This window comes from Pseudoalteromonas sp. BZB3, assembly GCF_040104455.1.
In the GTDB taxonomy this organism is placed as follows: Bacteria; Pseudomonadota; Gammaproteobacteria; order Enterobacterales; family Alteromonadaceae; genus Pseudoalteromonas.
On record NZ_JBECOS010000009.1, the window covers coordinates 57,672 to 113,222 of the forward strand.

General features: G+C 40.3%; 66 protein-coding genes and 1 pseudogene (2 of these 67 running past the window's edge). 36 read left to right on the forward strand and 31 right to left on the reverse strand.

All coding sequences use genetic code 11. The annotated features are described in order from the left end of the window. The 8 genes from ABMY35_RS08400 to ABMY35_RS08435 all read left to right on the forward strand — a co-directional run. Positions 1-1,302 carry the 3' portion of a polyamine aminopropyltransferase gene (locus tag ABMY35_RS08400; RefSeq protein WP_349285790.1) on the forward strand. The gene continues 213 nt to the left of window position 1, outside the view, so 1,302 of the gene's 1,515 nt are visible here — the last part of the coding sequence; its start codon lies off the left edge, out of view; the stop codon is at positions 1,300-1,302. Between the two features lie 206 nt (positions 1,303-1,508). Beyond that, complete coding sequence (locus tag ABMY35_RS08405; protein ID WP_349285791.1) at positions 1,509-2,549, forward strand: histidine kinase; 1,041 nt, start codon at positions 1,509-1,511, stop codon at positions 2,547-2,549. Further along, positions 2,543-3,262: a LytTR family DNA-binding domain-containing protein gene (locus ABMY35_RS08410; RefSeq protein WP_349285792.1), complete on the forward strand. Its 720-nt coding sequence runs from the start codon at positions 2,543-2,545 to the stop codon at positions 3,260-3,262. Before ABMY35_RS08405 ends, ABMY35_RS08410 begins: the two co-directional genes overlap by 7 nt. A gap of 34 nt (positions 3,263-3,296) precedes the next feature. Next, positions 3,297-4,145 carry an acyl-CoA thioester hydrolase/BAAT C-terminal domain-containing protein gene (locus tag ABMY35_RS08415; protein WP_349285793.1) on the forward strand — a complete coding sequence of 283 codons (849 nt, stop codon included), beginning with the start codon at positions 3,297-3,299 and terminating at the stop codon, positions 4,143-4,145. A gap of 118 nt (positions 4,146-4,263) precedes the next feature. Continuing rightward, positions 4,264-4,494, forward strand: coding sequence for a hypothetical protein (locus ABMY35_RS08420; RefSeq protein ID WP_349285794.1), 231 nt, complete (start codon positions 4,264-4,266; stop codon positions 4,492-4,494). Positions 4,495-4,626: 132 nt separating this feature from the next. After that, positions 4,627-5,277 (forward strand): NAD(P)H-binding protein, encoded by a 651-nt coding sequence (locus tag ABMY35_RS08425; protein ID WP_349285795.1) that lies wholly within the window; start codon positions 4,627-4,629, stop codon positions 5,275-5,277. 23 nt (positions 5,278-5,300) lie between these two features. After that, a complete protein-coding gene (locus ABMY35_RS08430) occupies positions 5,301-5,756 on the forward strand; it encodes a GNAT family N-acetyltransferase (RefSeq protein ID WP_349285796.1) in 456 nt (151 codons plus the stop codon). A gap of 116 nt (positions 5,757-5,872) precedes the next feature. Next, a complete protein-coding gene (locus ABMY35_RS08435; RefSeq protein ID WP_349285797.1) occupies positions 5,873-6,145 on the forward strand; it encodes a hypothetical protein in 273 nt (90 codons plus the stop codon). A 32-nt stretch (positions 6,146-6,177) separates the two neighbouring features. Here ABMY35_RS08435 and ABMY35_RS08440 read toward each other — a convergent pair whose 3' ends face one another. From ABMY35_RS08440 to ABMY35_RS08450, 3 genes are all read right to left on the reverse strand, one after another. Next, positions 6,178-6,909 carry a hypothetical protein gene (locus ABMY35_RS08440; RefSeq protein ID WP_349285798.1) on the reverse strand — a complete coding sequence of 244 codons (732 nt, stop codon included), beginning with the start codon at positions 6,907-6,909 and terminating at the stop codon, positions 6,178-6,180. Positions 6,910-7,023: 114 nt separating this feature from the next. Next, positions 7,024-7,470 (reverse strand): DUF2589 domain-containing protein, encoded by a 447-nt coding sequence (locus ABMY35_RS08445; protein WP_349285799.1) that lies wholly within the window; start codon positions 7,468-7,470, stop codon positions 7,024-7,026. Positions 7,471-7,475: 5 nt separating this feature from the next. Beyond that, entirely contained in the window at positions 7,476-8,036 is a 561-nt protein-coding gene (locus ABMY35_RS08450) for a DUF2589 domain-containing protein (RefSeq protein ID WP_349285800.1), read from the reverse strand. A 172-nt stretch (positions 8,037-8,208) separates the two neighbouring features. Here ABMY35_RS08450 and ABMY35_RS08455 point away from each other — a divergent pair, with 172 nt between their 5' ends. The 11 genes from ABMY35_RS08455 (at position 8,209) to ABMY35_RS08505 (ending at position 18,821) form a co-directional block, all read left to right on the forward strand. Beyond that, entirely contained in the window at positions 8,209-8,919 is a 711-nt protein-coding gene (locus ABMY35_RS08455) for a DUF2589 domain-containing protein (protein ID WP_349285801.1), read from the forward strand. Continuing rightward, positions 8,919-9,155: a hypothetical protein gene (locus ABMY35_RS08460; RefSeq protein WP_349285802.1), complete on the forward strand. Its 237-nt coding sequence runs from the start codon at positions 8,919-8,921 to the stop codon at positions 9,153-9,155. Before ABMY35_RS08455 ends, ABMY35_RS08460 begins: the two co-directional genes overlap by 1 nt. A 265-nt stretch (positions 9,156-9,420) precedes the next feature. Beyond that, on the forward strand, positions 9,421-10,053 hold the full coding sequence (locus ABMY35_RS08465) for a DUF2490 domain-containing protein (RefSeq protein WP_349285803.1): 633 nt from the start codon (positions 9,421-9,423) through the stop codon (positions 10,051-10,053). A 12-nt stretch (positions 10,054-10,065) separates the two neighbouring features. Beyond that, on the forward strand, positions 10,066-11,190 hold the full coding sequence (locus ABMY35_RS08470) for an ATP-grasp domain-containing protein (RefSeq protein WP_349285804.1): 1,125 nt from the start codon (positions 10,066-10,068) through the stop codon (positions 11,188-11,190). Beyond that, positions 11,181-13,571, forward strand: a complete 2,391-nt coding sequence (locus ABMY35_RS08475) for an MFS transporter (protein ID WP_349285805.1) — start codon at positions 11,181-11,183, stop codon at positions 13,569-13,571. The genes ABMY35_RS08470 and ABMY35_RS08475 overlap by 10 nt, the downstream gene beginning before the upstream one ends. After that, positions 13,553-14,749 carry a hypothetical protein gene (locus ABMY35_RS08480; RefSeq protein WP_349285806.1) on the forward strand — a complete coding sequence of 399 codons (1,197 nt, stop codon included), beginning with the start codon at positions 13,553-13,555 and terminating at the stop codon, positions 14,747-14,749. The genes ABMY35_RS08475 and ABMY35_RS08480 overlap by 19 nt, the downstream gene beginning before the upstream one ends. A 19-nt stretch (positions 14,750-14,768) precedes the next feature. Then, the gene (locus ABMY35_RS08485; RefSeq protein WP_349285807.1) at positions 14,769-15,872 is read left to right on the forward strand and encodes a hypothetical protein; all 1,104 of its coding nucleotides are present in this window, start codon (positions 14,769-14,771) and stop codon (positions 15,870-15,872) included. A 75-nt stretch (positions 15,873-15,947) separates the two neighbouring features. Continuing rightward, positions 15,948-17,135, forward strand: coding sequence for a hypothetical protein (locus tag ABMY35_RS08490; protein WP_349285808.1), 1,188 nt, complete (start codon positions 15,948-15,950; stop codon positions 17,133-17,135). Positions 17,136-17,146: 11 nt separating this feature from the next. Next, positions 17,147-17,551, forward strand: a complete 405-nt coding sequence (locus ABMY35_RS08495; protein WP_349285809.1) for a hypothetical protein — start codon at positions 17,147-17,149, stop codon at positions 17,549-17,551. A 70-nt stretch (positions 17,552-17,621) separates the two neighbouring features. Continuing rightward, the gene (locus ABMY35_RS08500; RefSeq protein ID WP_349285810.1) at positions 17,622-18,101 is read left to right on the forward strand and encodes a GNAT family N-acetyltransferase; all 480 of its coding nucleotides are present in this window, start codon (positions 17,622-17,624) and stop codon (positions 18,099-18,101) included. A gap of 147 nt (positions 18,102-18,248) precedes the next feature. Next, positions 18,249-18,821: a helix-turn-helix transcriptional regulator gene (locus ABMY35_RS08505; RefSeq protein ID WP_349285811.1), complete on the forward strand. Its 573-nt coding sequence runs from the start codon at positions 18,249-18,251 to the stop codon at positions 18,819-18,821. 26 nt (positions 18,822-18,847) lie between these two features. On the opposite strand, the gene ABMY35_RS08510 is transcribed toward ABMY35_RS08505, so the two are convergent. Both ABMY35_RS08510 and ABMY35_RS08515 read right to left on the reverse strand, forming a co-directional pair. Then, the gene (locus tag ABMY35_RS08510; protein WP_349285812.1) at positions 18,848-19,660 is read right to left on the reverse strand and encodes a sterol desaturase family protein; all 813 of its coding nucleotides are present in this window, start codon (positions 19,658-19,660) and stop codon (positions 18,848-18,850) included. Continuing rightward, the gene (locus ABMY35_RS08515; RefSeq protein ID WP_349285813.1) at positions 19,647-20,075 is read right to left on the reverse strand and encodes an SRPBCC family protein; all 429 of its coding nucleotides are present in this window, start codon (positions 20,073-20,075) and stop codon (positions 19,647-19,649) included. The genes ABMY35_RS08510 and ABMY35_RS08515 overlap by 14 nt, the downstream gene beginning before the upstream one ends. Positions 20,076-20,173: 98 nt before the next feature. Here ABMY35_RS08515 and ABMY35_RS08520 point away from each other — a divergent pair, with 98 nt between their 5' ends. The 4 genes from ABMY35_RS08520 to ABMY35_RS08535 all read left to right on the forward strand — a co-directional run bounded on the left by ABMY35_RS08520 (position 20,174) and on the right by ABMY35_RS08535 (position 22,426). After that, the gene (locus ABMY35_RS08520; RefSeq protein WP_349285814.1) at positions 20,174-21,199 is read left to right on the forward strand and encodes an AraC family transcriptional regulator ligand-binding domain-containing protein; all 1,026 of its coding nucleotides are present in this window, start codon (positions 20,174-20,176) and stop codon (positions 21,197-21,199) included. A gap of 99 nt (positions 21,200-21,298) precedes the next feature. Further along, entirely contained in the window at positions 21,299-21,664 is a 366-nt protein-coding gene (locus ABMY35_RS08525; RefSeq protein WP_349285815.1) for a cupin domain-containing protein, read from the forward strand. A gap of 20 nt (positions 21,665-21,684) precedes the next feature. Beyond that, positions 21,685-21,891 (forward strand): zinc ribbon domain-containing protein, encoded by a 207-nt coding sequence (locus ABMY35_RS08530; protein WP_349285816.1) that lies wholly within the window; start codon positions 21,685-21,687, stop codon positions 21,889-21,891. A 229-nt stretch (positions 21,892-22,120) separates the two neighbouring features. After that, complete coding sequence (locus ABMY35_RS08535; protein ID WP_349285817.1) at positions 22,121-22,426, forward strand: DUF2834 domain-containing protein; 306 nt, start codon at positions 22,121-22,123, stop codon at positions 22,424-22,426. 2 nt (positions 22,427-22,428) lie between these two features. On the opposite strand, the gene ABMY35_RS08540 is transcribed toward ABMY35_RS08535, so the two are convergent. The 11 genes from ABMY35_RS08540 to ABMY35_RS08590 all read right to left on the reverse strand — a co-directional run bounded on the left by ABMY35_RS08540 (position 22,429) and on the right by ABMY35_RS08590 (position 27,633). Then, the gene (locus ABMY35_RS08540) at positions 22,429-22,698 is read right to left on the reverse strand and encodes a hypothetical protein (RefSeq protein WP_349285818.1); all 270 of its coding nucleotides are present in this window, start codon (positions 22,696-22,698) and stop codon (positions 22,429-22,431) included. Positions 22,699-22,710: 12 nt separating this feature from the next. Next, the gene (locus tag ABMY35_RS08545) at positions 22,711-22,887 is read right to left on the reverse strand and encodes a RebB family R body protein (protein WP_083496525.1); all 177 of its coding nucleotides are present in this window, start codon (positions 22,885-22,887) and stop codon (positions 22,711-22,713) included. Positions 22,888-23,158: 271 nt separating this feature from the next. Further along, entirely contained in the window at positions 23,159-23,437 is a 279-nt protein-coding gene (locus tag ABMY35_RS08550; RefSeq protein ID WP_349285819.1) for a RebB family R body protein, read from the reverse strand. Positions 23,438-23,446: 9 nt separating this feature from the next. Beyond that, on the reverse strand, positions 23,447-23,722 hold the full coding sequence (locus ABMY35_RS08555) for a hypothetical protein (RefSeq protein ID WP_349285820.1): 276 nt from the start codon (positions 23,720-23,722) through the stop codon (positions 23,447-23,449). Continuing rightward, a complete protein-coding gene (locus tag ABMY35_RS08560) occupies positions 23,712-24,110 on the reverse strand; it encodes a RebB family R body protein (RefSeq protein WP_349285821.1) in 399 nt (132 codons plus the stop codon). Before ABMY35_RS08560 ends, ABMY35_RS08555 begins: the two co-directional genes overlap by 11 nt. A gap of 309 nt (positions 24,111-24,419) precedes the next feature. Next, positions 24,420-24,713, reverse strand: a complete 294-nt coding sequence (locus tag ABMY35_RS08565) for a hypothetical protein (RefSeq protein ID WP_058029386.1) — start codon at positions 24,711-24,713, stop codon at positions 24,420-24,422. Positions 24,714-24,781: 68 nt separating this feature from the next. Further along, a complete protein-coding gene (locus ABMY35_RS08570; protein WP_058029387.1) occupies positions 24,782-25,057 on the reverse strand; it encodes a RebB family R body protein in 276 nt (91 codons plus the stop codon). A gap of 92 nt (positions 25,058-25,149) precedes the next feature. Then, positions 25,150-25,416, reverse strand: coding sequence for a RebB family R body protein (locus ABMY35_RS08575; protein ID WP_058029388.1), 267 nt, complete (start codon positions 25,414-25,416; stop codon positions 25,150-25,152). Between the two features lie 81 nt (positions 25,417-25,497). Next, positions 25,498-25,785 (reverse strand): RebB family R body protein, encoded by a 288-nt coding sequence (locus tag ABMY35_RS08580; protein ID WP_349285822.1) that lies wholly within the window; start codon positions 25,783-25,785, stop codon positions 25,498-25,500. 54 nt (positions 25,786-25,839) lie between these two features. Then, entirely contained in the window at positions 25,840-26,088 is a 249-nt protein-coding gene (locus ABMY35_RS08585; RefSeq protein ID WP_240721972.1) for a RebB family R body protein, read from the reverse strand. Positions 26,089-26,154: 66 nt separating this feature from the next. Further along, positions 26,155-27,633 (reverse strand): helix-turn-helix domain-containing protein, encoded by a 1,479-nt coding sequence (locus ABMY35_RS08590; RefSeq protein WP_349285823.1) that lies wholly within the window; start codon positions 27,631-27,633, stop codon positions 26,155-26,157. Positions 27,634-28,046: 413 nt separating this feature from the next. On the opposite strand from ABMY35_RS08590, the gene ABMY35_RS08595 reads away from it, so the two are divergent. The 6 genes from ABMY35_RS08595 to ABMY35_RS08620 all read left to right on the forward strand — a co-directional run bounded on the left by ABMY35_RS08595 (position 28,047) and on the right by ABMY35_RS08620 (position 34,506). Beyond that, complete coding sequence (locus ABMY35_RS08595) at positions 28,047-30,620, forward strand: reprolysin-like metallopeptidase (protein WP_349285824.1); 2,574 nt, start codon at positions 28,047-28,049, stop codon at positions 30,618-30,620. A 2-nt stretch (positions 30,621-30,622) separates the two neighbouring features. Then, positions 30,623-31,006: a hypothetical protein gene (locus tag ABMY35_RS08600; RefSeq protein WP_349285825.1), complete on the forward strand. Its 384-nt coding sequence runs from the start codon at positions 30,623-30,625 to the stop codon at positions 31,004-31,006. A gap of 7 nt (positions 31,007-31,013) precedes the next feature. Then, the gene (locus ABMY35_RS08605) at positions 31,014-31,739 is read left to right on the forward strand and encodes a response regulator transcription factor (RefSeq protein WP_349285826.1); all 726 of its coding nucleotides are present in this window, start codon (positions 31,014-31,016) and stop codon (positions 31,737-31,739) included. 49 nt (positions 31,740-31,788) lie between these two features. Next, complete coding sequence (locus tag ABMY35_RS08610; protein ID WP_349285827.1) at positions 31,789-33,024, forward strand: ATP-binding protein; 1,236 nt, start codon at positions 31,789-31,791, stop codon at positions 33,022-33,024. A 67-nt stretch (positions 33,025-33,091) separates the two neighbouring features. Continuing rightward, positions 33,092-33,604 (forward strand): signal peptidase II, encoded by a 513-nt coding sequence (lspA, locus tag ABMY35_RS08615; protein WP_349285828.1) that lies wholly within the window; start codon positions 33,092-33,094, stop codon positions 33,602-33,604. A 203-nt stretch (positions 33,605-33,807) separates the two neighbouring features. Next, complete coding sequence (locus tag ABMY35_RS08620; RefSeq protein WP_349286121.1) at positions 33,808-34,506, forward strand: peptidylprolyl isomerase; 699 nt, start codon at positions 33,808-33,810, stop codon at positions 34,504-34,506. Between the two features lie 39 nt (positions 34,507-34,545). Here ABMY35_RS08620 and ABMY35_RS08625 read toward each other — a convergent pair whose 3' ends face one another. The 5 genes from ABMY35_RS08625 to ABMY35_RS08645 all read right to left on the reverse strand — a co-directional run bounded on the left by ABMY35_RS08625 (position 34,546) and on the right by ABMY35_RS08645 (position 40,089). Then, positions 34,546-34,764: a hypothetical protein gene (locus ABMY35_RS08625; protein ID WP_349285829.1), complete on the reverse strand. Its 219-nt coding sequence runs from the start codon at positions 34,762-34,764 to the stop codon at positions 34,546-34,548. Positions 34,765-34,919: 155 nt separating this feature from the next. Next, positions 34,920-36,173, reverse strand: coding sequence for an aromatic amino acid transport family protein (locus ABMY35_RS08630; protein ID WP_349285830.1), 1,254 nt, complete (start codon positions 36,171-36,173; stop codon positions 34,920-34,922). A gap of 218 nt (positions 36,174-36,391) precedes the next feature. Then, positions 36,392-37,114 (reverse strand): LytTR family transcriptional regulator DNA-binding domain-containing protein, encoded by a 723-nt coding sequence (locus ABMY35_RS08635; protein WP_349285831.1) that lies wholly within the window; start codon positions 37,112-37,114, stop codon positions 36,392-36,394. After that, positions 37,111-38,190: a histidine kinase gene (locus tag ABMY35_RS08640; RefSeq protein WP_349285832.1), complete on the reverse strand. Its 1,080-nt coding sequence runs from the start codon at positions 38,188-38,190 to the stop codon at positions 37,111-37,113. Before ABMY35_RS08640 ends, ABMY35_RS08635 begins: the two co-directional genes overlap by 4 nt. Before the next feature lie 57 nt (positions 38,191-38,247). Then, a complete protein-coding gene (locus ABMY35_RS08645) occupies positions 38,248-40,089 on the reverse strand; it encodes a serine hydrolase domain-containing protein (RefSeq protein WP_349285833.1) in 1,842 nt (613 codons plus the stop codon). A 167-nt stretch (positions 40,090-40,256) separates the two neighbouring features. Between ABMY35_RS08645 and ABMY35_RS08650 the strand changes: the two genes are divergently transcribed. Further along, a complete protein-coding gene (locus ABMY35_RS08650; RefSeq protein ID WP_349285834.1) occupies positions 40,257-40,928 on the forward strand; it encodes a hypothetical protein in 672 nt (223 codons plus the stop codon). Positions 40,929-41,026: 98 nt separating this feature from the next. Then, positions 41,027-41,695 carry a hypothetical protein gene (locus ABMY35_RS08655; RefSeq protein WP_349285835.1) on the forward strand — a complete coding sequence of 223 codons (669 nt, stop codon included), beginning with the start codon at positions 41,027-41,029 and terminating at the stop codon, positions 41,693-41,695. Positions 41,696-41,717: 22 nt separating this feature from the next. On the opposite strand, the gene ABMY35_RS08660 is transcribed toward ABMY35_RS08655, so the two are convergent. From ABMY35_RS08660 to ABMY35_RS08670, 3 genes are all read right to left on the reverse strand, one after another. Continuing rightward, entirely contained in the window at positions 41,718-42,626 is a 909-nt protein-coding gene (locus ABMY35_RS08660) for a bile acid:sodium symporter family protein (RefSeq protein WP_349285836.1), read from the reverse strand. A 184-nt stretch (positions 42,627-42,810) separates the two neighbouring features. Beyond that, on the reverse strand, positions 42,811-44,973 hold the full coding sequence (locus tag ABMY35_RS08665; RefSeq protein WP_349285837.1) for a M3 family metallopeptidase: 2,163 nt from the start codon (positions 44,971-44,973) through the stop codon (positions 42,811-42,813). Positions 44,974-45,009: 36 nt separating this feature from the next. Continuing rightward, a complete protein-coding gene (locus ABMY35_RS08670) occupies positions 45,010-45,936 on the reverse strand; it encodes an endonuclease/exonuclease/phosphatase family protein (protein ID WP_349285838.1) in 927 nt (308 codons plus the stop codon). Between the two features lie 279 nt (positions 45,937-46,215). Here ABMY35_RS08670 and folE2 point away from each other — a divergent pair, with 279 nt between their 5' ends. The 4 genes from folE2 to ABMY35_RS08690 all read left to right on the forward strand — a co-directional run bounded on the left by folE2 (position 46,216) and on the right by ABMY35_RS08690 (position 50,475). Beyond that, complete coding sequence (gene folE2, locus ABMY35_RS08675; RefSeq protein ID WP_349285839.1) at positions 46,216-47,106, forward strand: GTP cyclohydrolase FolE2; 891 nt, start codon at positions 46,216-46,218, stop codon at positions 47,104-47,106. A 175-nt stretch (positions 47,107-47,281) separates the two neighbouring features. Next, the gene (locus ABMY35_RS08680; RefSeq protein ID WP_349285840.1) at positions 47,282-49,441 is read left to right on the forward strand and encodes a S46 family peptidase; all 2,160 of its coding nucleotides are present in this window, start codon (positions 47,282-47,284) and stop codon (positions 49,439-49,441) included. 164 nt (positions 49,442-49,605) lie between these two features. Beyond that, positions 49,606-49,914: a hypothetical protein gene (locus ABMY35_RS08685; RefSeq protein ID WP_349285841.1), complete on the forward strand. Its 309-nt coding sequence runs from the start codon at positions 49,606-49,608 to the stop codon at positions 49,912-49,914. A 21-nt stretch (positions 49,915-49,935) separates the two neighbouring features. After that, a complete protein-coding gene (locus tag ABMY35_RS08690) occupies positions 49,936-50,475 on the forward strand; it encodes a hydrolase (protein ID WP_349285842.1) in 540 nt (179 codons plus the stop codon). On the opposite strand, the gene ABMY35_RS08695 is transcribed toward ABMY35_RS08690, so the two are convergent. The 6 genes and pseudogenes from ABMY35_RS08695 to ABMY35_RS08720 form a co-directional block, all read right to left on the reverse strand. Continuing rightward, positions 50,476-50,883 (reverse strand): DCC1-like thiol-disulfide oxidoreductase family protein, encoded by a 408-nt coding sequence (locus ABMY35_RS08695; RefSeq protein WP_349285843.1) that lies wholly within the window; start codon positions 50,881-50,883, stop codon positions 50,476-50,478. Next, positions 50,880-51,299, reverse strand: coding sequence for a hypothetical protein (locus ABMY35_RS08700; protein ID WP_349285844.1), 420 nt, complete (start codon positions 51,297-51,299; stop codon positions 50,880-50,882). Before ABMY35_RS08700 ends, ABMY35_RS08695 begins: the two co-directional genes overlap by 4 nt. A 97-nt stretch (positions 51,300-51,396) precedes the next feature. Next, positions 51,397-52,377, reverse strand: coding sequence for an alpha/beta hydrolase (locus ABMY35_RS08705; protein WP_349285845.1), 981 nt, complete (start codon positions 52,375-52,377; stop codon positions 51,397-51,399). A gap of 134 nt (positions 52,378-52,511) precedes the next feature. After that, positions 52,512-52,784 (reverse strand): annotated as a pseudogene (locus ABMY35_RS08710) (HD domain-containing phosphohydrolase); the annotation flags it as partial. Beyond that, complete coding sequence (locus tag ABMY35_RS08715) at positions 52,765-53,007, reverse strand: hypothetical protein (RefSeq protein ID WP_349285846.1); 243 nt, start codon at positions 53,005-53,007, stop codon at positions 52,765-52,767. The pseudogene ABMY35_RS08710 and the gene ABMY35_RS08715, both read right to left, overlap by 20 nt. An 89-nt stretch (positions 53,008-53,096) precedes the next feature. Further along, positions 53,097-53,993, reverse strand: a complete 897-nt coding sequence (locus tag ABMY35_RS08720) for a LysR family transcriptional regulator (RefSeq protein ID WP_349285847.1) — start codon at positions 53,991-53,993, stop codon at positions 53,097-53,099. Between the two features lie 125 nt (positions 53,994-54,118). Here ABMY35_RS08720 and ABMY35_RS08725 point away from each other — a divergent pair, with 125 nt between their 5' ends. Then, the gene (locus ABMY35_RS08725) at positions 54,119-55,105 is read left to right on the forward strand and encodes a zinc-dependent alcohol dehydrogenase family protein (protein ID WP_349285848.1); all 987 of its coding nucleotides are present in this window, start codon (positions 54,119-54,121) and stop codon (positions 55,103-55,105) included. A gap of 65 nt (positions 55,106-55,170) precedes the next feature. On the opposite strand, the gene ABMY35_RS08730 is transcribed toward ABMY35_RS08725, so the two are convergent. Then, positions 55,171-55,551, reverse strand: the end of a protein-coding gene (locus ABMY35_RS08730) for an L-threonylcarbamoyladenylate synthase (RefSeq protein ID WP_349285849.1). 633 nt of this gene lie beyond the right edge of the window; 381 of the gene's 1,014 nt are visible here — the last part of the coding sequence; its start codon lies beyond the right edge, outside the window — the gene reads right to left on this strand; the stop codon is at positions 55,171-55,173.

Genomic DNA, 55,551 nt, shown 5'->3' on the forward strand with positions numbered 1-55,551 from the left:
ATAGGGTTTGAGTTGATTCTGGCTTTAATAGGGGGCATGAGTGTCCCTATTCTTTATTTCTCTTACGCATTTGATTTGTCATTACAGTTATCTTCCGTGGTGTTAACAGCTCTGATAGGTATATTGATAGGCTTAGAAATTCCTTTGCTTAGTCGCTTAATGGAGAAGCATTACAACTTAAAAACCAATATTTCTAATGTCTTATCTATAGATTACTTCGGGGCCTTATTGGCAACCTTGTTATTTCCTTTCTTACTTTTACCTTGGCTAGGTGTATTTAAAACATCATTGGCTTTTGGCATGATGAATTTAACAATTGCACTTGCCTTACTTTGGTATTTTGCCGAGCATTTGAGCATTGCCCGCAAAAATGTCTTGCGACTGGCACTTACTTTGGTTTCATTGATTTTAGTAGGAACATTCATTTTCAGTAATGAGCTGAATAAGATTTGGAATAATCGTGTTTATGAAGACCATGTCGTTCATTCAGAACAATCCCAGTATCAACAGCTGGTTCTGACGCGCTCCAAGAATGACATCCGTTTGTATCTTAATGGCGGTTTACAATTCTCATCGATCGATGAATATCGCTATCATGAGGCTTTGGTACATCCTGCTATGGCAAGGTTACATCAGCCAAAACAGGTCTTGCTCTTAGGAGGGGCTGATGGGTTGGCGGTACGTGAACTGCTTAAGTATGACTCGATAGAGCAGGTTACCTTAGTCGACTTGGACCCAGCAGTTGCCAAGCTTGCTCGTGAGAATCACTATGTAAAAGCGCTAAACCAAGATTCACTCAACAGCACCAAAGTTGATGTAATTCATCAGGATGGTTTTGTTTATAGTGCCGAAGATAAAAAAGAATACGATTTAATCTTGATTGATTTACCTGATCCTAAAACAATCAGTTTAGCGAGATTATATAGTAAGCAATTCTACCAACAATTAAAGCGTCGACTTCATCCGCATGGTCTGATGGTGACGCAGGCAACCAGTCCTTTCTTTGCCAGAGATGCATTTTGGTCCATCCATAATACTGCGATTGCCGCAGGTTTTAATAGAGTGGCTCCATATCGTGTTAATGTCCCTTCTTTTGGAGAATGGGGCTTTATAATGGCTTGTAAACATATGTGCCAACAACCAGTTAATCACGATATTGAAAGTCGTTTCTATAAAACAGAGCTAGAAGCCATGTTGTTTACTATTCCTCCTGATTTTGAGAATCAACAACAAGACATTACAACGCTCGATAACCCCAGTGTGCTCTATTATTACTTAAAAGGCTGGAAGTACTGGAATTAGCCCCAGAATTTGCTTAATTGAAGCGTCTCATAGCTTCGTTAAGCAAATTTTATCTAAAATATTTTATGCTCCCATTCATCCCAAAAAATTAACCATTCACTTAATTTGTACGTGCCAATATTTAGTCGCTAAGTAAAATAAGCGTCAGTTAAACAATAGAAAACATTATGCGCACCATACAATTATCATTAAAAGAAAAATTAATAATGCTCTGTCTGATAGCCATGATCAGTCTAGCTATTAGCCTTTCTGATTGGGTTCTAAGAGGGATGTTACCTTCACTTAAAATACCTTTATCAGCACTCAATGCAGTAGTTTGTATGTACTGGTTCCCTATGGTGGGCACTTATGTATTGATAAGAAAATACTTGATAGCAAGTTGGTTTGTTCAATTCTTAACTTTTCATAGTCTGATGCTATTGGGTGCACTATGTTTTGGCTTGATAAGGGCTAAGTTGCTACCAGTGTCTATCATCGGCTTGAAAGAGGCAGTTTTAATCAGCTTGCCGTGGAGCACAATGATATTTGTTGCAGTTAAATTTTATTTGGCTCAAAAGCATCTCAAATTAGAGCAGCAATTAAGGAAACAAGCAGAAATCAACTTGCTGCACGCTCAATTAAACCCTCACTTTCTATTCAATAGTTTGAATACCATAGCGTCATTTGCGCGCACTCAACCAACACGCTGTGAAGACTTAGTACATGATCTGGCATCCGTTTTGCGTTATTCATTGTCGCAATCAGGGTTAAACCAGGCAAATAAACCAACAGCTAAGGAAGCCTGGGCCAAGTTGAGTGACGAACTGGTAATTCTAAATACATGGTGTGATATCGAGCGCAGTCGTTTCGGTGAGAACCTCAATATTTCCTTCGACATTGACGAAGACTTGCTTGATGAAGTTGTGCCTGCCATGCTGCTTCAACCTCTCATAGAAAATGCCATAAAGCATGGTAAGTCGGTGCCGCTGCGTATTTGGATCACAGTACGACGTGACAACCAATATATGCTTTTTAATGTGCGTGATAATGGCATTGGCTTTGCTGAATCTGATTTAGCTAATGCCCACCTTAAAAACACTGATATAAGAGATAAAAGGCTTGAACAAAACAAAGTCGCGCATTTTGGGCTGGAGATCACTCAAGCAAGGTTAGAATTAGAAGCAGGCTCAAGGCTAGAACTCAGCAATACCTCAGAGGGTGGAGCAAGTGTCGAGTTTAAATTACAAGTAGGGAGTATGGCATGCTAAATATCGCTATTGTTGAGGACGAACTGCCAGCATTAGAAAAGCTCAAAGCCCAGTTAAGCCGAGTATGTACTCACGCTTTGTTGTTTACATGTCAATCAGTAAAGGTATGTTTGGCTTCAAGTGAATTGTCGAAAGTAGATGTGCTTTTTGTCGATATTAATCTGCCTGACGCCAGCGGAGTGAGCTTGGTAAAGTCTCTGAAGCAGCTTGGATTTAAAGGTGAATGTGTTTTTAGCACTGCATATAGTGAATTTGCAGTGGAGGCTTTTACAATCGGTGCCGCCAATTATTTATTGAAGCCTTATACAGACGAGCGTTTATTCTTGGCTTTATCGCGAGTCAACGACAAGCTCAATAACAAAACCTCAGAATTTCAAGAAACGGAAGAATATAGTTTAGTTAGCAAAGTAGGCGATAAGGTGACCTTAGTAAAAGTGTCCGATATTTGTGCAATTAAGTTAGAGTATGGTCAAGCGATTGCGTATGGCTCTGAAGTTTCATATCCGCTTGATCACTCTCTTGATGAATTAATGACTTTATTACCTTCTCAATTTTTGCGAGTTCACCGAAACGGCATTGTGAATATCAAAGAAATCAAACAAATGGACCGCTGGGTAACAGGCGGTTATTTAATCAAGTTTTATCAATCAGATGTAGAAGTAATCAGTAGCCGAAATGGCGGACGATTACTCAAAGACAAGCTAATGCGATAGCTAATCTAACCATCTAAAATCAATAGGAAAGCTCATGAAAAAAATAATGCCATGTATCTTGGTAGGCCTGCTTGCGGCCTGTTCAAGCCAAAACACGCAAGACGTTAAAACTCAGTTCATCGATGATGGTCAAAAACACCCTTTAGTGATTATGCTCGGAGGCAGTGATGGAGGCAATACACTTGCAAAACCACAGTGGCAGCCAATTTTTGATAGATTAAATGAAACAGGCATGTCAGTGGCATCACTTGGCTATTTTGGTACAGACAGTACACCCAGTAATGCAGCTGAGTTGTCATTAGAAGAAATAGAAAAGCGTATCTCTTTATTGGCTAATAGCGACAAAATCAACAACAACTGCGTGGCGGTTTTCGGCTTCTCAAAAGGTGCTGAGTTGGCTTTATTGCTGGGTAGTCACTTTGATTCGATTAATCATGTGGTCGCTGTTATGCCAAGCCATGTCACTTGGAATGCAGTGAAAACAGTAACAGACAAATCTAGTTGGACTTTAAAAAACCAGCCATTGGCATATATCAGCGCACCATTGTTTTCTTGGCAAATGCAAAAAGGCAATGTGACAGGCAAGTTTACGCCAGCTTTCGAACAAGCCTTAGGCAAGGCGACAGAGCTTGAAATTGAACAGGCTAGAATACCGATAGATAAAAATGAAGGGCCAGTTTTGCTCGTGTCAGCTAAGCAAGATGAAATTTGGCCGTCTTACGATATGGCGAATGAAGTGATGAAGTATCTTGAAAAGCAAGATTATGAATACTCTTTCGAGCATATCGCACTGGAAGGGGGGCACTATGCCTTTGATAGACAAACCCTTAATCAGGTTAGCGAATTTTTAAAACAGCATTTAGTAGCTAGTTGTCGGTCATAAAACTCATGTATGAAATTTTATTGAGTTTTCCAGAGCACAAGCATTGTTAATTTCTTTATTCAAGTTTATGTTATAGGAACTGCCGATTGGCAGGGAAAATTTTCATAAGGATAATAAAATGAAATTAAAACTGAATAAGAAAAACCTAAAACAACTCAATAATGATAAGGCGCTGGCTATGAATGCAACACCTCAAGTGGCAGGTGGAGCATTTACTGATGACAAAGTGCTTTGTGTACCGACAAACCTTTGTGCTTGGTTAAAAACAGATGCTTTCATGGGTTGCCCTACAGGTCCTGGTTATTGTTTTAGTTCACCTCATGAGGCTTGCGTAGATACGCGTATTTAGTATCTCGTAAAAACTTAAAGTTATTGACTAAGGCCGGTATATCGGCCTTTTTAAGTGATAGCTCTATCCTTTCTTGCTATACCCCTTAGCTTTGATTATTGTTCATTTAACTTAACTTATTTTTGACGTTCTATGAAAACAGCCATTGTAGTAGGTGCGACAGGTCTTATTGGTCAAATTCTCATTAAGCAACTTGCTGAGAGTGCAGGAATCGCACAGGTGATTGCTATTACGCGCAGAAAAATATGTTACGACAACCCTAAAATCAGTAACCAAGTTATCGACTTTGCAAATCTAGACAATTTTAGTTGGTATTTAAAAGGTGATTTACTCTTTTCTTGCTTAGGCACAACAAAAAAGCAAGCGGGTTCTGTTGCTGCTCAGCGTGTGGTTGATGTCGACTACCAGCTTAAGGTTGCTGAACTTGCTGCTGATAATGGTGTATCTGAGTATTTTTTAGTGTCTTCAAGTGGCGCAAACGGCAATAGCAAGAATGCATATTTGCAGATGAAAGGAGAGTTAGAAGACAAAGTCACACGACTTAAATTTAACCGTATCTGTATTTTTCAACCGTCACTGTTACTTGGAGAGCGAGAGGAGGTTAGGTTTGGAGAAAAGCTTGGTAGTTGGATATTGCCTACACTATGCCGCTTACCTTTACTAAAACGCTATAAGCCAATTTTCGGGGAGCAAGTAGCAATAAAAATGTGTCAAGAAAGTTTGAAGTTAAAAACAGGCGTACAACGATTTACGCTAGATGCTTGTTTTCCTGACGAAGTATAAACTTTCTAACTCAAGAGATAAAAATGGCACTTTACTTATCAACACAACGACTGAATTTAATTGAACTGAGCTCTGAAAAAGAGTTAGTTGATGATGCATTAATAGCTGCGATCCCATTTATTTTGACTGAGACCGTTGTGGCAAGCCTGCCGCCTTATTTTCATGGCGTGAGCAATGCTGTAGAAGTTAAATCTTGGTTAAGTAAAATGCGTTCAGAGAGCCGCTTATTTTTAATTAAAGATAAACACGATGCGTGTTTAGGCTTTGTATTTGTTAGTCATACAGATAAGGCTGAGAAACACATAGGTTACTTACTCGGACAAGAATATTGGGGTAAAGGTTTTGCCAGTGAGTTATTAATCGCCTTTATAAAACGCGCAGAGCAAATAGAGTCCTGGCGAAGTCTTGTTGGTGGGGTAGAAAAAGGGAATGTTGCTTCTTCTAAATTACTGTTGAAGTTGGGTTTTATACCTCAATAAAATGAACATGAAAACTTAGACTTTTTTGAATATGTACTCAATAAGGGTTTATTAAATCGTGTTTAAGTGATTTAATTCAACGTGTTTTAAAAAAGGAATTTTAGGGAAGTTTAATAGTGAAATGCCCAGAGTGTGAAAATAAAATAGGCTTTTTTTCAAAGGCCTTGAATAAGTGGGGTAAATACAAAACCTGTCCCCACTGTCAAACTAAAATAGAAGTGGCTATTAACTTGAAATTCCTAGTAATAGGTATTATCCCATTAATTTTCTTCTTCATATTTGCCCTAAATCCTCTTGCATCGCAATTTGGCATGTTTTCAAGTGTGTTGATAGGCATTATCGCTGGAGTTTTTATAAGTTTTTCTTTAAAGCTTGAAAAGAAAGAGTAGTTTAAAAGTTAGCTCACTTAAATATTAGCTACTTAGCTTTTTGTTTCACTTTCAGGCTCTCGCTGTGAGGGGGCCGATTCTTGATGCTCAATGGTATTTACCTTTTCAGCAACTTGTTTGAAGCTTTGAATTGATTTTATTGCTTCAACATAAAAAATAGTGGCTTCTTTTGACTTGTGATCATAAGTGAATACATAATTCACACTGGTGCCTAATAAAGAAGTCTCAATTGGCGCTTCTTGATCACTCAAAACAATAAGTACTCTCTCAGACTCACCAGCTTTAATATTATTTGCTTCAATTTTTGCGAATGCAAAAATATAAGCAATAACACATATAGACACAGCAGCGAGAGTAAATCGCAAGTTCGTTTTAGGGTTGTTTGGTGCCCAAAGCAATGCACTCAAAACTCGCATTCGCTTTGGCATTTGACCATCAGCATATTCCAGTTTTTTTCTGGCTCTAAAACGATTACCTATGTCAGCAATAACTAAAACCAAAATTACCGCGATATATGTAAATACGATATTTGGATTTTTTATAGGCGTAGCCAAAATATCTTCAAAGGAAACATATTTAACAATGCTGATCCCGAACTCACTGTAAAATAGATGTAGGTAGGCCATACTGGTGAGTAATAAAACCAGATAACAGAAAGCTACGCTTATCCCTGTGGAAATACGGATGACTTTAAAGATCTCTTCAAATAAGTACATTTCAGAGAGTTGCTTAAATTTATTCTTGTTATTATCAGTGCTGCTCAAATCACTTATTCCTTAATCACATATAAACTTACCGTTTTTGACAATAGCACTTTGCTTTGAGTTAGTCACTGATCGGCTGGCGCTCAAAAAGTTTGCGCTAGGAGATAAGAGCGCCTACTGATTGTCTACCACGAGATATGAAGACAGACCGTTTTTTCTATCTAATTTCACACTTAACCGACAAGGTTGGTTTTTCGAAAACAAACCTGATTTAGCTTTAAAAGTGAGGTTTGGCTTGGTTTCTTCTGCTTGCTCAATAAATAGGTCTACGTCGAGTTTAATATACGCTATTTGCAAAAATGATAACGGGAATAAGTTTAACAAAGGCGCCTCAATCAGGGTATGTGAAAGTGCTTTATCATCATTGTAAACTGGCATGCTTATGCGCACTGTTTTAGCCTCTAATTCCTCTTTTGAATTAATATTTAAGCGGTTCAGTAATGCATGGTATTTGTCTACTTCTGTCATTTGTTGTGCATGATAGAGCGCACCTATAAGCTTGTTTAAGAGTGGATCTGCATCACTGATTTTTACTTTTGAACTATTTAATGAACTGGTCAAAACAATTACCCTGGTATCTGAGAACGTAGCGCACGTTCATATCCATCAACCAAATAACGTAAGCCATCTGGGGTTTCCATGGCGGCGATTTTCACTTCCAGTTTCGCCTTGCCGCCATTGCCTAAGTTAGCCCCTTCAGCCGCTAAATCTTGGCTCTTGGCTGTGCGTTTTGGGAAGGATACTTGTAAGTCTTCACCGTTTACGCTGAGTTCCAGTTCAGTGGCAAATTCCATCTCTTTAAGCTCAACTTGAGAAAGGGGTACTAGGGTGATCAAAGGCACATTGACCGTTTGAATACTGGCGCCATCCTTGGTGGTTTTTGGATATTGCACCGCGACCATACGTGGTTTCATGACTTGCACTGGTGGCTCTTCATGGGGTGTTTGTGTTTCAGTACGTGAATTAATCGCAGCTTTTCGGGCATTACCTGATGCTGATTGTTCAGGCTCATCTTCAACAGGTTCAAAAAATTGGTCAATGAGGCCAAGGTTTTTTTGTATTAATGCTTCGCCCGCAGCTGCAGTGGCAGTGTGTATAGTTTGAACGAATTCTTGTAGGTTGATCATATGCAGGTCCAGTTATAATTTTTCACACAATAGCGATTTAACTTTCTTAAAACTCGGGCAGAACTCGGATCTCCAGGCGTAAAATTGCCTGAGTAGAAACCAGTTTTACACGATTGTTCAAATTTAAAAGCCTTTAACCTTATATGCTCATACACAACGAAAGGAAAATACCATGAGTGTAAATCAAGGGCCTGCGCTGCTGTCGATGGCGCAACAATTCAGCGGTTTGCCAATGAAAGACTTAATTGGCGGGCCATTAATGGCGGCTGCGCAGGCCAACCATAAAATGGCGATGACGCAAGTACAGTTTATGTTAGATACCTGCTTCAATAAGGCTGAGAGCAAGTCACAAGACTCTGAGTTTAAAGGTGAGATGCTCGAGCCCATTATGGTGGCGCTCACATTAAAACGCCCAGTGCTCACTACCAGTAATAAAGATGGAGAAATCACCACCACTCAATCATCGGTTGAGTCAGAAATTCATTTGCCATTACTGACCTTACTTCCTTTAAATGCACTCGCGGTTGATGACGTGAACATTCATTTTAATATGGAAGTAAAATCGAGCTTTTCTCATGAGAAAAGCAATGAGCAAAGTCAGTCGGTCGGCGCAGAAGCATCGTTTACTCAGAAGCTGAATTACGGCTTAGGCTCTACAGAAGTCTCAGGCTCAGTGTCATATTCGAATGAAAGTAAAAATAGTGAGACTGAAAAATATAATAAGAGCAACAAAGCGACTTACGATGTCAAAGTACATGCAGGTCAGTTGCCTTTACCCGAAGGAGTTGGGGTGATCATTAAAGCGTATACAGACAACATTTCACCTGTGATCATCAGTGGCGATGGGACCAAAGCTGACGCCTCAGGAGGTAAAAGTAACTAATGAGTACAATAATTGATTGTCCATATTGTGAATCAGAAGGGCGTAAAAGCCCTATTGTGATTGAGCCTAACTTATTGCTGCAGGGTAAATCTTTTACATGTAGTTGCTGTAAGAGTGAGCTCTCTTTAAAACCGCAAAGCGCGAATGTGTTTGAACGTGGTTTAAAAGCGTATCAAAACTATCAACATGTGACTGCGTCATTGCAAGATGCAGGTAACACACCGAGTTTGGCTTAAAGTCGATGCTACCGAGTATATGTCGGTAGCTGTAAGCTCATTTTTTAAATTCAACCATAACCCGGCATGAAGTCGGTGCTACCTAAGTTTATTTAGTCCCAAAAAATAAATCTTTGTAGCAACGAATTTACTTTACGTCTCATCAGTACCACAAAGTTAAATATAATCCCCTGAGTTTACAAACCATTCCACCGATTAAACACTTCTTTAAAACAACATACTAAGGCTGTTTCAAAGCACATAAATGAGATTAAAGAGGATATTTATGAAACAGGTTTTATGGTCGTTGTTGTTTGTGACATGTGGGTTGTTTACAGCAAAGATAAATGCAGAAGATCAGCAATTATGGGTGTCGGCAAATAAGACGCTTTTTAAGCAAGGGTCGGTTTCAAGTTCATTTTACACCGAATTGAGAACTCAAAATGGAGTAGATGACTTGAGTGGCTTTTTTGCCGGACCCAAGTTGAGTTACAAGCTTAACGAGCATGTCAAAGTCGCTACAGCAGGTAAGTTTATTCGCTTGTATAACACCGCAGGTGATGACCAGTTACAACGTTTAGAACTAGAAGCATCGTTTTCATCAGGAAAACTCGCCAGTGGCTGGCGCTTTGGTTTACGCAATCGCGTTGAATATATCGAAAAAGACAGCGAAACCAATGGTCGCTACCGCATCAGAGTAAGTGCAGATAAAGATGCATCATTCGCTCATATTAAGCGCTTTCACATTCGCCAAGAATGGATTTTAGATGAAGACTATCAGCTAACCGAATACCGCCTTGTGCCTTTTGCTTTCACTTTAAAAGATGCTTTGATGGGCGCACAAGTCAGCTACTTGTTAAGACGAAAAAGTAAAACCGGAGAATACAGCCATGTATTAGGTTTGGCTTGGCAGTTTTAAGGAGTGAAGGTGATGTCAGTTAATACGGCACTGAATACATTAAAGTTAAATGGGCGTATTGCGGTGATTTATTCTGCTGATCCTGCACAAGTAGGTTCAGTGATTTATCGAAGCTACAACACGCGAAGCTGGAAAAGCTATCAAAAGGTGGCGAATGATATCAAAGAAGGGCTTGAGCAAGCAGGATTTAATCACGTTATCTGTTTGGCCGATGATCAGCATTTAGCTAGCCAGTTAGCTGAAAATAAAATCGACTTTGCTTGGCTAAATACGGGAGGGATGCAAGGCACAGATCCTTGTTGCCATGGTGCCGCGCTGTTAGAAAGTTTGGGTATCCCTTATGTTGGGCATACGCCGCTTAATGCCGCGCTTATGGATAATAAATTTCTGTTTAAAAAGCTGTTACAGCAACTTGCTATTCCTACGGCAGAGTATGTGCTTTGGCATCCTGAAAAGCCAAATGCGGCTGAAGAATTGGTGCTCAGGCATAACAAACTTCACTTCTTTGGCGATGCTAAACTCATTGTTAAACCTGTATCAGGGCGGGCATCTAATCATGTGCATGTGGTTAGCTCTTTGCGCGAATTAAATGAGATTTGTCAGCAGGTTTATTCGCACACGCAAAGTGCCGTTTTAATTGAGCAGTTTTTATCAGGAGACGAATACTGTGCTTCGGTGATCCCAACCATGGGGGAACTGGCTTCGCCCACTTGTTTTGGTATTTATCAGCGCAATTTAGGGCCAGGCAATCGCATATTTACGTCAATGGATATCAAGCCAATCGGTACGGACTCCATCACTACATTATCTGATGAGCAACAAGCGCATCTTAATGAGACGGTGACAGCTTATTGTAGAAAGCTCTTTTCCGTGTTGAACTTATATGGCTTGTTTAGGCTTGATTTGAGAATGGATTCAAAAGGACAGTTATGTGTTCTTGAAGCAAACCCTAAACCTGATTTAGGGGCTGTACATAATGGAACAGGCAGCTTGGTTGCAATGGGTTTGCAAGAGCTCAAAGTCTCGTACACGCAATTTTTAGACTATTTAGTTCAAGTCAGTTTGAGCCATTTATCTTTGCATCGAACACCTAAATATCATGCGCTGTTAGCACGTATAGGTGCGCCATGTCAGTAGAGTCAGAGGTTATGCATAACCCCAAAGAGCAACATGAGGCAGTAAATCGCATTGGGCTAATGTATTTGCTTAAGCAAACTGTGCAATTGCAAGTCACCTTATTACTTTGTGTTGCTGTGATAGTGTTCATTGCCGCGGGTGAAGCATACCGGGTTGCCCCAGAGTTGGTGCTTAAAAATATTTGTAATCAATCACATATCTTACGTCAGCAAATTAATCAGTCGCTCAGCTTAGGTATGCCGATTGAATACAAAGGGTTTGCACCGCAAGTACATACTTTTGCATTGCAAACCCAAGGGGTCGAACGGGCTGAAATAAAACCCATTTATGCGCAAGCTGACACGCAAAACAGTGGTCTCATTCCCTTATCTTGCTCAGCAGCTCCAGGACAACTCGTTGAGCAAATTGACATTGATATACTTGGTTTAGTGTTGCCTAAAGCAGCCTCACAGCAATATGTTTTGCAGCTGCCATTGGCAACCAATACCGCAGATGTAGGCGTGCTATCAATCGCCCTAACAGCTGGCATTTTCAATCAAGAAATCCATCAAGCATTTGGCAAAATTATCGATTCAATACCTTGGGTTTTCATCATTTTTACTTTTTTTGTGGCAGGGCTTTTCCAAAAACAAGCAAAGGCCAGTACCTTGAAGTGGGCGTTTTATTGTGTGTTTAGCTTACTTACCGTGCAATTGGTGATGACCTCTTTTTCTCTTTATCAAACTAAAATTATTGGTCAAAGTGATGCTGTGCTTGATTTATTGTCGCAGCGTTTGAGTACAGTGACCGATATGGGGTTTGATTTAGATCATCAGGTACGTGGTGTTGATGAATTATTAGAGCCTTATCGGGTTAATAACAGTATTTTGCACAGTTTGAATGTGTCTAAGCTGGATGAAGCATCAGGAGCAGATAACAAAGAGGGGGTCATAACAAATTGTCGACAAATTGGATTGTCTGATTATCAAGTGTGTAGTGAGGTGTTAAGTAACGACATTTATCAAAAATTGTGGAAGGCCGTTCGCAATATTTTCATTTTGTTAGCCGCTTTATTATTGATTTTAAATGTCTTAGTCGAAGCGGTAGTCAGCAGTCAGCGAAGCAGTAAAGTGAGCAAGTCTGCTTTACCGAGTAGCTATCGAGCAATCAGAGCAATTTTTGTTTTGGGTGTCTTGCTTGAGTCGATCACCTTATCTTTTTTCCCTGCTTACTTAAGGCAAACACTGGCGCTTGATAGCGGCGAATTACAGTTGATATTCAGCTTGTACTTCTTAGGATTTGCTTGTGTCATGGTGCCTGCAGCAGTGTGGGTTAGACGCTTTGGCGTTCAAACCATGCTGCGTTTGGCCTTGGTGGTAAATAGTCTGTCGTTGCTTGTGCTTGCCTATTTTGTTGAAGCTGAGTTACTTGCAATTGCGCGATTATTATCGGGTATGTCACAGGGGTTATTGGTGATCTGTGTGCAAAGTCAGTTTTTACGTATCGCTCAATCTCACCCTCAGTTTTCAGCGAGTAATCAATTATTAATCGGTTTTTATATCGGGGCCATCGCTGGGGTGTCTGTGGGGGCGGTCGTGGTGCCAATTTTAGGCGTTTCAGGGGTATTTATGAGTGCAGCTGTTATTGGCGGCCTGACATTTCTTTACAGCTTGAATCAATCTATAGAGCTGGCAGTCGAAACAAGCGGTGACGACGAAGTGAAACCTTCTGCAAGCAAGGGCCTACTAACAGATTTATTAATGATGTTTAAAGACAGGCAATTACAGCAGTGCTTGTTACTTATCGCTATCCCAATCAAAGCCATACATACCGGGGTGATCTTGATTTATATCCCAGTGCTTATCAACCAGCAGTTTGCAGACCCTAATATCGCTGGGCAAATTATTGCCTTGTATTTCTTCGCGATCCTGATTGCGACACATTTAGCTAAGCCCAATGCCAATAACCAATTACGAGCCATTAGTTTGAGTGTTTTGGGCGCAGGGTTAAGCATTATGCTCATAGCCAGTTTTGAGTGGGTGGCGCATACCTTAAGTCACTATGGGTCACTGCAAAGCTATCAAGAACTGTTGTCGGTGAGCGTTATTGTGATTGCGGTACTTATGGTGGGCTTTTTTCAGGGCACATTGGGCAGCCCATTGGTCGGCGTGATGCTGAGTAGTCACTATGCTAAACAATTTGGCAGTGACATTACCGCGGCTAATTATCGATTTTTGGAGCGCATGGGGGCGGTACTGGGCCCCATGCTAACAGCAGTAATTTTGGTACAAGATAGTAATAGTAAAGTGAATACTAACTTGTCATTGGTGGGTTGTATTTTCGTTGCTATGGGATTTGTTTTTTATATTTTTATGAGGTTAACATGTCAAAAGGACAAGTAATATTGACGCTGTTTTTCACAGTTTTTTTATGTGTGTTCAAAGCTCAGGCTTTTGAAGTGGGTTTCTGCGATAGAATGTTTATCGCTTATCAAAAGGTTGCGCCAGAGCATAATGGTTTAACCTGTAAAAAGCGTTTTGTAAAAAGCGCCAAAACAGGGCGATTGAAAGAGCAAGCGGAGTTAAATCGCTACCCCGATCCGCAATTTAAGATTTTGGTTTTATCACCCAAATGGTCCACCGCCTATGATATTTCTACGGCAGAGATTGCCCGTGATTTTAGAAACTCAGGCATAAAAACCAATTTCACTTTATTCAATTATGAAGGCAATGAAGTGGAAGCCGAAGCCATGGTTGCATGGGCTCAGTTAAAACAGTTCGACCTCATTTTTTCAATGGGCTCTAAGGCAACTGATTTTGTAAGTCGAAATTACAAAAATGGCGCCATTCCAGTTGTCAGTGCCTGTAGTAAAGATCCGATAGCCATGGGTTATGTTGATCCCGTGTTGATGAAAAGCCAAACAAACATTGCTTATACATCTTTGAACATTAATGTAGATACGCAACTGGCCTATATCAAATCTAAGTTTTTATCAGATCTCACCGACCTGGCAATTATTTATGATACCAATAACACCAGTTCAGTGGTGACACAGGTAAAACCGTTTCTGAGCCTCCAAGAGGCATATAAAGTAAAAGTGAGCGAAATTGGAGTGGATTTAAAAGACCCTAATCATAATCTTGAACGCAAAATGCAAGAGTTTGTTGAGCTTGAGAAATCGAACCAAGCCAAAGCCTTTTTAGTGACAGGCAGCTCTGAGCTTTATGAGAATGTCGATCTGATTAACGTCTATGCGCAAAATGTGCCTGTACTGAGTGTCACGCCGAGTCATGTTGAAGGTGGTGAGCGCAGTGTCTTTATGGCTATAGGTGTCAGCTTTGAAAGTAACGCCCGTTTAGCTGCAAACTATGCGAAGCGTATTCTAATGCACAAAGGCAAGCCAGGTGAGTTGCCCGTAGGCTTAGTAAAAGCACCTGATATTGCCATAAACTTGATGCGAAAACCTGATGAAATCACCAGTCTACCCATTAACTTCTTAGAAGATGCCCTGCATATTTTCAATAGCCAAGGAGAGCCGATGAAAGTTGGCGGCTTGATTGTGTCTCCGACACAGCTTTAAATAAATAGGGCTGACAGTTATGACAGAGCTCGAGGAAGCAATGGCAGAGCTGGAATTACTGGTGGCTTACATTTGTCGTCAAGGCTTACAGCTTGACGGCAAGTTACTCAAAGACGTACTTAGAATAAAAACCGAGTTTAACGAACAAAAAGCATTGTCAGAAGAAGAGGAAGCGGCGTTTTGGCAATACTTTAATGAGCTAGTTAAGCAGGTTGCGCCAGCCAGTGTAGTGAGTATTCGTGACAGTAATCCTAGCCACTCTTGGCAGGCGCGCTTTCCTAAGCAATTCAAACAAGTACACCGTATTCCTTTATATTACGGGTTGTTAGTATGTGCCATTATTGTACTGACAGTGAGCTTGCAAACTTATTATATGGTTGGTATTGGGGTAATTCATAAAACCCATGCGTTATTCGCCGAACGTAATGAATTTCGAGAAAAGCTACAGGTACTGAGTTTAAATCCCTCACATAAAGCAAGTTCAGAGTGGCTAGCCATAAAGCGCAAAGAGCAAGAGCTTGATCAGGAGTTTGATGCAAATCGCACCTTGTTACTCAGATGGAACACATATTGGCGATTTGGTTTTAGCCATGAAGTGACGATTTCGAAGTTTGATAAATTTAAATATCAGCAGAGTAAAGCCAAGTTAACGGCGCAATTAGACTCCATTACTGAGCAGCCACGAAGCCATGAACGCGCTAAGCAATTTACACAGCTAAAAGATAAGATCTCGGAGTTAGATAAAGCCTTTGTGCTTCATCAAGCACGGCAAGCCTTTTTTGACTCACGGCTTTCGGCCGAATATGTGGTTAACTTATTGGCGAATTATATTTTACCCCTGCTGTATGGGCTATTAGGCGCATTAACTTTGGTATTGAGAAACCTACACCTTGACTTCAAGCGCGGTACGTTTTCCAAAAAACTCTGTTTAGATTACAACTTACGTATTTTGCTCGGTGGTGTTGCCGGTGTGTCTAGTAGTATGTTGATGGGGGAGGGCACAGGGGTACCACAAGGTAGTTATTCACCTATGCTGTTCGCGTTTGTTCTGGGCTACAACGTCGAAATTATGTTTGCATTGATGGATAACATTGCGAATCGATTAGGTGATAAAAAAGCCTGATTAGTCAGAGGATTTCCCCAATTTATCGATTTTAATCTTGTTTAAAGTGTGATTTTTCAGCAGAAGAGTCACACTATGAGGCAATCCCTTTTTTCTTTAAAAATCAGCGCTAGACGGTATGGTATTGGTAAAGTAGTTCAGTTACTTATAACCCTTAAACTGTTTATTTCTGGTGTCTTGTTTTCTATTCACAGCCAAGCTTATACGCCAAAAGATGAGCAAGCTCTGACCATTGATGCTTCAACGATTTGGACCACACAGCAAAACACTAAACAAGGATTTTCGAGCTCACTATTTTCGGCAAATATTGATCTTGGTCTGCAATTGAACACGCAACAATTAATTCAGCTTGGTATTGAGTACAGCCAAACGCCCGATGAGCAAGGACAAGCTTTGTTCGCACTATTCGAAAGTAGTGCCGACGTGCTGACCACACAAGATGCAAATGAAGCCGGCAGAGTTCAAATTTCAACGTTTTATTGGCAAGACTCAGGCGCATTTAAACAGCCAAATAGCAATACAGACAGCGAACTCACCATTGGTTTGTTAGATATCGAAGGCGGTGTCGATACCAATGGCATTGCCAATGACGAAAACACCCAGTTTTTACTGCCAGCTTTGGTGAATAACACCAGCATCTACACGCCAGATTACACCTTGGGCATACGCTATGTAAAACAGCCCAGCGAAAATGAGCTGGGATACACTTTATTAGTGAGTCGAAGTGAGGGGTTGGCGGATAAACAAGGAAATTACGCTGATGTACTTATGCAGGGCAATAGCCAGCTGTTTATTGCCAGTGAACTGAAATGGCGCGTTAACAACTCAGAAGTGCATTTGGGTGCTTGGAAAAATCGGGCAGAAGCGGCAACGGGTATTTACTCTGCCTTGCAATATCACCAACCAATAAGCACAGGCGAATTTGCTTTGTTGGTGAGAATGGGCTTTACCAAGCAACAGCAAAGTGGCGTTGAAACACAAACGGATATTACTTCTCTTGAATTTAAGCAAACACTCACCCACTCTACTCTGAGTGTGGCTTCAACATGGACGCAAAGTAACTGGCAGTTAGGCCTAGGAGTAGCGACTGAAAGGCAACAAGCATTTCAAGATTTTGAAGCACATCAAGGAGAGGCCTGGCTCAAATATACCTTGCATGACATGGTCTCTGTATCCGTATTCAATCAATGGCAGTGGCCAGATAAGCAAAGTAATAGGGTGCAAGCGAGACACTCAGGCTTACGGTTGTCTTTGCAATTTTAAGACAATGTTTAATGAGCCAGTTTCTGATAACCGCTTATATCCGCCACTCTTATGCGACCGATCTGCTCAGGCTGCCTGAGCAGCATCCGCTGTATCGTAAACATGCGTGTTTGGTAGTAAGTGACTTAACCCATAAAACCTCTGCAGCGCATGGTTTTGGCTTTAATGGTTATATTAGAGAATCTATTCCGCGCAAAGGGAAAGTTATCTATAAGCAGCCACTTCTACTATCAAAAAATGAAACTAAAATTGACGAGCTCTATCAGCACCTCACCAGCCGCTATGCACCAAATTACAGTATTGAGCATTATAACTGTGTCGATCATTTGTATTTTTGCTTAAAAGAAGTGGGAATACGCAGTAAGTTATTGGATCACTTTAAACATGCCAATAGTAAATGGTATAAACAGCTTTAACGCGTTATTGTAGTTTTGATATGAAATTAATAACTTAGCCATAAAGGCTTTGTTTAATAAGGATATTAGCATGGCAATAGAGTTTACTTATTTAGCCCATCACCCTCAGCATATTCCCCAATTGGCAAAATGGTACTTTGATGAATGGGGCTCCTATGTTGAAGACGGCTCGATTGAATCGTTTCAAGACAAGCTGCAAGATTATTTAAACATGGACCGAGTACCACTTATTATTTTGGCTGTAGAAGGGCAAACCTTAGTGGGCGCGGTACAAATTAAGTACCGTGAAATGACTATTTACCCCGAGAAAGAGTATTGGCTGGGTGGTGTGTATGTTAATCCAGACTACAGAGGTCAGCACATCGCATCTCAATTGGTTCTGCAAGCAGAGAAATGTGCCATTGAACTCAAAATCAACCACCTATATTTGCAAACCGAGTCTTTGAATGGGGGTCTTTATGCCAAATTAGGCTGGGAGATTGAAACACAGGTTAATTACCGAGACGTTGATGTGGCTGTGATGCATAAAGTGTTAAATCAAGAGAGATAAAAAATAAGCAATTAAAACATGGGGTTGCATTTGTTTGCCAAAGTTTTCAATAAGTTGGCGGGAAACTGTCGTGACGGTTTTTATTCAAACTATGTAGTCTGATGAAAAAGTTCAAATACAACTCTAATAAATACAATGAATAAGCAAGTGAACATTTCAAAAGAAAAAATCCGTCAGTTAAGAATGAGTAAAGGTTGGCCGCAAGAGCAATTGGCTCTAGCTTCAGGCTTAAGCGTTCGCACAGTGCAAAGAGTTGAATCCGAAGGCGCTGCGTCTTTGAATACGGCTATGAGTTTAGCAGCAACTTTTGAGGTCGACGTCTCTGAACTACAACAAATTCATCAATTTGAAACGTCGCGCAAACAAAAGCTGCAATACGGCTTGTATATTGGGTTAGTTATTTTAACCTTGTCGCTTGCAACTCAGCCTATACAGCTCCCAAATGATCCTTACTCTACTTATATGAACTTTATGAGTTATTTTCTTGCTGGTTTGAGTATCTTAATCATGACCCCAAGCGTTATTTCAACCTTTAAACACAAACGATATTTTGCACTTGTGTTAGCTTCCATTGGTACACCTCTCAGCACTATGCTTGCGATTGGCGTGTTGTATCTTTTACTAGGTTTGAGCAAGCCAATGTGGGAGTTATTTACCTTGGGCGTAGGCGGAGTCTGTTTACTGCTCATGTCACTGAAAGAATTCAATAAAAGCAAGTAAACATTTCAAATCATATGTTTATTTTTTTAGTTATGAGATGGATACCCAAACAACACTTTAAGTTTTCTAATGAGTCCGTTGGCCATTAACACTTGCCTGTAGAGTATTTTAACTTGCATAAAGTTAGCACTCCATGGCGTGTTATTGGGCTCTCGGCCCACAATGCCATAGCGGATTGTCAGGCTTTTATCTTCTTCTACAAATGTACCGAATAACTTGTCCCAAATGATTAAAACGCCGGCATAGTTCTTATCAATATAAGAGGAGTTTGTGGCGTGGTGAATTCTATGGTGTGTCGGTGTGTTGAATACCTTTTCGAGCCACCCTAAGTTGCCTATGGTTTGCGTATGCACAAAAAACTGAAAGGCGAGATTGAGGGCGACAATGGCAAATACAATAGCAGGCGCAAAGCCCAGTAAAATCATGGGCAGCCAAAACAGCCACATGCCAACAATTGGATATAAAAGGCTCTGCCTAAAAGCGGTTGTGAAGTTCATATGTTTTGAGCTGTGATGGACCACATGGGCAAGCCAAAACCAGTGGATATTATGAGACGCACGATGAAACCAATAATACAAAAAATCTTGTAGTAAAAAGCCGACTAATAAACTGCCAATTGAAAAAGGGATATCAAACAAGGCAAATAGATGTAACCAATTAAAAAATGGCATCAATAATATGAGCGCGATGGCATCACTACCTTGATGCAACAACGCAAGCACAGCGTTGTTCAAGCTGTCTTTAATGTTGTAATACTGCCTCGCTTTGTAGAACTCAACAGCGACACATAATAAAAAGATAGGACTTAACCCAAGCAAAATCAGTTCAACGGGGATCATACATGTCTCCAAGTCTATTTAGACATTGTTGTATGTCTTTCTGAAGGATGGCTTTGAGCGCAAACTTGGGAATATACCAAGGACTTTGGCATTGAATTCGATACGAAACTTGGGTTTGTTCGCCGGTTTTGTGAAAGTGAATCTGCCCACGGTGCTGGCGAACAGGAAAGTCATTGAGCACTTGATAACAAATGCCAGTTTGGTCTGCTTGGGTGATTTGCTCTTCAAAATTTACACCTAATATTGATACCTGCCTAATACACCCCTTGCCCCCTGAAATTTCGCCTTTGTTGGCAGGTCTGAGTACTTGGAATTTTGCATTAAAAAAGCGTCCAAGATTGCTATGGTCAAGTAAGGTATTTAGTAAAGTATCTGCGGTACAGGCAATCTGTTTTTGGTATTCGACGACTAACATAACCGAGTCACGTTTGTTTTTTTAACAGCATAGTTTGACAAAAAGATAGCTTCTTGCGCTAATACGACAGAGTTTTGTTATTTTGCGACAGGGTTGTTATGGCGTCAGTTTCAAATGCATATTTGCACAGTGTTTTGACTTTTTTGAATGAGCAGGGCATCTTTTCTAAAGAGATGAAATACGATATCACACAGCTCACATCTGAGCGCATTGCCATGCAAACCTATGTTGATCTGCTTAACTTTGGCGCAGAGATTACAAAGCTTAGTTTGTTTGGGTTTGAATTAGGCAAACGCATTCAAGCGAGAGATTACGGTGTACTGGGTTACTTGGTTGAAAGCTGTGAAAATCTTGCACAGGCCATAGATGTTCTCATGCGGTTTGATGCGCTGGTCGCTGATATTGGGCAAACTCAGCTAAGTGCTACTGACACATTTGCGCACTTAGATTGGCAACCGCTCACCACCGACTGCAAACAGATGGTGCTTCGAAATACCACAGCTTGGGTTGCGACGGTAAGGAAGATCCTCGGTGAAACGCTTTCTCCTCATCAAGTGTCATTCAGCTTTGCTTTGACAACACAAGAAATTGAACAGCTAAAAGAATGGTTTAATTGCGAGGTCGTAACAAATACTAATGAAAACCGCATCAGCTTTGATAAAACTCTGCTTGCACTGCCATTTACCTCTGAAAATAAGGCTATGTTTCTGGCTTTGGTTAAACTTTCTGAAACAGAGCTTTCACAGAGTAAGCTCACTCAATCTGAGCTTTCTCAAACTATTCGAAACAGTAATATTAAACAGCAAGTCGCTACTTTACTCAATGCCACAAGTAATTTACAAGGGTGCGATCAAAAACGTATCGCCGAAGCACTTTTTATGAGTGCGCGTACATTACAAAGAAAACTAAAAGCTGAGCAAGCAAGTTTTTCGGACATGCTAGAGGCTGAACGTAAATCTCGAATAGATAAGTTACTTAAACACAATACCATTGCGCAAACTGCCTATGAACTGGGTTTTGTGGAGCAATCATCATTTACCCATGCATGTAAAAAATGGTTTGGCATAACACCACTGGCCTATCAGAAATCACTATCAGGACTGGCTAACAAAATGGCAAAATAATTCATTACAATTTTGTTGGTGATATTCAATTTAAATCTTTGGGTCTTAAATAAAAATGCTTTAGCTTGGTTGATAGAACTTGAGATAACAGGGGTAAAGATGAAACAAGATCAGATTAATTTTGCAGACAAGTTTGCTAAATTCAATGAGCATTGGTCGCCGAGAGTGATCGCAGAGATGAACGACTACCAGTTTAAACTGGTTAAAATTCAAGGTGAGTTTACCTGGCACGATCATAAAGACACAGATGAAGTCTTTATTGTCATCGAAGGCGAGATGGGTATTGAGTTTCGAGACCGAAGCGTTCATTTGAAAACCGGAGAAATGTGTGTTGTAGCTAAGGGCGAGGAACATAAGCCATTTGCTGAATGTGAGTGTAAAGTAATGATTGTTGAGCCAAAAGGTGTTGTAAATACGGGTGAAGCAGGCGGTGAACTGACCGCACAAAATGATGTGTATATTTAAGTGATTTAAGAGGAGCGGTTATGTCTAACGGTTGGAAGTGCCCTAAATGTGATTGTCGAGATTATGAAACAAATACCATTGCAACAACGGGCAGTGGCTGGTCAAAAATCTTCGATATGCAAAATCGAAAATTCACAGCTGTAACCTGTGTGCACTGTACTTATACAGAGTTTTATAAAAGCAGTACAAGTACATTAGGTAATGTATTTGATTTGTTTACTAATTAACCTGAGCTGTGGATAATAAATCTATCTCCAGCGGCTACTTTCCATGTTAACTGCGTTGAATTTACTTACAATACACCAGCTATTGACGCGTAAATTCGCCTTGTTATCGCTAAAAGTCTCCGGCTGCAGACTTGAATAATTATTTATTGGTTCAATATCAATACGTTAGCAAAGCTCTTAACCAAAGTTAAGGTTAATTAAGTAATTTATTGAAAAGGAATTCGAAAATATGGCAAAAATTTATTTATTGCTCGCCATTTTGGGCGCTGTACTCCCGTATGGAGCCTTATTACCTTGGTTATTTGATAACGGCTTAAACCTACAATTACTCTGGCAAGCAATCACAGCAAACAATATCAGCGTGTTAGCTTGGTTAGATGTGGTGATAGCCGCAGTGGCACTTATTTGCTTCATCGAAACAGATAGTAAAAAGCATCAAGTAAGAGGCGCTGCGTTTTCGATAATTGCGACTTTGACTGTTGGTGTTGCGTGCGGCTTGCCACTGTATTTATATCTCAGAGAAAAGCATAGATAAGGTTAAGGCTTAAATTGTTCGAGGACTTTTGCCGATTCTTTACCGATATTGGCAAATTGCTCGGTGCCTTTTTCGAGCACTTTTTGCGCCTCTTCAATGACCTTTGAATATTTAGGATCGCCCGTAGCCAGAAGCTGAGATAACGCCACACCAATGGCAGTAGTAGTAATGGTGCTGAGGTTTCTTAAATTATCGGTGGCGTCTTGCACGGCAATAGCCGTAGACTGGGCTACGGCTTGTTCAGCTTTTTTGCGTGCATTGACATCCGACATGATAGTGCGAGATTAACCCTGCGATAAGATCATGGCGCATGAAGTACTGACAGAAGCCGTACTTACAGTTTGTGAACTTTGCTGAATGGTCACGGCATTTTGCATCATTAAGCCCACGGTGTCTGCGAGGCTTGAATCAGACAGCTGTGTAATGATGTCAGAAATGGTTTTTTCGTTGCTATCAGACATAATTACTCCTAGATAACAATGGGAGCTAATCTAGCCCCCCAAACATGTTATACCAATCCTCATTAATACTTAATCATTTTGAGGGACTAAAACTGACGCTAGCTTCGTTAAAAATTTCTTATTTAGAACAACTAAATAGCAAAATTTTAGCCTTGCCTACATGGATGTAGGTACCTCAGCGATAGCAGAACGCGTGAGCGGTGCTATCGACAATTTTCCTTACCTTAAAATAGATCACTTAATTAAAAAGGATTGGCATTACAAAATTGAGTTAGCCTTTCTCAATTAACTCTTCAGTGGTACGGCCCAGTACCGCACTGCCAATTGCACCGAGCGCATTAACACCCTGCACGGTTGCAGCTTGCGCCATGATATTGGCATTTTGCTGTGCGCTGGTGGCATTATTACCTGCGTTTGACAGTGATAATCCGAGCGCAGTGTAGAAATTACCCATTGCCATCGCTGGTGTATCTGCCAGTACTTTGGTATTTGCTTGAGTAATAGAGTCTGTGATCTGTTCATTGACTTTATTGAGTTGTTTGTCGGCCATAATGAGTCCTTATTCCGTTTGATTGTCTTCTTGCGTTGTCGGCACACCAAGTTGTTCACTGAGTGCTGACATGGCTTGAGTGAGTGTTTTGTCAACGTCATTCAGCATGGCGTCAACGTGTTTAGAAATTTTGCTCGCTTCTTCAAAAGGTTGGTGCTCGTTTAACACTTTTTGATTGCCTTGCAGGAGCGCATTGACCTCTTGCTGCTTGCTTTTTGTGAGCGCAGTAATTTGTGCTAATTGCTCAGCACAATGAGCTTGAATTGTTTCGGTACTATTCATCATCAGTTGACTCTTTGGGTTTTTTGCCTAAAAAGTTAAACAAGTTGAAGCGCTTTTTTTGTGGAGGCGGGGGCGTTACTTCCTTTTCAGGCTCTACATCTTCAATATCTGCATCTTGCTCAAGCTGTAAGGGAGCTGGAGGAGCTTGGGGCGCAGCATGAGTTTGTTGAGTCGACGCTGGTAAATGAGTCGGTGTTTGCAATAATCGAGCACAGGCATTGGTGATCGATGCCGAAGTGGTCATTTGTGCACTTTGTTGGTTGGTGATCGCATTATGCATCGACAAACCCAATGTTTCAGCGAGGGTAGCTTCAACCATACTGGTTGGCTGCTGTGAAAATGGGTGGTTGTCTTCAGGTACTTGGTTTGTGGTGTTTTGTTCGTCACTCATTGCTTTGTCCTTGCTTTAAGCACGCAAAAACTGCGTAGATTATACCAATGCGCAATAACACTTAATCATTTTTGAGGGATTAAACCTGATGATAGCCGCGTTAAAGATTTCTCATTTAGAACAACTAAACAACGACATATTTGCCTTGCTACCAACAAGGTTTTCTTGCCTCAAATAGACCACTTAGTTAAGCGTATTGGTGTTAGTTTCAAATTAAGTACAGGTTAACGTGTTTCTTTTGAACAAAATCGGGGCTTTTTACTGAAAATGCGGGGATGATTAAGGCAATAAAACTCATCCCCATAGGGGTTATTCGGCGGTCTCGTGTAACACAGTGGCAATTTTTTCGCCCACCACACTGAAGTTTTCAGCACCTTGAGAGACAATAGATTGTGCCGTTGAAATAGCTTCAACATATTTGCTATCACCCGTTTCTAGAAATTGTGATAACGCGACACCAATTGCAGTTGTACTTAAGGTATTGAGGTTACGTAAATTGTCAGTTGCATCTGCCATTGCCAAGGCGGTAGATTGGGCGATTGACTGTTGTGCGCTATTAACTGCAGACTCACCTGCCTCAGGGGCTTGGTTTAGATTACTCATATTTTACTCCTGCAAAAAAGCCCTTAGTTGCAAGGCAAGTAAGGGCCTGAAGGCATCAGAAAAAGCGATTAAGCGCCTGGCTCAATAATGCTTTCAGCACTGCGGCCAATCACTGAGCTACCAATAGACATCAATGAATTAACACCTTGCACAGTTGCAGCTTGCATTGTGATTGCAGCTTGTTGTTGTGCCGCAGTTGCATTGTGCGCAGCGTTACCTAATGCTTGGCTTGTTGACATGAGTAGGTTACCCATTGCCATTGCTGGTGTTTCACCTACCACTTTAGTGTTTACTTGCGTAACTGAATCAGTAACTTGCGGGTTTACTGTTAGTGCATCTGCCATGATTTTCTCCTATGACCGAATCGGTCCTTATTAAGAATAAATAAAATTAAGAATTAAAAAGCGCCATACAAATTGTATGGCGCTGAGCGCGATTAGCCTTTTTCGATGATGCCTTCAGCGCTTCGACCTACTACAGAGCCACCAATTGACATTAGTGAGTTAACACCTTGCACAGTTGCAGCTTGCATTGTAATTTGCGCTTGTTGCTGTGCTGATGTTGCATTGTGCGCAGCATTACTTAATGCTTGGCTTGTTGACATTAATAGGTTGCCCATCGCCATTGCTGGCGTTTCGCCTACAACTTTAGTGTTTACTTGAGTTACTGAATCAGTGATTGCACCATTAACTGTTGCTGTCATGATAATTTCCTTTCTTTAAGTTAATTTTGACTGTTAAGTCGTAAAGTTAAGAGAGAAGTTTTGCCAAGCAAAACCGCTCAATTAAGATAAAATCTCTGCGGTACCGCGGCCGATCACTGAGCTACCAATCGACATTAGTGAATTCACACCTTGTACTGTCGCTGCTTGCATCGTGATTGAAGCCTGTTGGTTACCTGTTGTTGCATTTAACGCTGCTGTGCCTAATGCTTGACTGGTAGCCATATGCACGTTACCCATTGCCATCGCAGGTGTTTCACCAACTACACTAGTGTTCACTTGCGTTACTGAGTCAGTGACTTGGCCATTTACTTGAAGTGGTGTTGCTGCACCACCAGCTGCTGCTGCCATAGTTTGTTTCCTTCTTCATGTTAATATTGTGCTCATTCCAAGCGGTTTGAGCTCTTATGCTTTCGCATACTTGGCGCCAAGAGAGAGAATTAAATTCGCTCCAATGGCAGTATTAGTTTTGATCAGCACATTGTGTTGCTGTTGAGAGTAAGTTGCATTGTGTGCTGCATTACCTAGTGCTTGCGCTGTTGCTTGCACTAACATGGCACGAGAAACTTGAGGTGATTGTTGGTTAACTAAGTCTTCTATTTGTGCGCTTAAGTCTTCCATCACAGTTATCCGTGCTTGTTTCGATAAGGTCATATTAGGGGTTGCAACGTTTTGTTAATCGGGCAATTGTGCTAACAATTGCCGCGAATATCGGCTTGTCTAGATTCGGTATGGTTTGTATTGTTTTTTATAGTCGCGAGGTGACATACCGGTATAACGTCGGAAGATTTTTTCGAAGTGGCTTAAGTCGCCAAACCCAACCTCTAAACATAAATCAGTAATACGAATGTTAGGGTCCTGGGCTATCATGGCTTTGGCGTGCTCTATTCTTAGTTCAGCCAAAATTTGCTTAAAACTTTTGTTTAATGTGTTTTTAAATAAGTAAGACAGATGAGAGGGGCTGACAAATGCCTGATTAGCAAGGCCTGTTAACGTGATCTCTTGTTGCCAATTGTTCTGCATATAAATTAATGCTTTCAGCAAACTTGGGTGTAACGCTCTTTGTTCAGCAACTTGTTTTTTAAACAATATAGTGACGATAGATTTTCGGTGCTCTCCTAACGTTTGGACCGCACTATTTTCTAGTTGTTGACTAAATTCAGGCAGTGTCTGTTTAAGTACCTCTGAGCTGATATCGTCTTGATACGAAAGGGCGATTAGCTTAACCAGAGTTTGCTCTAATTGCATCATATTGCCAGGCCAATCGTACTGGCTGAGTAAATCAAAGCAATCTTTTGCAAGGCTTTGCTTGGCACTAATCTTATGGTAGTCAAATAAGGTATTGACGAGTAAAGGTAAGTCAGTTTTTCTGTCTTTTATACTTGGGATTGGTAGCTCAAGAAAGCTTAGTTTTTCAAACAGGCTGCGAGAAAATAACCCCTGATTAACCCGAGCATATAAATTGTGTTCACTACTAGAAAGTAACCTGGGCTGAGACGTGTTTTGTCTTAGGCTATATTGATTAGTCAGCAGGGCATTGAGCTGAGTTTGTTGCGACATCGGCAAATGGCTGACATTGGCGATTAACAAAGAGCCATTTTGCGCCTGTTCGAATGCTTGCTTTAATTTACTTTCAAAGTTATGTGCGTCAATAGATGTGCAATCAAGCTCAACAAAAGGGCCTGCTTTTTTATCACTTAACATATGAATGCTAATCGCTGTTGCGAGCGTTTCACTTCCTGGTGGGGCATTTAAGACGAGGGGGAATAAGGTGTTGGCACACTTTTCTATGAGTCTTTCAAGTTTGTTTATCTCTGCGCTATAGCCTTGGAGCGCAAAGCTTTGGCCAAATTTTTCGTCACTCAGTTGTGCGACTCTGAGCCTCGCAAGCATCAATCCGAGCTGGTTTGCAAATTGTTTAAATGCAAGCTCTTCGCTTGAACCCTGCTTTACTTCAACAAGTAAATGTAATGTACCAAGCTGTTTTCTTTGATAATTAATGGGGATTTTTGAAATGGGCTTTTCAAACTGCGCCGATTTAGGCCAAAAATGTGAAACAGCATGACAGGTTTGATATTCAATCACAAAGTCACAACGTGTTAAGTGATTAAATTTATTGTCTAGTAGCTGTGCAATTGAATTATTGAACAAAAGCGCTACATCTAAAGAGTTCCTTTTCACTTGTGAGCGAATTTCCATTTTATTTCTCCGGTTGGTTAGCCACCACACGCTTCTATTTTATTTATCCCAAAAAAAACAATAAAAATCGGTGTTAAATAAAATCCTTTATCAGCATTTTTGTGGTGAAAGTAGTGTGTAATGGGCAAAGTACTGGAAAAGACGGGCCTTAAATCGGGGAAATCAAGCGAATAGTGATTACAATTTATTACACCTATTAAGAAAACGTCTTATTAACATCGTTTAGGCTTTTAGTGCCAAAAAAATGGATAAGCGCTTGCCAAAGTAGAAAAGTGCAAGGAGCTAGCCAAATGCAAAAATTGCAATTGCGCATATTTGTATCAAGCTTGATACAAATGAATCACAAACGGATACCCAAAAGGTGGTTTAATATCGATACAGTGGTTTTGACTCATCAATGGGAAGACAACACAATGAAAAAAACTTTGTTAGCAGTAGTACTAAGCCAAATTATTTATTTACCCGCTCAGGCGAGTGAGTTATGGCAGCAAACCACACAAAACCGCAGTTCAGAGCTTAAACAGCTTGCTCGGTATCATCTTGCAAGTAGTCAATTACAAGCTAAGCTCATGGCGCCAAGCCAAGAGGTGGACGTTCAATTACCCTTACCCAGTGGTGAGTTTGTCGTATTTAGACTTAAACCCAGTAAAGTCATGTCTGATACTCTGGCGGAAAAGTTTCCAGACATAAAAACCTTTGTGGGTTTTCAAGTTGATAACCCAGCTAACACAGGCCGTTTCGATATTGGACCAAAAGGCTTCTTTGGAGTTTTTAATCAAGGGCAATCACGGGTATTTATAGATCCAGAGCAGTCAGAACATGTTTATCGCAGCTACGAAGCTAAAGCACTGCATACATCTAAACTAATTAAGCAAGGTGCTCCGATTAAGCGCCTACAAAGCAGTCAGTTAAAGCGTGAACAAATACAATCGAGCGAAACTCAGGCGGAAGATAGTGCTTTACCTAATACACATATCACTTACCGTATTGCGTTCACTACTACAGGTGAATACAGCCAATTTCATGGTGGCACAAAAGAAAAAGTGATGGCGGCTATCGTGACCATGGTGAATCGTCTCAATGATGTATATGAGCGAGATCTAGCCATGACTTTTGAGATAGTGGGAGATAATGACAAACTGATTTTTTTAGACCCTGAAACCGACCCATTTGCAAATACCGATGAAGATATCGATATTCTCACAGAGCAAATTAATGGCTTAATTTCAAAAGACAGCTATGACATAGGCCACCTAGTAGGAACTGGCGGCGGCGGTTTAGCTGGGTTTGAAGTGGTGTGTACTGAGTTCAAAGCTGAAGGTGTAACAGGCAGTGAAGCGCCTACCAACGACGCATTTCATATTGATTATGTCGCCCATGAAATCGGGCATCAGCTAGGTGCAGATCACACCTATAATGGTTTAGCTGGGGCGTGTGATGGAAACCGAGTAGATCACAGTGCCTATGAACCAGGCAGTGGTTCTACCATCATGGGCTATACAGGCATTTGTGATGAGCAAGATTTACAAGCTAACTCAGATCCTTATTTTCATATTCGTTCATTAGATCAAATGAATAACTACAGTCGTTTAGGGGCGGGTAATACGTGTGGTGTTCATAAACAACGTACGAATGCAAAACCTTCAGTTGAAGCAGGTCAAAACTATACTATACCGGCTAAAACTGCTTTTAAATTAGTAGGTTCAGCCCAAGATAGCGATGGCGACACGCTCAATTATAGCTGGCAACAGTTTAACTTAGGGCCTGCATCTGCTGATAAACAACAAGACAGTGTTGATGATGGTAAGCGACCCTTGTTTAGAACGTTTAATCCAAGTTCAGAGCCAACCCGTGTTGTGCCTCAGATGAGCGACCTCCTAAAAGGTGAACTGAGTTATGGCGAAGCGTATGCAACCACAACGCGTGCGCTAGATTTTCGTTTAGTTGTTCGCGATGGGCAAGGCGGTGTTAGTGATGACACCATGCAAGTTAATGTAGTTGAAGTTGAGCAAGGTTTTTCTGTCACGCTACCTGACCAATCAAGTAATTGGCGTGATAATGAACAAGTTGTTACTTGGCATACAGCAGGTACTGAAAACGCACCGGTCTCTTGTGAAAAAGTGGATATTCTACTTTCGGATGATGCCGGACAAAGCTTTAAAACTACCTTGGTGCAAGGTGTTGCGAACAATGGTCAATTTAATGTTCAGATCGATAATATAACTACAACTCAAGCGCGTATAAAAGTGATGTGTAGCAATAACATCTTCTTTGCGATTAACTCTGGTAATTTTGCCATTGAGGTTGGAGAAGGCCCAATTACAGAAGTCGCCCCACAAATTACGGGTCAAGTCGCGTTGTCAGTGAATGAAGATAGTCGCATCACAATTAAGGCGTCTGATTTAACCTATGCAACAGCAAAGCCGGTTGATAAGCTCACCCTGCAGTCAGGTGAAAACTATACACTGGATAACTTAACCATCACGCCCTCTGCTGATTTTAATGGCTCGCTTCAAGTGCCGGTAACCGCATCTAGAGGTGAGCTTACCAGTGAAGTATTCCAGCTAACAATTACAGTTGTAGCGGTTAATGATGCACCTGTTGCGCAAGATGACACTTTTGAAGTGGACTTTGAAGCCAGTGAAGTGACGCTGGATGTACTTAGCAATGATTCAGACAAAGATTTAGACACATTGGTCGTTGAAAGTGTTGATTATCAAGGGCAAGGCTCAGCCGAGATTAAAGAGGGTAAGCTTGTTTATTCAGCAGCGAGCGGTTTTTCAGGTAAAGAAACATTTACTTATAACGTCTCTGATGGCAATGGTGGTACAAGCACCGCACAGGTAGAAGTCACAGTAAAAGAGGACCCGACGCCAGTAACGCCTCCAACACCTGAGCCAAGTAATGATGACGATGGTTCTGGATCGTTCGGTTTATGGTCGTTGCTAGGACTTGCTGCATTATTCCTAAGAAGAGCGAGGAAGTAATAATGATAAAGCTCACCAGTATCGCTTTATTAGCTGGGTGCTTAGTAGGTTGTGCATATACTGCACAACCTACTCAGGCCAGTGCCCAGCAAACCAGTCAGCGTGAAATGACAAAACAAATAGAACAGGCAGTAGAAAGAAATGACTATAGATTGCTTGCCTTGGCAAGCAGGCGTCTAGTTTTTCCGGGCTTAGAACAAGAAGACACTGCGAAATTAAAGAAAATGTGTGGAGTGCGCTACGTCGACAACAGCACAGACATTATTAAGAGCACAGAAGATAAACAAAAGCGCAGAGATGCTTATGCTTTCGCAAAATCGTTTAACCAAGCTATGTTAAAGCACTGTTTAAATTCAGCTACTGATTCAATAGATACTGTTGAATGATACACTTATGTTAGATGAAAAATGTATCAAAGCAGGGCATACAGACGTGCATTCAATTTTAATAATTGATGATGATATTGAGCTGACCGACTTAGTTAGCCAATTCTTAACCCAAAATGGTTACAAAGTCAGTGTCATCAATGATGGAAGTAATGCAATCAAAGGTATAGACTCTGAGCAGCCAGATTTAATCATTCTTGACTTAATGTTACCAGGCACCGATGGACTTACGATATGTAAAGCTATCAGACCAAGCTTTACTGGGCCTATCATTATGCTCACCGCTTTAATCGATGACATAGATGAAGTGACTGGTTTAGAAGTGGGTGCTGACGATTATTTATGTAAACCCATTAAACCTAGGGTGCTTCTAGCGCATATTCGAGCTCAATTGAGAAGACAATCAAGTTTAACCGAGAAGCAGCAAACAACCCTAGTATCTTGTGATGGCGACCTGAAGATTGATTTACCTAATCGACGTGTTAAATATTTATCTCAAGATATAGATTTATCGAGTGCTGAATTTGATTTGCTAGTAATTTTTGCAAGTTCACCTGGCGAGATTTTCTCTCGAGAACAGCTGCATAAACGCATTTTTAAGCTTGATTATGATCCCATGGATAGATCTATAGATTTAAGAGTATCTCGTCTTAGGAAAAAATTAGGAGATGATCCTAAGCAGCCTAAACTATTGACTACAGTCAGAAATAAAGGGTATTTACTTGCAACTTAACCTGAATAAAGTCGTTCTTGGCGCTCTTTTTTTGCTTCTATGTAATTTAGTGGCAGCGCATATCACTTACCACTATGCTCAACCAGCTCTAGTTGAAAAGGCCATTGATGAATGGGAAGCACACCTTTATAAGGTAGCCAATAATCTTGAAATAATCTTTACTAACAGTTCAGCGACACATTGGGAGCGTGAAGCGCTTAAAGCCAGTGAACGTTATAGGTCAGATGCTTATATTGTGTTAGTTGAAAACCTTGCTGCGTATGAGCAAGACTTATTTTCAAGATCCCTTGTAGAGAATCAAAAGAGTTTTATAGACCTTTCGACATCCAGTGTGTTTTACAATCTTGATGATCAGCAATTGGTGATGCTCGAAAATGTGTATTTTGATAGCGTAACGAACTGGCTTTCTGATTGGCTTTTATGGTTGGTAGCTTGTTTACTGAATCTCGGCGCATTGGCTTTATTTACATTTTATTGCTGGTCTGAACAAAAGCGCTTGGCAAATAATATCGCCACTATCAATGAGAAAAGCAGCCCTCGTTCAAGGTCAATTGACGAGCAAATTATCCAAATAAAACATTATTTATCCGATATTAGTGCGAAAAATCAAACTCAATTAAACTTGCAAAGAGATCTTCTGCATGGTGTTGCTCATGAGTTCCGAAGCCCTATGGCACGTATTCAGTTTGCACTAGATATGCTAGAAGATGCTCAAGAACAAGATAGGCAAGACTTAACTCAATCAATGCAAAAGGCATTGCAGGGGCTAGATGATTTAGTAAAAGAGCTGCTTTCTTATGCACGTTTAAAAGATGGGTCAACAGTGCTAAATATAGAGTCTTGTGTACTTACTGAGCTGATAAGGCAAGCACAGAAACAAGTCGAGGTTTTTTATCCGGATATTCAATTTGAGGTAAAAGACAGTCAAATAGAAGCTGAGGTTGATACACATTTATTAACTCGATTACTTATTAATATACTTCGTAATGCTGGCAGGTTTGCTAAAAGTAAATGTGAGATCAGTTTAACTTTAGAGAGCGACTCAATACTCTGTATTTTTGAAGATGATGGTATTGGGATCCCGCCAGGTAAAATAACCCGTATTTTTGAACCATTCACACGCCTTGATCCAAGCAGGTCAAGAGATTCAGGTGGATGTGGCTTGGGGTTAGCCATAGCGCGATCAATTGCGCATCTACATGGCGGTGAATTAACTGTTATTGAAAAACACCAGGGTTTGGGCGGCGCATGTTTTTGTTTGTTTTTGCCATTCAACCCAAGATGATTGCCATTCATTTAATACTCAGATATTTTGGAATAAATTTTGGTACATATTTATTTCGGTCGTACTTATGTTTGCAAAAAATACCCCTAAAACAGTTTTTATTGTGGTGATACTACTAACGTTGATTTTTGATCAGCTTTCTAAGCTCTGGGCTGCTACTTCTCTAGAACCTTGGCCAATGGCGAGTTATTTTAATGATGTGTTTCGAATTGGTTATGCTGAGAATCATGGTGCTTTTTTGAGTTTGGGCGGTGCAATGCCAGAATCAATGAGAAAGGTCGCTTTCATTGGTGTGGTCGGGGCTTTTCTATTGGGTATTATCATTTATGTATTAAGAGATAATAAACTGACAAACCCGATGGCGGTCGCTTGGGCGCTGATTGTCTCTGGTGGTGCTAGTAATTGGCTAGATAGAGTATTAAATGATGGTGGTGTTATTGATTTCTTAAATGTTGGCATCGGTAGCTTACGTACAGGGGTTTTTAACATTGCCGATATGTTTATTTTAGCCGGTGCAGGAATGTTATTATTTTATGGCTGGCAAGAAGAGCGCGCTGCGAAACAGACTGCTAATTCTTAGTTTTATCAACTTTTTACAATAGCCCACCGTCAATGAATTAGAGCTTTGTGTTTGTAATTGTTATTAATTGTTACACAAAGCTTGCACTCTCTTTTCATTTTATCTTTTAACCAGTAGTCTTAGCACCAAGTATTATATTTGAGGCAAAGACATTGATTAAACATCTATTTTCAGCAGCACTGTTAGTTGCTAGCAGCTCCGCAATGGCAACCATTGTAGAGTTTCAAACTTCCCAAGGCAGTTTCCAAGTTAACCTGTTTGATCAAACCACGCCTAAAACGGTTGAAAACTTCATGAAATATGTTAATGCGGACCGTTATCAAGATGTAATTTTTCACCGCTTAGAACCAAACTTTGTGTTACAAGGTGGCGGCTTCTTTTATGAAGGCAGTATTCCGCTAAGCCAAGTAGAGTCATTTGGTAATGTAGATAATGAGCCTGTTTATTCAAATGTGCGCGGTACCATCGCGATGGCGAAACTGGCAGGTGATCCAAATAGCGCATCAAGTCAGTGGTTTTTTAACCTTAAAGACAATAGTGCTAATTTAGACGTGCAAAACGGTGGCTTTACTGTATTTGGCCAGGTGATTGGTGATGGCATGGATATCGTTGATAAAATTGCTAAATTAGAACGTTGTGGTTCAATTCCTTTGGTTGATTACTCGCAAGAAAAATGTGCTGACGATCAGGTTAATCCAGACGAGAGCAATTTCATAACAATCAATGCAGTAACGATTATTGATGACAGTGAAAATACGGCAGAAAATTTAGAACCTAAGAAAAATACGTTGCTGACAACTACTGATCCTGACACGGGCAATAACAATTCAGAGAGTAGTTCAGGTAGCTTATTTAGTATGTTGATGCTGTTAGGTGCAGGCCTATTTGTTAGAAGAAGATAATTTAGTAAAAGCAGGGGAGACCCTGCTTTGTCGTTATTATTAATAAATAGTAACTTGCCCACCTTGCGCTTCGCATTTAGATACTAGGTAGTTGAAGTCACTCTGACTTGTTGCTTCTTCAATCCATGGAAACCCACTAGATACAGGAAAACAAGCAACTGAAACTTCTTGAAACCCTTTCGCAATTGCTGCATTAGAGAAGTAAGCTGCTGAGATCAGGACTGAAGAAATAGCTAAAGATTTTATTGTTTTTAACATAATGATTCCTTGTTATTTTGTTTGTTATATTTATCAGCAATACCGCTCCTAGGGCTGATATAGTAACGCTATCAAAATAGGAACAAAAAATAAATAAAAAGCCCAAGTATTTCTACTCGGGCTTTTTATTTATTTTTTGCTTTTTTAGTTGATTTTTACCAGCTAAATAACAACGCAGATACTGCAAGCAAACCAACGACTAACACAAAGTAGGTGCTTAAACGGCCTTTGTATTTATTTAGGCTTGGTACTTTGTAGATGGCGATGGTTGGCATTACGAATAAAATCATCGCAATGATAGGGCCTGAAATCGCTTCCATCATACCCAGAATACTTGGGTTAATTACCGCACAGATCCAAATTGTGACAAACATCACAGCAACGCCAATTTTATCCGCAGTCGCATTACCTAGTTTAGTTTGCTTAGTCAGCAGGCCATTAAAGCTTTCTCGTGCACCTAAGAAGTGACCTAAGAAAGAAGAGGTGATCGCAACAAACGCCACGAATGGACCAAGTAGGGCAATATATGGGTTGTCATATACGTTTGCCAAGAACGACAGTACAGAGACGTTTGCTTCTTTCGCTTGTGTCATTTGCTCAGGCGTTAAAGAGAAAATACAAGAGAACACAAAAAGCAGAACAAATAAGATCAGCATTAACGAGGTGTATTTTAAGATCTTTTCACTTTTAGCAACCGCTTCTGATCTGTAATGGCGGCGCTGAACATTGGCAAAACTTGAAATGGCAGCAGCATGGCTGAATGAGAATACAATCACAGGCACAGATAACCATAAAGTGCTGCTTAGCTCACCCATATCCGGTGCAGACACCGCTGGCATTTGCCAGTTTGGAATAAGGTAAAGAGATAAGAACAGTAAAATCGCGACTAATGGATAAACTAACGCAGAGAAGGCACGCATGAGAAGCTTTTCACCACCCAGCATTAAACTCACCATAAACGCAACCAGTACGCCAGATAGCACCACGCGAGGGATAGACTCCATACCTAACTGGTTCACCATAAAGCTGTCTACCGTATTGGTTAGACCAACGCCATAAATAAGCAGAATAGGGTAGATTGAGAAGAAGTAAAGCAGTGAGATTAGACGACCTGCACCAGCGCCAAAATGCTCTTCTACGACATCGGTGAAATCAGCGTTATCTTGTTTTGAAGACAGCACAAAGCGAGCTAGACCACGGTGTGCTAAAAAAGTCATCGGGAAGGCTAGTAAAGCCATAATTAGCAGTGGCCAAAAACCACCAATACCGATATTAATTGGCAAAAATAAAATACCCGCACCGACCGCTGTACCGAATAGGCTTAATACCCATTGTCTGTCGTGCTGAGTCCAGCCACCCCGACTGGCTGAAGACATATCTAACGTCATGGCTTCTGGGGAGTTACTCATACTTGTTGTCCTAGAAATTAATAAGAATTATTTTTCGCGCGCATGATATAGAAAATGACAGCAATATGCATTCATACCCGCTTAATGGTTGCTGAATACTGTAAAGGGAGTTTGACGAGTGAATTGATAAGTCTGCTTTGACAAGGTGGTGACATGTTCACTACAGAGGCATCTTGATAACCACCTACAAAGATTTAGCATTTGAATTTTATGTGCTTTTAAAAGCTCATTAGCTGCTTGAAGCGACTAGAATGTCTACGAGAGGCTTCAACTTCATGGCCTGAATGTAAGGTAATTAATAAGTTGCCATTAACAGCGATATCAACGTTTCTTACCTGTCTCAAATTAATAATTTGCTGTCTATTCGCCCTAAAGAATAGCGTTTCAGGTAATCGCGCTTCTAGTAGGTTAAGAGATTTCTTTATCAGTGGTTTTTGTTGCTTATGATGTATAAAGCAATAGTTTGAACAGCTTTCAATTAAAAATATATCTTTTAAAGGCACGAAGTCACATTCATCGCCGTCTTTTAAAAACACTGAGCTGTTTTCATCAAACTTTACTTGTTCAGTGTCTTGTGGTGTTGACTCTGAGGCTTCTAGTCTGATGAGCTTATTAATGGTGACCGCTAAACGGTCTGTTTCAATCGGTTTTAATAAGTAGTCGAATGCGTCGTAGTCAAATGAGCGGATCGCATACTCATCGTATGCCGTTGTGAAGATAACCTTACCTTGAAAATCGATTTCATCGAGTAATTCAAAGCCATTCTTACCCGGCATTTGAATATCTAAAAATAAGACCTCGGGTTGATGTTGTTTGATTAGAGCAATGCCTTCATCTGGAACTGCCGCTTGAGCAATCACCTCTATCTGTTCAAATTCACAGAGCATAGTGTTGAGTTCTAACCTTGCTAAACGAGAGTCTTCGATGATGATTGCTTTCATAGTCCTGCCTTCGAATGATGAGACTGTATAGGAAAAATAAGCGTGGCAATCACGGTCTCGTCTGCTTCGCTTAATTTTAAACTTGCAGATGAACCATATAACAACTGTAAACGCTTTCGAATATTATTTAAGCCTATATTGGGTGATGTGCTGGTGGCTGAAGAGGACTTCAAGCTTCCAGGGTTATAAACTTGAATGAATATTAAATCCGCTTTCTTGTTAATCTCCAAACTTAAAACACCACCGCCTTTGACTAGGCTAATACCATGTTTTATGGCATTTTCAACAAGCATTTGTATCATCATGGGGGGAACGAGTACGTGTAGTAATTGGTCGTCCACCTTACTTTTAAATTCGAGTCTATCTTCATATTGAATGCCTGAAATAGCAATAAACTCCTCAATTACTTTTAGCTCTTGCTTTAGAGGAATATGGCTTTTTTTATCAGCACTCAATGTATGTCTCATAACGTTAGAAAGTTGCGTGATACTCGATCTTGCTTGGTTTATATCCTCTAACATTAAAGCCCTAATGTTGTTGAGACTGTTGAACATAAAGTGAGGGTTAATTTGGCCGATTAGGGTGTTGAGTTGGGCTTCTTTTAATGCCAATTGCAGTGATAGTTTTTCACTTTCTACTTGTTTCCAACGTTTCAAAGATTGCACACCTAAATAAATACAGCTCCAAATTAAAGTGATTGGGTATAACCCAATGATGTTACTTATAATATTCATGTGGCTTAAAGCTGAGTCATAATCTGGGTTTGTGTTATGCAACAAAGATATTGTGCCAAGCATAAATAGTGTCATGACCCCCGTACTTACTAAAGAACAAGTAAGTACAGGTATTACCATTCTAGAGAGTGATTTTTCTATCACTCTACTTTTGATATAGAACACTCTCAGGCCAAGAGAGGTCAGCAGCCCAAAGAGCAAAATAACAATGCTGTTTACAACTTGCTCACCCAGATTATTAAAGTCTGGCATTGATCTGAGGAGTAAATTTGCAACCGCCAACATACTCCACCCAGTTATTTGGCAGACCCAGAATTGCTTCTTTCTAGATAAGTAATACATCAATTTTTGTACTCTTAGACCATTTCAGTTTTGCTTAATCAAGCTTGGGTTAAATACTTACCAAGCCCATAATGCTAAGCCTATGTAACCATTCGCTGCAAAATATACCGTTGAAATTGAAAACAGCATACTACTCATTGGTAAAAATATTCGGGCAAATCGATTAGTTTCTTGTTTCTTAAATTTATAAAAACTGATTAAACTCATAAAAGAAAAAAGCGCGAATAGCCAAGTGCACGCAAAAATTGCCAAGGTCGCGGCGTTGATATCTGCAATTGTAAGCAAAGTGATTTGTGTAAACGTAACGGCTAATAAAATTAAGCTTGCCAGTGCACAAAAGGGTAATAGACGAATGAGTAACTGGCTTTTACTTTTTAGCTTACCTTTGAAAAAGTTTACGCACCAGATTGGCAAATACAATAAAGTAACCGCTAGGCTAATAACAAATAGCAGGCCTATTACAACTGGTAACCAAGCCATAAAGAATGATGACTCTACCCAAAACTGACCATCCGTTACCAGTACTTTTCCGTATTCGGGATGCGTTAAAAAGATTGAATTAGCTATATATGAGTCTTTTTCAATAAATTGATTATTTTTAAGGTGTATGAGAGTTAAAGATTCAGATGGAACAAGCGGTGAGACAGTCAGCTCATTGTCTTTTTGAGATACTTTTACGGCTGCAAAAGGCCAATTAATGCCAGCGAAAATTTGGTTTCGGTAAGATTGTAAGCGATAGTACCCTGAAATATCAGAGTTTATTTGCGTGCTTTGTGGTTGCTGTTTGGGCTCGATATTTTGGTGTAAGTAATCCATTAGCGTATCCGAAATTTCACGATATTTAATACTACTCGTGTTCACCATGAATACATAGCCAATATTTAATTGGTGAGAGAAAGCAAATGCTGTGATAAATTCTCCAACCCCTCCGTTGTGACCTATCCATAAATGGCCTTTTCGCTCTGTTTGGTATAAACCCAGTCCGTAGCCAAAGTTAAGGCCTTGCTTTGCCGCTAGAGAAGAGTGCGGCATTTGCATTTTTGCTAAAATATCCGAGTTTATCGATGCAATAGCATTATGCTGAGTTGAATCAAGAAAATAGCGGCCAAACTTAGCAAGTTCAGATGCTGAAATACTTAAATTACCAGCTGGACGAAGAAAAATATCATAATTAGGGATTTCCTCACCTGAATTGAACCCTTGGCTAAATGCCGAGTTGTCTTGCTGATAACCAAAGAAGGCATTGTTCATATTCAATGGTGCAAGGATATTTTTGCTTACATAGTCATCAAAAGCTTGGTTGCTAAACTTTTCAATTAAGTAACCCAAAATGCCATAGCCAGGGTTAGCATAAGCGTGCCTTGTGCCAGGTTGCCATCTGACAACAATTGACTCTGCATCACGATTTACTGATTCAAGTATGTTTACCTCTTGACCCGTTTTGTTATAAAGATTCTTAAAATGCATATCATCAAACCCAGCTGTGTGCTCGAGTAAATGAACAACTCTTATAGGGCTGGTTTCGTGCCAAGGATTATGAATGTTAATTTCAGGTGCGAGTTCACTCACCTTAGACTGTAAAGAAAAATATCCCTCTTCGATAAGTTGCATAATAGCCATTGCAACAAAAGGCTTGGTTGTTGAACCGGCTCTAAATAAAGTATTTTTATCGACCGGTATTTCTTGCTCTAGATCACTAAAACCATGATTGAGCTCTAAGGTATTTTTATGTTTATTAAAAATGACGAGCTGAGCACCCACAACATTGTGTTCTTCAAGTATTTTGCTGAATTGAGCTTTGAACTCATCTGGTTGAAGTGTTTGCTGTGCTTGTGTCTTTGCCGTAGCAAGGCAGCTCATAAATAGTAGATAAATGGCAAGTAGGTAACTGGTTTTCATATTAACCCCTGTTAGTAAATGTATATTAAGATTCTAAAAGGGGTCGGTTTTTTTAGGGTGAAAAAGTACAGTAACGGTGAAAAACGAAGATAAATGGTGCGATTGTTGAATTGAATGGAGGAGGGGGCTATTTTATAGAGCTATGCTTTTATCACTAAGGAAACAGTATGAAAATCGCTTTAGTCGGAGACTACGACCCACGAGTGCTTGCCCACCAAGCCATTCATAAAGCTTTGCAGTTAAATACTGCTCAGCCAATTGAATATCAATGGATACAATCATCTAAGGTAAATTTACAAAGCTTATCTCTGTTTGATGGTATTTGGTGTGTGCCCAAAAGCCCATATGGCAACATGGAAAACGTTTTGTCTGCGATCCGTTTTGCTCGTGAGCATGAAAAGCCATTTTTAGGTACTTGCGCTGGTTACCAACATGCTGCGCTTGAGTTTGCGCGAAATGTGTTGGGATATAAGCAAGCAGACAATGCTGAGGTTGACTTAGAAACACCAATGCCTTTGATCAGTCCTTTAGTGTGCCGTTTAAATCATGAGCAACATGGTGTTACTTTAAAATCGAGCAGCAAAATACAAGATTTGTATGGTCAGAACGAAATTACAGAAGAATTTAACTGTGGCTTTGGCGTGAACCCAAAATACCTAAACTTGTTTGCAAATAGTGATTTGCTTTTTAGTAGTGTTGACCATCATGGCGACCCAAAATCATTAGAACTACAATCGCATCCATTCTTTATTGGTACGGCTTTTCAGCCAGAGCGAAGGGCATTAGATAATAAGCAACACCCAATCATCAAAGCCTTTTTAAATGCTTGCCTAGGCTAGTTTAAAACTGAGTAATAAAAATAATATTGCTCAGCCATCATATTTAGCAAGCTCAACTGCTATACTGCCTTTTAATCATAAGGTTAAAGAGAAGTAATATGCGATTAGTTTATTTGTTACTAGGGTTACTTTTTACATGCGTTGTATCTGCTGAAGAAAAAAAGCCTGAGCCTGAGCCACTCGATCCTATGTATCATGGCCTTCACCCAATGGCATTAGTGAATAAAGGCTCAAATATTTTTGCGGTTAATATGTCAGGGTATCGCCCGCCTCATGATCTTCAAATTGTGTATCAAATTAAAAACCCAGACGTTGCTTTCTTAAATTTGGTTAAAGATGCAGATCTGGTTACGATTAAACCGCAAACATTTAACATCCAGCGTTTGCTTCGAGGTCAAGAGATCACTGTCACTGCCGATGTTTATATGGGTCACTTTGATAGAGGCGGTAATTTATTTTATGCAAACCGTACCATAGAATTTACTGATAAAATTTATGCAAGAGAGTTTAAAGACTTACAAGATTCGACTCAGTGGCAAGAATATGATTATGTGGATATCAAAGGTAATGAGCGTTTATATATTCATAAAATTCAAAAAGCCCCTAGTTTTAGCCATCTAATTCATATTGATATGACAGGGGCTTGCTTGCAAAAATTCAGAACATCGAAGCGCGTGCCTAAAGAAAGCGAATTGACTTATAAGTTCTTGAATTGTGGCACTTTAAAGCCGCTTTATTACGAAGCTGAAGACTTTCAAGAAAAGTAATGTATATATTTGAATGAGCGCCTTAATCGGCGCTTCTTTTTTGCCAATAACCCGCCAAAAGAGAGCCACTGATGTTGTGCCAAATTGAAAATAGCGTGCCAGCAATGGCCGTAGTTGGGGTAAAAAACTTAATTGCAAGCGCCACTGCCAAGCCTGAGTTTTGCATACCTACCTCAAATGCCACTGTGCGACAAACCTGCTCGTTAAATCCTAATTTTTTCGGTGCCCAGTAACCCAATGTTAGCCCGATAAGGTTATGAACAACCACTGCTGCCACAATTAATAGGCTCAAGCTTTGCAGCTTTGCTTGATTTAAGGCGACGATAATGCTGATGATAAAAATGATTGCCAACATGGCAATTATTGGCAATTTGTTGTGTATCTTCTTAATAACATTGGAAAAGGTGTAGTTGAGTGTAATGCCAGTTAAAAGAGGTAATAAGACAATTTTGGCTAAACTACTCAGCATCGAAAGCACAGGAATATCAACATTCTGACCAATTAATAGGTTTGTTAAAAGCGGTGTCATGATCACCCCAGCTAAAGTACTGACTGCTGTCATAGTGACAGACAAAGCAACATCGCCTTTTGCTAAATAACACAACACATTACTTGCTGTGCCACCGGCAACAGCACCAACTAGCACCATACCAATTAGCATATGAGTGTCCAATGCAAATAGTTGGCTGATCAAAAATGCTGTGACTGGCATAATCGTAAATTGTAAAACTAGACCGAGCCCGACTGCTTTTTTATTTTCAACGACTCGTTTAAAGTCTGCTGGTTTTAGCGTTAAACCCATCGTCAGCATGATGAACATTAACAGCGGCACGATACTGGACTTAAAACCTGTAAACAGGCTTGGGTAAAAGTAAGCAATAACAGAGTTAATAACAGCCCATAGAGGAAAAAGTTGAAGTGATAGATGCATCGTAGTTGGATGTGTTTTTTATTTCATACTACCTATTAATATTGTTGATTGATATAGCAAAAAGACACATCAAAAAATGTTCTTAATGTAATTGAATATACAGAAAATAATAATAAAAAAAGCAACTAGATTTAAAGTGACCTGAGCACAATACCTAGTTGCTTTAATTGGTTATGATGTTGAATTAGTTAACTGTTACCGATAAACCACGGCGTTTCAGCAGCGCTTCAGTTGTTGGCTCTTGTCCACGGAAAGCTTTATAAGATTCCATAAGATCACGTGTGTTACCTACTTCAAGGATATTCTCACGATACTTCTGACCAATCTTACGGTTTAAACCCCCCTGTGTTTGAACATACGCAAACGCATCTGCCGCTAAAATCTCACTCCACATATATGCGTAGTAACCTGCTGCATAACCACCCATTGAGTGATTAAAGTACGCCGATTTATAACGAGGCGGGATGTAATCAATGTTTACGTTATGTTTTTCAAGAGCAGCTTGCTCAAACTTAACAATATCTTGTTTTGGCGCAGAAGCTGGTAATGAGTGCCATTCCATATCTAGCAGTGCAGCTGCAACATATTCAAATGTATCGAAGCCTTGGTTGAAGCTACGAGACTCGATCACTTTTTTAAGTAAATCTTTTGGAATTGGCTCACCTGTTTTGTAGTGTTTTGCATAGTTTGCAATAACTTCAGGGTACATTGCCCAGTCTTCTTCGAATGTAGATGGGAACTCTACAAAGTCACGAGATGTAGAAGTACCTGAAAGAGTTGGGTATTTCACTTGAGACAACATGCCATGAACACCGTGGCCCATTTCATGGAAAATAGTGGTCGCTTCTGAGTAGCTAATCAGTGTTGGCTCACCCTCAGGGGCTTTTTGAATGTTCATTACATTCACAATCACAGGGCGCTGATTGTCTAGGCCAGATTGTTTAACAAAAGCACTTTTCCAAGCTCCACCACGCTTACCTTCACGGGCAAAGTAGTCAGCGTAGAAAATAGCTAGGCTAGAGCCGTCTTCGTCTAATAGTTCATAAGCTTCTACGTCTTCATGATAAACCGGTAAGTCTGGACGCGGCTTGAAAGTGATGCCGTATAAACGGTTCATAGTGAAGAACACACCATCTTTCAGTACACGATTAAATTCGAAATACTCTTTTACCGCATTTTCATCTAGGTTGTACTTATCTTTACGTACTTGCTCTGCGTAGAAGAACCAGTCCCATGGTGCTAGTTTGAAGTTTTCGCCAGAGGCATCAATTTTAGCCTGAATTGCAGCGGCTTCCGCATCTACATTCTGAAGAAGCGCAGGTACCATGCTTGAAAGCATATCTAACACAGCTTGTGGTTCTTTTGCCATTTGTGATTCAAGGCCAAAGTGCGCATAACTGTCATAGCCTAATAGTGCAGCGCGTTCAGCACGTAATTTAGTGATCGTAGGCACAATATCAGCGTTGCTGTTTTCACCTGTCAGAGCACGCTCAGCAGATGCACGCCACACTTTCTCACGAAGGTCACGATTCTCTAAAGAGGCAAGAATAGGCTGACGTGTCGTATTCGTGATTTTGATAAGGTATTTACCTTCATGGCCTGCTTCTGCCGCAGCAGTTGCAAGTGAAGCGATTTGCGCATCAGACAGACCAGCTAATTGTGCTTTATCTTCAACAATAACGACATTGTTTTTAATCAGCGCCATAATGTTCTGGCTGAACTGAGTACCAATTGTAGAAAGTTCTTTATTGATTTCACGAATACGCGTTTTTTGGTCTTCGTTGAGTTTCGCACCTGAACGAACAAAGCCTTTATAAAGAACTTCTACGAGACGCTTTTCTTCAGCGGTTAGGTTAAGTGCAGCACGTTGGTTATAAACCGCTTCAACACGTTCGAAAAGCGCTTTATTTAAGTTGATATTGTCGCCATGTGCCGCAAACTTTGGTGCCATTTCTGTTTGAATAGCACGGCGTGCGTCGTTTGAATCAGTACCGTTTAAGTTAAAGAAAATACGACTTGCACGAGTCAGTAGCTCACCGCTTTTTTCCATCGCAACAATGGTATTTTCAAAACTAGGTGCTTCAGTGTTATTCACAATAGCATCAATCTCAGCAAGTTGCTCTTTCATGCCTTGCTCGAAAGCAGGTACAAAGTGCTCGTCTTTGATTAAATCAAATTGTGGAGTTTGAAATTGCAAAGGGCTTTTCACAAAAAGTGGGTTTGTACTTTCAATTGAAGCAGAAACTTGCTCATTTTGCGCAGTGTTATTTGTTGTTGTATTGCTTGGCTCTGAGCAAGCACTTAATAAAAGTGCTGAACTAATAGCGGTAGCGATCAGTGTTTTCATTGTTTTTCTCTATTTATGTGTTTAAAACTAAGATGGTTAAAAGGAAAAGCGTGCACTTAAAGCACAATGGTCACTTAACATGTCGTCAATATTCATATTGTCGAAATAATGAAACTTTAAAGACTCATGGTTGTATTGAGTGCTTAACGCACTAGAAATAAAAATATGGTCAATTGGTGCTGGGTATTTCGGATGACAACCGGTTTTGCCGTCAGTGAGGTTTTGTAATTGCTTGTTAGGTAAGCTGGTGTCAGCAAATAAACCCGGTGAGTGAAATAAATCTTTTCTGAAGCGATTGTTAGGGTTCGCCAGTCTGTGATTGAAGTCACCTAACACAATCCAATTTTCTTGATTTAGTGGCTGAGATTCTAAATAGTCATCAAGAATCTTTACCTGTTGAGTAAGAACAGCGCAAGACTCTCTATCAGAGTCTAGGTAATCATCCACAAAGCAACCGCTTTTAAGGTGAAGATTGACGATGTGGAGCTTTTCATCTGCATGTTGAACAGTTAGCTTTATCCCCTGCCTTAAGCCTGGTCGTGGTACTGCAATGGTTTTTAGTTGCTCAACACTGTCTATTTTTAGTGAATTTCTTACCGCAAAAGCTACTTTTTGCTGTGTCGATGTCAGGCCGCTTTCTCTACAGGTATAAGTTTGAGAATCAGGGCGGTCTGAGATGATTATTTGCCACTCATCTTCAGGAAAGATACGCGCTACTGCTTTGGCTGATTCAACTTCTTGTAATGCTACAACGTCTGCTTTTAGGTTACTTGCATATTCCTTTAGTTTTTCATAGTCAGTTTCATTGCGTGCTTTACACCCTTGGCCATTATTTTCAGCCAAATGTTCAATATTCCATGTAGTAACCACCAGAGATTCTTCTGGATTAGTAACCGTACTGCATGCGCTGAGTGTGATAGTGGCGCAACAAGTAAAAAGTGAGTGCTTGAAAAATTTATTCATCAACGTGCTTCTGAAAAATCCGAATATCGTGATATGTTATAAAGTAACAATAATTGATGCAATCATTATTGCGTTAAATGGCAGAGGTGTACGATAAGTGGTACGACCAAAGCGTCATGTTCTGGATATGCCTTTGCTAAACCGAAATTTCTTCGGAAAGACATTTGCCGATACGGCAGTGACCTTCAATTGAATAGTTTCGAAATTATCTCAAAGCATTGAGAGCACGCTGTATGGATAGCAATGTTGGACCAAAAATAATCGTCGGAGATAAAAATAATGCTGTTACCTGATATCACTTCGAATCAGAATAAAGAGTTTCCTACACATTTGAAGTGGGTAGGTATGGAGCAGATATCTGTGCCTTTACTCATTGAAATTAATAAAAATTATACTGCAGTCAATGGGCAGGCAGACTTGTTTGTGAGCTTAGACAGTGACGCAAAAGGCATCCATATGTCGCGTTTATATTTACTACTGAATGAGTATATTGCAGGGCAAGAATTCAGTCAGCAAACACTCGCAGCTATGATGGATGCGATGCTGAGTTCGCAAAAAGGCTTAAGCCAACAAGCTAAGCTAAATCTAAAGTTTGAACTACCGATTCTAAAGCCTGCTTTGTTAAGCAGTAACAGCGGATATAATGCCTATCCAATTGAAATAGAGGCAGTACAAAGTCAGCAATCAATTCAAATTAATGTATCTTTGACAATACCTTACAGCAGTACTTGCCCATGTTCAGCCGCGTTATCAAGGCAACTATTAAGTGATGCGGTAGAAACTAAGTTCTCACAGCAGACTCAGATTGATAAGGCACAATTAAAAGCTTGGCTTGAAAGTAAAGAGGGCTCAATTGCAACTCCGCATAGCCAACGTTCGTATGCCTACATTCAGCTTTCATTAGCGCAGTCAGTATTCCCTGATATTGCAGATTTGGTGACACTTTTTGAGCAAAGCATTGGCACACCGGTACAGACCGCTGTTAAACGAGAAGATGAACAAGCTTTTGCCGCACTTAATGCGGAGAATTTGATGTTTTGCGAAGATGCAGCCAGAAGATTAAAAGCGACGCTTGAGTCAATGAGTTCAGTGACAAATTACCAGTTTAAAATTGAACATCAAGAGAGTTTACATGCGCATAATGCCGTTGTGCATGACAGTAAATTCTAGCTGTTATTCATAAATTGAAACAATTTAATAACCAGAGCGTACCGCAAACAATTGCTATTTTAGGTGCGGACATTAAAGTACCCAATTCTTTCCCTTTGGGGATAAGTGAAAACACTAACAAGCAGCTGAATCTAATAATAATAGAAGCTCAGCAATTATAATATTGAGGGAAACCATGCGTATTAAAGCATTAACAGCCGCTATTGTGCTTGCAGCAAGCAACTTTGCTATTGCTGACGAGGGTATGTGGCAACCACATCAATTACCTGAATTGGAGTCTGTATTAAAACAAAAAGGACTAGAAATTGACGTTAAATCGATTTCTAAACTAACGGAATTCCCAATGAATGCGGTGATCAGCCTAGGTGGTTGTACAGCATCTTTTGTATCACCAAAAGGCCTAGTGGTTACAAACCACCATTGTGCTTATGGTTCAATTCAGTACAACTCAACAACTGATAACAATATTTTAGAAAATGGCTTCTTAGCGAAAACACCATCAGAAGATTTACCTGCAGCACCGGGCTCACGCGTTTATGTAACTGAAGAAGTGACGGATGTAACAGCACAAGTAAACCAAGGTACAGATGGTCTATCGGGTAAAGCACGTTACGAAGCAATTGATAAAAACCGTAAAGCCCTCGTAGCTGAGTGTGAAGCTGACGGTAGCTACCGTTGTAACGTCTATACCTTCCACGGTGGTCTTGAGTACTACTTAATTAAATCACTTGAAATCAAAGATGTACGTTTAGCTTACACGCCTGCGATGGGTGTTGGTAAATACGGTGGCGATATCGATAACTGGATGTGGCCACGTCACACAGGTGACTTTGCTTTCTATCGTGCATACGTAGGCAAAGACGGTAAACCTGCTGAGTATTCAAAAGACAATGTACCATTTGCATCTGACTCATTCTTAAGCGTGAGTGCCAAGGGCGTACAAGAAGGTGACTTTGTAATGGTAACCGGTTACCCGGGCCGTACTAACCGTTACCGTATTGCCACTGAAGTTGATTACGTGTTCAATACAGCTTATCCGTTAGCACGAAAGCACAACTCTAAGTATGTTGAACTAATTGAAGAAAATGCACCAGAAGGGTCTCAAGCGCGCATTGCTTACGAGAGCACCATTGCAGGTTACAACAATTACATCAAGAACTATGGTTCTATGATTGAGAGCTTCAAAAAAGGCTCAATGTATACGCGTAAGCAACAGTTCGAGAAAGATTTAGCGGCTTGGATCAATGCGAATAGCGATCGTAAAGCAAAATATGGTTCAGTGTTAACTGATCTGAATAAACTAGTTGCTGAATCTCAAGCGCATAATCAACGTGATCGTATGCTAGGTTATGTGCACCGTTCACAAATGATTTCTACGGCACGTATGCTTTACCGTTTAGCAGTTGAAAAGCAAAAGCCAGATGCAGAGCGTGAGCGCGGCTATCAAGAGCGTGACTTACCACGAATTCAAGCGCGCCTTAAGAGTATGAGCCGCCGTTATGATGAAACTGTAGATAAGGCCATCTTACTTCACTTCTTAGAGCTTTATGCAGCATTGCCAAAGTCAGAGCGTTTAGTTGAAGTTGATAAGGCATTCAATCTAACTAATGGCTTTAATAAAGCGAAACAAAAAGCATTGCTAGATGACATGTATGCAAACTCTAAACTGGCTGATGAAAAAGCCCGTTTATGGATGGCAGATCTTGAGTTCTCACAAATTAACGCAAGTGCAGATCCATTCGTTCAATATGCTAAAGCCATCTTTACTGTGATGAAGCAAATTGAAGATCAAGACAAGGAGCTTGCGGGTAAACAACAAGCGGCTCGCCCGGCATTAATGGAAGCAATCATTGCGTATAATAAGTCATTAGGTAAGCCAGTTTATGCTGATGCAAACAGCACATTACGTGTGACTTACGGTACTGTTGGCGGTTATTCACCGCAAGATGGTTTAGTGGCGACACCATTTACTTCTCTTGAAGGCTTATTAGCGAAAAACACCGGTGTTGAGCCGTTTAATTCGCCAGAGAAACAAAATGAATTAATTAAGCAAAAGCTTTACGGTGCATACACTGGCGGCATGAATACAGTACCTGTTAACTTCTTATCAAATGTAGATACAACGGGTGGTAACTCAGGTTCACCAACACTGAACGGTAAAGCAGAACTAGTTGGCTTGTTATTCGACGGTGTGTACGAAAGTATCATAGGTGACTGGGATTATGACGCAAACCTAAATCGCTCTATCCACGTAGACTCACGTTATATGCTTTGGGTAATGGACAAAGTAGATAATGCACAAAACCTACTAAAAGAAATGAACATTGTTAAATAACAGTTAGTTCTTCATTAACTCAAAAAGCGCTTATATTTTGTGAGCGCTTTTTTATTGGGCAAAGAAAATGACCCAAAAACTTTACATTAGTCGAAAAGTGTCGCAACTTGGAAAAATAAATCTAGTGATTAATAAGTAACGCAAAGTTTTTGAAGGAGTTAATTATGCGACTATTTCTGCAAGTTTTAGCGCTAGCAGGTTTTGTACTGGCTATCACCATAGGCATTATTTCAGGCACTTGGAAGTATGCGATTGCGACTGCAGCATTGAGTACATTACTCTTTATTGTGACTTTGAAAAAAACTGAAAGACCTACTCGCACAGCTACAACGGTTGGTAAAGGCACTGATAACACCAACGCCACAATCATAGCTGGTGCAAGTATAACAACTCATAACCTTTCAAATGATTCGTCGAGTTCATCTAGTAGTTTCGATAGCGGTAGTGGCGGTGGTGCTGACGGCGGCTGTTAAAGCTCATTGCAAGGAGGTTAAATGCTTAATAGATATAACACAGGTCTAGTGATTGTAGATATTCAGGGTAAGTTAGCAACACTTGTGCATGAAAGTGAAACGATGATTGTGCAAACAGTAAAGCTGGTACAAGCTGCAAAAATACTTGATTTACCTATTGTGTTTTTAGAGCAGTTACCAGAAAAGCTTGGGCCAACTATTCCTGAACTGCAAGCGCATTTGGGTGATATTCCTGCCATAGTAAAAAGTACATTTGATGGCTGTGGCAGTGAAGAGTTTTTACAAGCCATAGATGCTGCCAGTGTCGATAATTGGCTGGTTTGTGGTATCGAAGCCCATATTTGCGTATATCAAACGGCGATGAGCTTAAAACAAAGAGAGTTTGGTGTTGAGCTAGTACAAGATTGTGTTTCTTCCAGAACACGTGAAAACAAGCAGCTTGCTCTGACTAAATTAAATAAAGCAGGTATTCAACTTACAAGTTTTGAAATGTGTTTATATGAGCTGATAAAAGACGCTAACGACCCTGTATTTAAACAAGTGTTACCGCTGGTGAAATGATCAAAACCGATCATTTCCCGTGCTATTCAAGTTATTGATTTTGGTTTTACCTAGCATTTTTAAAAGTAGGTTTCTGATAAAACGCAACACCGGATATAAAACGGCTGAAACGCGCTTAGATTTAAATAGCCAATAATTCAATTTATTAAACACGCCAGAGCGTGAACTGATTAGCGCGAGGGCGTGAATGGCATCCGCACCGTAATAAATCACGCCACCCATCTTTAATACCATACCTTGATCGATGTCGAGCCCAAGTTGAGTGATTTCTTCTAATACGTCGCTGCTTTCCCTAGCATTGATTATTTTAAGCTCACCAATACTTTCTCGAATACGAACGACTTGGCAGTAGTTATCACAAGCAGGACAGTCTTTATCGTAAACCAGTAATATTTCTTCTTTTTTCATAAATTAGCCCATTGTTGCTTTAAGCCGATAAAATGCACTACTCCAAACGACAAGCAAATGACCGAGCTCCCAATCCAAAATTCGCTTGAACGACCCATGGGGTTGTTAATAAAGAAAAATCCAGCCACACCGCGGGCAGTGTAAATTAAGGTAATTAAAATTAAAGCGGTTTTTAAAAGTGGCAATTTTGTAATAAGACCAGCAGCAGAAAAGGCATAGGCAGACCAAATACAAAGCATGAGTACGATACCACTGGTGATGAAAGCGGGTTTATTACTGCCTTGCTCTGCAAGTTGTGCCATTTGCTCACCAGCACCAAAAAAGCGATACCAAGGTGCGCCAAAATAAATGCAGCCTAGATGCATAACTGCGGCTAGGGCACTTAAAAAGCCTGCTATTATGAGGAAAATATTCACTCTGAGTCCTGTAAAAATTTTCTTTAAACTTGATGGCTACTTTAACGTGTAACTATTTTGAATACATTAACTGATTGGTAAACAAACATTTCAAACATCATAGGCTGTTAATGCTCTGGTTCCTCGCTAACTCAACAGTTTCGCGTATCTTCTTGATGACCAAGTCGGGCGCATCTTCTGGAATATTATGAGTCGCACCTGTTGCTATGATGTGCTCAGAATTGTTAGAAAGCGCAGCGATGCTTTGTTGCATGTCTTGCCATTGTTCAGTCATGCTAAAAAATCGTGGGTTATTTGCATAAGCTTGTTTGTCGTGACTGATTACCAGCATTTTTAAATTGCCAAAGTCATAATTGAACGTTTCTAAAGGCGTATAAAACCCTTTTTCATGTCGATAGCTTGAAAGGACATGCGCAAATCTGAAGCTGCCGTAATATTGGTCAAGTCGTTTTTGCATTGGTGCGTCATAATGTTTGAAAATATTTTTTATATCAGATAACCCTAATGCAGCATTGAGATACTGTAAGTTTTTAACCGAATCGGGAATTGGATCGAATTTTCCTCGCATAATCTCATGCTGATATTCATGGGCAGAGTCTAAAAGAATGAGTGCAGCCAAGTTAATCTCATTTTTTGCTGTTGTTCTTCTAGAAATAATACCACCATAAGAATGTGCGACTAAAACAACAGGCTCATTGCCAGCTATATGCCTTATTAGTGCGGTTTGCAGTGCTGACTTTTCATTTGTTGCAAAATTAACAGGCACATTATCACTACCACCATGACCCAGCCGGTCGTAATAACAGCTAGTAAAGTTATTGGGTAAGGCTTTTGTGATAGTGTCCCAGCTTTGTTCTGAGTCAGCTGCAAATCCAGTTTCGAAGAAAACAAAAGGCGCGTTATCACCTTTGCATAAATACCTAACTTGTTTGTTTTGATACGAGAAGTATTGCCCAGGTAGCTTAATTGTTTGGTGCTGAATAAATGCAACAAGGCGAAGCAAGATATAGATACATAATATGATTGAAAAAGTAAAAAAAACCTTATTTGATTTTATTCGGTGCGCAAATTTTGACATTAAATTCTTCCTAGAAATTATCATTATTCTTGTATAACGATTCAAAGCTGGAAAAGGGGTGAAAATAAATTTGAGAATCTATTTGTATTTTGACACTACACCAAAATGTCAAAATACAATAATACTCGACCAGATTAAGCTACTTTTTCCTTGCCAATCAAGCTATCAATATCAACCTCGTCAATTTGCGAAGGGGCGAGATGTTGCTTTGCATAGTCCAAATACACACCTGAGGTTAAAAATAGCTCAAAAACATCTGAGTCTATGTGCTGGTCTTTCACCATAAACTGCATAATTTTTAGTGATTCTGATAAGGTTTTCGCTTTCTTGTAAGGTCTATCTGAAGCGGTTAAGGCTTCAAAAATATCAGCCACAACAAGGATGCGTTCAGGGATAGATAAATCTTCTTTTTTCAGTTAATTCTGTGGCTTGATGATCGATGGCAGCTAAATAATCCCGTGTATATTCAGATGACATTTGAAACTGCTCAAAGGCGCTCTGTTTAGCCTGTTGAGTAGAAAAGTGATATTGCAGTAAAATGGCAATGCCTGCAGTTAATGTGGTGGCAATGACAAATATAGAAAAGAGCGTAAACCGAATCGAGAAACGCCACTTGTTAGTTGACGGCATGAACACATCCTTGCATGCTTATAAAATAAACTAGTTCCTAGCTTAGAAAAGGAATCACAATATTTCCAATAAAAGCCCTTCAAATTTCATTAGGTTAATTCCCAGTATGGTGTTTCTCCAAAATGTGTTTTTAAATAATCTATGAAAACACGCACTTTGGGTGGGAGTAATCTAGAACTAGGATAAACCGCCCAAATTGAGGTATTACTGATCAGCGGTGTATTGGTGAGCACAGGGACAAGCTGTTTGGCTTGAATTGCCTTGTAAGCACACCACTGTGAACAAATAGTCAGGCCTAATCCATTGATTGCAGCATCACGAATTGCTTCGCCATTATCTGCACGCAAGAAATGTTTGATTTTAATTGATTGATGCCCTTCGTTAGTTTGAAAAGTCCAAGTATCTAGGCCCATAAGATCGATACATTGATGATTAAGTAAGTCACTCGGTTGGGTCGGAATGCCATGTTTTTGTATATAACCGGGAGATGCGCAGACAAGGCGAGTGTCTTGTGCAATCTTACGAGCGATCAGACTTGAATCATTTAAAGCGGCATTGCGGATAGCCACATCAAACCCACCCTCAACCATATCAACAATGCTATCGCTTAACCGCAAGTCTAAATTCAAATCAGGGTACTGGGCCATAAACCCATTCAGAGCAGGGATCAGGTGCATTCGCCCAAAAGAAGCAGGTGCAGTAATACGCATTCTACTTGAAGGGGTCATATTACCAAAGCCAACGGAAGCAAATGCCACATCAACACTACTTAGTACCTCCTGAGCATGAGGCAAAAATGCGACGCCGTCTTCAGTCAATGATACTTTTCTTGTGGTGCGATGAATTAAACGCACACCTAAGTTTTCTTCAAGTTTATTAATATGACTACTGGCAACGGCAGGAGATAAGCCCAATTCTTTACCTGCCAAGCTGATGTTGTGACAGGCTGCAATGCGAATGAATAACTTTAAATGCTCAATGTTCAAATTTTTACCTGCTAAGTTTGGCGTTCGATTATCAATAAAATATTGAAACTGATTTCAAATATATCGGCATTATCAATTCTTTGTCCAGCAAGTAAACTGGTTTCATCGCAACAGAGGATAAAATTATGCAAGCAATGGTTATTGAGCAATTTGGTGGTTCAGACGTTTTTCAAATGAAAGAGGTTTCAACGCCTCAGGCAAAGTCTGGTCATGTTGTTTTAAAGGTCGCAGCAACCAGTGTAAATACAGTCGACATGATGATCAGAGAGATGGGGGATGCACTGCCGTTATCTCCGGCGCTTCCAGCAGTATTGGGTATGGACTTTGCTGGCACAATTACCGAAGTTGGCGAGGGGGTAACTGGGTTCAAAGTGGGTGATGAAGTGTATGGTTGTGCTGGTGGTTTGGCCGATTTACAGGGGTCATTGGCTGAATATATGCTCGCAGATGCAAACTTGATCGCATTAAAGCCTAAATCCATTTCTATGAGAGAGGCTGCTGCTTTGCCGCTCGTTGGGATCACAGCATTTGAGGGCCTTACAAGAGCTGGTATACAACAAGGTCAGAAAGTATTAGTGCATGGTGGCTCGGGTGGTGTCGGACATGTAGCCTTGCAGCTTGCAAACTATTTTGGCGCTGATGTTTACTCTACCGGAGGCGGTGATGCGCAGTTAGCTTTAATAGAGTCTCTGGGAGCCACAGGTATAAATTACCGAAATGACACGGTTGAAGCTTATGTTGCTAAATATACTGATGGTCAAGGTTTTGATGTTGTTTATGACTCAGTCGCTGGTGTGAACATGCTCAACTCATTTGAAGCTGCGGCTTTGAATGGTCAAGTGGTAACGACCGTTTCTTTACTTGAACTCGATCTCAGCTTGGCGCATTTTAAAGGACTTTCCTTACATGTGGTATTTATGTTGATCCCCATGCTACATAACCATAAGCGTGCAGTTCATGGTGAAATATTGTCGTCATTGGCAAAAATAGTGGATGAGGGTAAGTTAAAGCCGGTTGTTGATGAACAAGTCTTTAGTTTAGACCAAGCCGGTGAGGCTCACGCTCGACTAGGCAGTGGTAAGGCGATGGGTAAAGTTGTCGTAACGGTCTAAATAGATATAAAAGTGAGTAAAGCCCAGTTGATTTTTAAACTGGGCTTTTTTGCATTAATGCTTAGCTACTCAGGAATAAACTCAAAAGAAGCCGCGCGAGAAAGACGGTTGTTAACTGCCTGCCAGTCGTCGCTCACAGGAGGTGTTTCAACAAAGATTTTAGCCGGTGTCAGTTTATCTAAACAGTATAAGTCGTAATAAAGACCTTTACCGTAACCTGCTGCATCACTAGCAATCTGTTTGATGAATTCTGGCTGTAAACCGAGTCTATAAAGCTCGGCTAAAACCTGCTCTGAGTAGGCAAGTACCGCGATGTTTTTGTTGCCTTCATTTTGAATGGCTTGAGTCAGCTCAGCTGTTTTTACTAAAGTCACCGGTGCATTTGGTTGGTAGTGGGCTTTTACGTTACCTGGCACTGCTTCGTTATGCTCCATTGGCGTTGTGAC

Excerpts from the sequence above, each read along its gene's own strand:
- ABMY35_RS08405 (WP_349285791.1), top strand. The coding sequence starts at position 1,509 with ATGCTCTGTCTGATAGCCATGATCAGTCTAGCTATTAGCCTTTCTGAT.
- ABMY35_RS08410 (WP_349285792.1), top strand. The coding sequence starts at position 2,543 with ATGCTAAATATCGCTATTGTTGAGGACGAACTGCCAGCATTAGAAAAG.
- ABMY35_RS08415 (WP_349285793.1), top strand. The coding sequence starts at position 3,297 with ATGAAAAAAATAATGCCATGTATCTTGGTAGGCCTGCTTGCGGCCTGT.
- ABMY35_RS08420 (WP_349285794.1), top strand. The coding sequence starts at position 4,264 with ATGAAATTAAAACTGAATAAGAAAAACCTAAAACAACTCAATAATGAT.
- ABMY35_RS08425 (WP_349285795.1), top strand. The coding sequence starts at position 4,627 with ATGAAAACAGCCATTGTAGTAGGTGCGACAGGTCTTATTGGTCAAATT.
- ABMY35_RS08430 (WP_349285796.1), top strand. The coding sequence starts at position 5,301 with ATGGCACTTTACTTATCAACACAACGACTGAATTTAATTGAACTGAGC.
- ABMY35_RS08450 (WP_349285800.1), bottom strand. The coding sequence starts at position 8,036 with ATGATCAACCTACAAGAATTCGTTCAAACTATACACACTGCCACTGCA.
- ABMY35_RS08455 (WP_349285801.1), top strand. The coding sequence starts at position 8,209 with ATGAGTGTAAATCAAGGGCCTGCGCTGCTGTCGATGGCGCAACAATTC.
- ABMY35_RS08460 (WP_349285802.1), top strand. The coding sequence starts at position 8,919 with ATGAGTACAATAATTGATTGTCCATATTGTGAATCAGAAGGGCGTAAA.
- ABMY35_RS08465 (WP_349285803.1), top strand. The coding sequence starts at position 9,421 with ATGAAACAGGTTTTATGGTCGTTGTTGTTTGTGACATGTGGGTTGTTT.
- ABMY35_RS08470 (WP_349285804.1), top strand. The coding sequence starts at position 10,066 with ATGTCAGTTAATACGGCACTGAATACATTAAAGTTAAATGGGCGTATT.
- ABMY35_RS08475 (WP_349285805.1), top strand. The coding sequence starts at position 11,181 with ATGTCAGTAGAGTCAGAGGTTATGCATAACCCCAAAGAGCAACATGAG.
- ABMY35_RS08480 (WP_349285806.1), top strand. The coding sequence starts at position 13,553 with ATGTCAAAAGGACAAGTAATATTGACGCTGTTTTTCACAGTTTTTTTA.
- ABMY35_RS08485 (WP_349285807.1), top strand. The coding sequence starts at position 14,769 with ATGACAGAGCTCGAGGAAGCAATGGCAGAGCTGGAATTACTGGTGGCT.
- ABMY35_RS08490 (WP_349285808.1), top strand. The coding sequence starts at position 15,948 with ATGAGGCAATCCCTTTTTTCTTTAAAAATCAGCGCTAGACGGTATGGT.
- ABMY35_RS08495 (WP_349285809.1), top strand. The coding sequence starts at position 17,147 with ATGAGCCAGTTTCTGATAACCGCTTATATCCGCCACTCTTATGCGACC.
- ABMY35_RS08500 (WP_349285810.1), top strand. The coding sequence starts at position 17,622 with ATGGCAATAGAGTTTACTTATTTAGCCCATCACCCTCAGCATATTCCC.
- ABMY35_RS08510 (WP_349285812.1), bottom strand. The coding sequence starts at position 19,660 with ATGATCCCCGTTGAACTGATTTTGCTTGGGTTAAGTCCTATCTTTTTA.
- ABMY35_RS08515 (WP_349285813.1), bottom strand. The coding sequence starts at position 20,075 with ATGTTAGTCGTCGAATACCAAAAACAGATTGCCTGTACCGCAGATACT.
- ABMY35_RS08520 (WP_349285814.1), top strand. The coding sequence starts at position 20,174 with ATGGCGTCAGTTTCAAATGCATATTTGCACAGTGTTTTGACTTTTTTG.
- ABMY35_RS08525 (WP_349285815.1), top strand. The coding sequence starts at position 21,299 with ATGAAACAAGATCAGATTAATTTTGCAGACAAGTTTGCTAAATTCAAT.
- ABMY35_RS08530 (WP_349285816.1), top strand. The coding sequence starts at position 21,685 with ATGTCTAACGGTTGGAAGTGCCCTAAATGTGATTGTCGAGATTATGAA.
- ABMY35_RS08535 (WP_349285817.1), top strand. The coding sequence starts at position 22,121 with ATGGCAAAAATTTATTTATTGCTCGCCATTTTGGGCGCTGTACTCCCG.
- ABMY35_RS08540 (WP_349285818.1), bottom strand. The coding sequence starts at position 22,698 with ATGTCGGATGTCAATGCACGCAAAAAAGCTGAACAAGCCGTAGCCCAG.
- ABMY35_RS08545 (WP_083496525.1), bottom strand. The coding sequence starts at position 22,887 with ATGTCTGATAGCAACGAAAAAACCATTTCTGACATCATTACACAGCTG.
- ABMY35_RS08550 (WP_349285819.1), bottom strand. The coding sequence starts at position 23,437 with ATGGCCGACAAACAACTCAATAAAGTCAATGAACAGATCACAGACTCT.
- ABMY35_RS08555 (WP_349285820.1), bottom strand. The coding sequence starts at position 23,722 with ATGATGAATAGTACCGAAACAATTCAAGCTCATTGTGCTGAGCAATTA.
- ABMY35_RS08560 (WP_349285821.1), bottom strand. The coding sequence starts at position 24,110 with ATGAGTGACGAACAAAACACCACAAACCAAGTACCTGAAGACAACCAC.
- ABMY35_RS08565 (WP_058029386.1), bottom strand. The coding sequence starts at position 24,713 with ATGAGTAATCTAAACCAAGCCCCTGAGGCAGGTGAGTCTGCAGTTAAT.
- ABMY35_RS08570 (WP_058029387.1), bottom strand. The coding sequence starts at position 25,057 with ATGGCAGATGCACTAACAGTAAACCCGCAAGTTACTGATTCAGTTACG.
- ABMY35_RS08575 (WP_058029388.1), bottom strand. The coding sequence starts at position 25,416 with ATGACAGCAACAGTTAATGGTGCAATCACTGATTCAGTAACTCAAGTA.
- ABMY35_RS08580 (WP_349285822.1), bottom strand. The coding sequence starts at position 25,785 with ATGGCAGCAGCAGCTGGTGGTGCAGCAACACCACTTCAAGTAAATGGC.
- ABMY35_RS08585 (WP_240721972.1), bottom strand. The coding sequence starts at position 26,088 with ATGACCTTATCGAAACAAGCACGGATAACTGTGATGGAAGACTTAAGC.
- ABMY35_RS08590 (WP_349285823.1), bottom strand. The coding sequence starts at position 27,633 with ATGGAAATTCGCTCACAAGTGAAAAGGAACTCTTTAGATGTAGCGCTT.
- ABMY35_RS08595 (WP_349285824.1), top strand. The coding sequence starts at position 28,047 with ATGAAAAAAACTTTGTTAGCAGTAGTACTAAGCCAAATTATTTATTTA.
- ABMY35_RS08600 (WP_349285825.1), top strand. The coding sequence starts at position 30,623 with ATGATAAAGCTCACCAGTATCGCTTTATTAGCTGGGTGCTTAGTAGGT.
- ABMY35_RS08605 (WP_349285826.1), top strand. The coding sequence starts at position 31,014 with ATGTTAGATGAAAAATGTATCAAAGCAGGGCATACAGACGTGCATTCA.
- lspA (WP_349285828.1), top strand. The coding sequence starts at position 33,092 with ATGTTTGCAAAAAATACCCCTAAAACAGTTTTTATTGTGGTGATACTA.
- ABMY35_RS08620 (WP_349286121.1), top strand. The coding sequence starts at position 33,808 with ATGGCAACCATTGTAGAGTTTCAAACTTCCCAAGGCAGTTTCCAAGTT.
- ABMY35_RS08625 (WP_349285829.1), bottom strand. The coding sequence starts at position 34,764 with ATGTTAAAAACAATAAAATCTTTAGCTATTTCTTCAGTCCTGATCTCA.
- ABMY35_RS08630 (WP_349285830.1), bottom strand. The coding sequence starts at position 36,173 with ATGAGTAACTCCCCAGAAGCCATGACGTTAGATATGTCTTCAGCCAGT.
- ABMY35_RS08635 (WP_349285831.1), bottom strand. The coding sequence starts at position 37,114 with ATGAAAGCAATCATCATCGAAGACTCTCGTTTAGCAAGGTTAGAACTC.
- ABMY35_RS08640 (WP_349285832.1), bottom strand. The coding sequence starts at position 38,190 with ATGTATTACTTATCTAGAAAGAAGCAATTCTGGGTCTGCCAAATAACT.
- ABMY35_RS08645 (WP_349285833.1), bottom strand. The coding sequence starts at position 40,089 with ATGAAAACCAGTTACCTACTTGCCATTTATCTACTATTTATGAGCTGC.
- ABMY35_RS08650 (WP_349285834.1), top strand. The coding sequence starts at position 40,257 with ATGAAAATCGCTTTAGTCGGAGACTACGACCCACGAGTGCTTGCCCAC.
- ABMY35_RS08655 (WP_349285835.1), top strand. The coding sequence starts at position 41,027 with ATGCGATTAGTTTATTTGTTACTAGGGTTACTTTTTACATGCGTTGTA.
- ABMY35_RS08660 (WP_349285836.1), bottom strand. The coding sequence starts at position 42,626 with ATGCATCTATCACTTCAACTTTTTCCTCTATGGGCTGTTATTAACTCT.
- ABMY35_RS08665 (WP_349285837.1), bottom strand. The coding sequence starts at position 44,973 with ATGAAAACACTGATCGCTACCGCTATTAGTTCAGCACTTTTATTAAGT.
- ABMY35_RS08670 (WP_349285838.1), bottom strand. The coding sequence starts at position 45,936 with ATGAATAAATTTTTCAAGCACTCACTTTTTACTTGTTGCGCCACTATC.
- folE2 (WP_349285839.1), top strand. The coding sequence starts at position 46,216 with ATGCTGTTACCTGATATCACTTCGAATCAGAATAAAGAGTTTCCTACA.
- ABMY35_RS08680 (WP_349285840.1), top strand. The coding sequence starts at position 47,282 with ATGCGTATTAAAGCATTAACAGCCGCTATTGTGCTTGCAGCAAGCAAC.
- ABMY35_RS08685 (WP_349285841.1), top strand. The coding sequence starts at position 49,606 with ATGCGACTATTTCTGCAAGTTTTAGCGCTAGCAGGTTTTGTACTGGCT.
- ABMY35_RS08690 (WP_349285842.1), top strand. The coding sequence starts at position 49,936 with ATGCTTAATAGATATAACACAGGTCTAGTGATTGTAGATATTCAGGGT.
- ABMY35_RS08695 (WP_349285843.1), bottom strand. The coding sequence starts at position 50,883 with ATGAAAAAAGAAGAAATATTACTGGTTTACGATAAAGACTGTCCTGCT.
- ABMY35_RS08705 (WP_349285845.1), bottom strand. The coding sequence starts at position 52,377 with ATGTCAAAATTTGCGCACCGAATAAAATCAAATAAGGTTTTTTTTACT.
- ABMY35_RS08715 (WP_349285846.1), bottom strand. The coding sequence starts at position 53,007 with ATGCCGTCAACTAACAAGTGGCGTTTCTCGATTCGGTTTACGCTCTTT.
- ABMY35_RS08725 (WP_349285848.1), top strand. The coding sequence starts at position 54,119 with ATGCAAGCAATGGTTATTGAGCAATTTGGTGGTTCAGACGTTTTTCAA.